Here is a 57,671-nt window from a genome sequence, read left to right on the forward strand (position 1 = left end):
AGATCACTTGGCAATAGGCTTTTTATCAGATTATTTTTTATAGATATAGGTACCATTGCTTTGGCGAATAAATTTCGCACCGCTAGGTAATTGCAGTTCTGAAACGCGACCACCGTTTACTTTAACGGCAACTTTGTCGCCCGGTTTGAAACTGCTTAAGGCGTTGCCGGCACCGTTTGCTTTTGTCATTGCATTGACATCAGCAATATTTAAATTGTTGTCACGGAATACTTGCATCAAAGAAGTGCCTGCCGGAATAGTTAATGTTTTTGCTTGACCGCCACTTGCAGCTGTTGTGACAGATGAAGTAGATTTTGAACTGCTTCTGGCAACAGGTTTGGCATCAACAACCGGCACATTTTTACCGTCAAGAATAGCTTGTGCTTTACGTTGTTCCAATTCTTTCTGTTTCTGCTGTTTTGCTCTGAACTCTTCACGAGCGCGCTGTTCCGCACGGGCTTTAGCTTTTGCAATTAAACGGGCTTGTTCGGCTTCATATGCCTGTTTTTCAATTTTATCAATTTGAGCCTGACTGAGAGCCGGTTTCTGTTCTGCTTTCGGTGCTGGAGCAACCGGAGCCGGTGCAACAGCCGGAGTTTGTGCTTGATTAGTTGCAGCCGCATTGTTTTCATCAGTCGTAATTGGGGTATTATCCACTGCCGGAGTCGGTGCGGTGCTGTTTTGTGCGATAGTTTCCGCAGTAACGGCAGCGTCATTATTGGCTGTAGCTGCATCTGTTACGTTGGCATTGGCATTATCCATTGCTTGCTCTTCGGTTTGCATTGTTGGCACACCTTCATTGTTGGCATTAGCAGCATTCGGATCAATCGGCTGAAATTCAATCGGCAAATTATTATCTTGAGATTGTAGGCTATCTACCGGTTGGCTGCTAGGTTTTAACCAAAGAAATAACACAATGATGATAACCAACACTGCAGCGCTGATAAGTAAACGGCGAGAACGTGTTGATAAATTGGCTAATGCTGATGCTTTGTGTGCAGTAACCGGTTCGGCGGCAAATTCGTTGTTTTCTGTATTTTCAACAGCTTGCTCAACTTCTGCTTGCTGGAAAGTTTCTGCTTTTGCCACTTTTTTGTTAAAGATGCCTTTTAATTTGTCGATAAAAGAGGGGGCAGCTTCAACTGCCGGTCTTTTAGGGGTAATAGGTTCAAATTCATTAAACTCTAAATTTAATTCATTCTGTTTAGCGTCCTGTTGTTCGCTTTGCTGTTCCTTGTCTGTGTTACTCACGGTTATACCTCAAATTTTGGTTAAAAATCATTATTGCAACAATGTTATTGATTCAAAGTGATGAGATAACTTTGAACGATAAAAATTCTTTCTTGGCAGAGAGAAACGACTGCCGTTTTTTCCGTTGGCTATTTTAAATGAAAAAATAGGCAATGACTAAGGCTAATCACGATTTATCTGAATATTTTTAGCTATACCAAGTTTTACTTTTTTCTCCGGCGATTTCACGTGCCAGTTTCGGCACCAGATAGCCGGAAGATAAGGTGATTAATTGCCGATAAATGGCTAAAGCCCGCTCATCGTCAATCCAAAAATGGCTTGCGCCTTCCACTTTATCCAACAGATGAAGATAGTAAGGCAAAATGCCGGTGGCAAACAGTTTGTCATTTAACGCTTTGAGAATGTGAGCATCATCGTTAATCCCTTTTAACAACACGGATTGATTGAGTAGCGTGACCCCAGCTTGTTTTAATGGTTGCAGCTGCTTGCTTAACAGTTCATCGATTTCATTGGCGTGATTAATGTGCAACACCAGTACTTTGTTAAGCGGTGAGTCCGCCAACAATCGACATAATTCGGGGGTAATGCGTTGTGGAATGACAACCGGCAAACGAGAGTGAATACGCACCGTTTTAAGGTGCGGAATTTGATTTAACTGCTCAAGTAACCACGCCAATTCACGATCTTTCGCCATTAACGGATCACCGCCGGAAAAGATCACCTCCTCAATTTCGGAATGTTGAGCAATATAATCCAATGCTTTACGCCAATTCGTTTTATTTCCCGGATTATCCTCATAAGGGAAATGGCGGCGGAAACAGTAACGGCAATTGACAGCACAGCCACCTTTTACCATCAGCAACACACGGTTATGATATTTATGTAATAAATTAGGGATGGCATTATCCTGTTCTTGCAGCGGATCTTTCACAAATCCGGGTGTTTGCAGAAATTCGGCAGCATCAGTCATCACTTGCAAAAAAAGAGGATCGTTGGCATTGCCTTTTTCCATTTTATTTATAAATGGCATTGGCACGCGCATTGCAAATAAACGGCGCGCAGCCAAATGTTGTTGATAAGGTTCGAGCGGTAAATTCAGTAATGTTAAAAGTTGAATCGGATCGGAAACCGCAGTGGTTAAGTATTCAGTCCAATCGGAATCTGCTCCAAATGTGAGGTTTTGCATTATCATATGACGATTTTTTTACCTATGTCTTCCATTAAATGACATTATTTTTATCAAAAACTTCTTAAAAAGTTGAAAATTCAACCGTTAGAGATATATACTTCCAACTTTTCTAAAGTAGCACAATTTTTTGTGAATTGTGCGGTGAATTGAACAGACAATCAAATATTAATGAGGATATTATGGCAAGCTATTCTACCAGCGATTTCAAACCAGGTCTTAAATTTATGCAAGATGGCGAACCTTGCGTAATCGTAGAAAATGAGTTTGTGAAACCGGGGAAAGGACAAGCGTTTACTCGTACTCGTATTCGTAAATTGATTTCAGGCAAAGTGTTGGATGTGAACTTTAAATCAGGTTCAACTGTTGAAGCGGCGGACGTTGTTGATACCAACCTCACTTTCTTATATAAAGATGAAGAGTTCTGGTATTTTATGAACAACGAAACTTTTGAACAACTTGCTGCAGATGCGAAAGCGATTGGTGATAATGATAAATGGTTGTTGGATCAGGCAGAGTGTATCGTAACGTTATGGAACGGTTCTCCAATCAATGTGACTCCACCAAACTTTGTTGAGTTGGAAGTGGTTGATACTGATCCGGGCTTGAAAGGCGATACAGCAGGAACAGGCGGTAAACCGGCAACATTAAGCACCGGTGCGGTAGTGCGTGTACCATTATTTATTCAAATTGGTGAAGTTATCCGTGTAGATACTCGTTCTGGCGAGTATGTGGCTCGTGTGAAGTAATATATTATATTATGTGGTGAAAAGAATCCTCTTACCGTCAAGGAAGAGGATTTTTGTTTATATGGGATTGCATAACTATCTATTATAAAATAGATAGTTATTATAAATTATCGTATTTTATTAACGGGTAGTTTTACATTTAGAATGTAGATTTTTTAAAAAGAGGAAAATATGAGTTCAAATCTTGCTATTAGTATCACTATGTTAGTGAAAAATTCAGAAAAATATTTAGAAAAAGTATTAAAAGCATTAGCAGATTTTGATGAAATTATTGTATTGGATAATGGATCTACAGATCGAACAATCGAAATTGCTAAGCAATTCCCTAATGTTGTTATTAAATATTCACCTTTTATTGGATTTGGACCTTTAAAAAATTTAGCTGCTGAATATGCAAAACATAATTGGATTTTAAATATTGATAGTGATGAGATTTTATCTAAATCACTTATTGAAGAATTAAAGCAGATAGATTTAACAAAAACAAATTTTGTATATTCTTTATCTAGATTAAATCATTATCGAGGTCGAGTTATTAAAACCTGCGGTTGGTATCCAAATTATGTTCCTCGCTTATATCACCGTCAACAAGTGCAATTTAATCAAAAATTAGTACATGAGGCACTTGAAATTCCTAAAAATATCCAAGTCATAAAATTAAAACAACCTTTTTTGCACTACTCATTTGATGGTGCCGCCGATTTAATTCAGAAAATGCAGCAGTACACAACCTTGTTCGCAGAGCAGCAACAAGGGAGAAAAAAAGCCACTGTTTTTTCTGCAATTGGACACGGTTTCTCTTCATTTTTTAAACATTATGTTTTGAAAAAAGGATTTTTAGATGGACAAGATGGTTTTGTTATTTCCTGTGCTAATGCAATGGGGGCTTATTATAAATATGTGAAATTAATAGAATATAATCAAAAACTTAGTAGTTCTTTGATTATTACAACTTATAATCGTCCCGATGCGTTAGAGGCGGTCTTAAATTCGGTATTGCAACAAAAAGTATTACCAATGGAAGTATTAGTGGCAGATGATGGTTCTCGCCAAGAAACCGCACAATTAATTTCACGATATCAACAGATGTTCCCTATTCCTTTAATTCATTGTTGGCAAGCTGATAGAGGATTTAGAGCCGCTGAATCCCGAAATCGTGCAATTTCTCAAGCAAAAGGAGAATATATTATTATTATTGATGGTGATATGGTTTTACACCCATTATTTATTCAGGATCATATTTCTTATGCTAAACGAGGTGTGCTAGTACAAGGAGGGCGAGTAGTTTTACCATTAGAGAAGACGAAACAAATATTACAGAAACCACAAGTTTATCCTCGAATAAGGTGGTATCAGCAAGGGATTGAAAATCGTATTGAAAAACGTTTTTCAGCTTGCCATTTATATTGGATAAATAGATTTATTCATAAAGAAAAGAAAAATTATTTTAAAGGTATTCGTAGTTGTAATATGGCATTTTTCCGTGAAGATGCTTTAAAAATCAATGGTTTTAATAATGACTTTGTTGGTTGGGGACGAGAAGATAGCGAATTTGTTGCTCGTTTTTATAATGCGGGAATGAAACGAAAAGATATTCGTTTTGCAGCTATCGCTTATCATTTGTGGCATAACGAAGAAGCCAGAGATGCATTACCACAGAATGATCAGTTATTGGAAAAAACAATACAGCAAAAAATTGTCTATTGTGAAAATGGAGTAGATCGATTTTTAAAAGAGAAGTAAATAATGTTATTTTTCATCTATAATGCACTTTTTATTATCGCTTTACCCTTTATTCTACTCACTTTTTTGTACAAAAGTCGAAAAGAGATAGGGTATCGTCAACGGTGGCGTGAGCGCTTTGCTTTAACAAAATCTTTGCAAAAACAGAGTGTTGTGATTCACGCGGCTTCAGTTGGTGAGGTGTTGTTGGTTACGCCGTTGGTGAAACAATTATTGGCACAGTTTCCGAATGTACTCATAACCATTACCACTTTTACTCCAGGCGGCTCGGAACGTGTACAGGCTTTGTTTGGTAACCGTGTTCAACATTGTTATTTGCCGTTTGATCTGCCGTTTTTAATGAAACGTTTTTTGCAACAATTTCAGCCTCAATGTTTTATTATTGTTGAAACAGAGTTGTGGTTTAATCTGTTGCAACAAATTAAGAACCACCATATTCCACTGTTTTTAATCAACGCTCGTTTATCAGATAAATCCGCTAAACATTATGCCTATTTACGGCATTCTCTTATGCCGATTTGGCAGGCATTTACGCATATTTCCGCACAGGATGAATTAAGTGTAGAGCGTTACCAACGTTTAGGCGTTGACAAAAGCAAAATCAGTTGCAGTGGTAATTTAAAGTTTGATTTAACTGTTTCTGATGAGGAAATTGCTGATTATCGTCAGCAGAAAATTGCAATGTTGCAACAACGTCCGGTCTGGATTGCTGCAAGCACCCACGAAGGCGAAGAAACAATGGTATTGAAGGCACATCAACAATTACTGCAACAATATCCGAATTTATTATTGATTCTTGTGCCACGCCATTCCGCACGTTTTACCGAAGTGGAAAAATTGTTACGACAACAGCAATTTTGTTATCAAAAACGAAGTTTAGGCGAGTTGATAGTTTCACAGACAACGGTGTTATTGGGCGATACAATGGGAGAGTTGTTAAAATTATATGCGTTGGCGGATATTGCTTTTATTGGAGGCAGTTTTATTGAGCGTGGTGGGCATAATCCACTTGAACCCTTATTATTTAAATTGCCAGTAATCAGCGGTAAACATCTGTTTAATTTTCGGCAAATTTATCAAAAATTGATTGAAGCCGATGGTGTCATTGTGATTGAAAATAGTATACCTGCACTGGTTCAGCAGATTAGTGCTTTGTTGACAAATCCGCAGAAAGCCGAGCAATATGGACAAAACGGCTATCGTATATTGCAACAGAATCGTGGTGCCTTACAACGTACTCTAAACATTTTATTACCTTATTTAAGCGAGAAAAAATAATGATAACAATGATTTATCCTGGAACATTCGACCCTATCACCAATGGACATCTGGATATTATTATGCGTGCAGCGCGATTGTTCCCAAGATTGATTGTGGCAGTAGCCGCAAGCCCGAGCAAAAAGCCAATGTTCAGTTTGCAACAACGGCTAGATTTCGTCAAAATTGCTACAGTAGGATTAAACAATGTTGAAGTGATCTCATTTGATGGTTTATTGGCGCATCTAATTTTAGAACGTAATATTCAGGGTATTATTCGTGGAGCGAGAACATCCAGTGATTTTGATTATGAACTGCAACTTGCTCATTTAAATCGTTTGTTAACGAATGGTGTTGAAAGTTTATTTTTCCCTCCATCAGAAAAATGGTCTTATGTTTCCTCAACAATGGTACGTGAAATTTTATTACACGGTGGTAATATTGCAAAATTAGTGCCGGCAGGTGTTTTTAAAACCATTTTGGAAAAATAAAATATTATCTTTGTTAAGAAATGATGAAAATTCTGTGATGTTAAGTTGAGCTTTATTCCGTATAGCCGCTTAATAATTGTTGCCAGTTGTTTTCGTTAAAATGAATATGGTAACGCTTCACCTCTTTTTGAAATGAGCGGTAAAGTCGTTGTAGATTTTCTTGTTTCCAGTTGTCGCCCGTTTTAAAACCGCATTTATCGAAATCAAGTAACCATAATTTATATTGATGATTTTCAAGGCGTTGTAGCAGAATATTATGTGCGTTTAAATCGCTGTGACAAACTTGTTCATTATGTAATTGACGAATTAATTTTCCGATATGGTACCAAATTTCGTGATGTAATGAGTGTTTTTGTAAAGCAGCGACTAAGTCCTGACTATTTTCAATTAATTCGCTTAAAATATCCGCCTGGTAACAACATCCTGAGCGAATAACTCTTGCAGCGATAGGTTTTGGTACAGGTAAGTTTTTCTGTTTAAGTCTTTGTAGTAATTGAAATTCTTTAATACTGCGACATTGATTTAGGTGAGTAAATAGAAAATGATCTTTCACTAATTTTCCGAATAGTCCACCACGATAATAATGGCGTAAGGCACAATTTATACCCCAACGATCTTTCGTTTTTAAAAAATAGGTAATACCGCGTCCTTTGGCTGAACCTAAAACTAACTGTTGTGTCTGCCAAAAAACAGGATCGAATAAAGATTCTGGCGAGTTGGTCTGAATATTTTCGGCAAAGAGATAGTAAGTTTTCGACATTTTGATACCTGTTTTACTGCGGATTTCTGCTTTTTTGATTAAAATAGAGCGTAATTCTAACATATTAAGAGTTAAATCTATGCTGTTATTTCCTCAACCTCCACAATCTATTTGTATTTTGCGCCTTTCTGCCATTGGTGATGTTTGCAACGCTTTGGCAGCAGTACAGCAGATTCAAGCTTATTATCCGCAGACCAAAATTACTTGGATCATTGGCAAGGTCGAAGCACAATTATTAAAAAATATCCCTAATATTGAATTTATTATTTTTGATAAAAAACAGGGGTGGCGAGGCATTTTTTCGTTATGGAAAAGGTTGCATTCGCGTAAATTCGATGCTTTGTTGGATATGCAGGTAGCGATTCGAGCCTCTATTCTCTCTTTAGAAATTAAGGCGAAATATCGGGTTGGTTTTAATGCACAACGGACAAAAGAGGGGCAAAAATGGTTTATTAATCATCAAGTTGGGGCAGCGAAAGGTTATCACGTTTTGGATGGTTTTTTGAGTTTTGCTGAATATATTGGCGTGCCGATTACAGCACCGCATTGGCAGTTTCCGATTGCGGAAGAAGATCATCAATATGTGAGACAATTTATTGACCCGGCTAGAAAAAACGTGGTTATTTCTCCTTGTTCAAGTAAAAAAGAGAAAGATTGGTTATTAGATCGTTATGCTCAACTGGCGGATATTGCGACAGAAATAGGCGTACAGGTGATTATAACGGGATCGTCAAGTGAATATGAAATGAACTGTGCCACAGAAATTTGTCGATTATGTTGTTTGCCTGTGGTAAATCTGGCAGGAAAAACCTCTCTACAACAACTTATTGCATTATTATCACGAGTGGATTTAGTGATTTCACCAGATTCAGGACCAGCACATATGGCAACAATGGTAGGTACAAAAGTGCTAGGATTATATGCTTACCATAATCCGCAACGTACAGGACCTTATTACAGCAAAGATGATGTAGTGTCGGTATATGAGGAGAATGTATTAAAACAGTATGGTAAGTCGTGGCAAGATTTACCTTGGGGAACAAAGGTTTATGGTAAAGATTTAATGTCGCAAATTACAGTTGATCGGGTGGCAGAGAAAATGTTACATCTTTTAGCGTTAAATTAGTTTTTTAACTTGCTTTTTGAGTCAATTTGAGTAAAATTTGCGACCTTACAGTCGTTCCGTTTTTCGTTCCTTGCTTCCGCAGATTGGCGACTGGTCTATAGTCGGAGGCTGATTAACCCGTAAGGAGCAGCAATGCGTCACTACGAAATAGTGTTTATGGTTCACCCAGATCAAAGTGAACAAGTACCAGGCATGATTGAACGCTATACAGGTTCTGTTAAAGAAGCTGGTGGTCAAATTCATCGCTTAGAAGATTGGGGTCGTCGCCAATTGGCTTACCCAATTAATAAACTACACAAAGCACATTATGTGTTAATGAATGTAGAAGCACCGCAAGAAGTCATCGACGAGCTTGAAACAACTTTCCGTTACAATGATGCAATTCTTCGTAACGTAATTATTCGTACTAAGCACGCCGTAACCGAAGCGTCCCCAATGGTTAAAGCGAAAGATGAACGTAAAGCTTTAGCTGATGTTGATAACAACGATTATGAGGATGCTGAAGAGTAATTTGACAATTGAAAATCGTTTTTCGTTGATAGGCACAGTTGTTTCTCAACCAAAACGACATCAAAGCCCGAGTGGAATTTCGCATTGTCAATTTTGGCTTGAACATCATTCTCGGCAACAAGAAGCCGGATTGGCCAGACAAGCGTGGTGTAAAATACCAGTTCAACTTAGTGGTAATCAATTAACAAATCAAGCTCAAAGCATTACGGTCGGCAGTAAGGTGTGTGTAGCAGGATTTATCCACTCACACAAAACGAATAATGGGCTTAGCCAATTAGTCTTACACGCTGAGCAAATCGAATTTATAGATTAGGAGAATAGCCATATGGCACGTTATTTCCGTCGTCGTAAGTTCTGCCGTTTCACAGCGGAGAATGTAGTAGAAATCGATTATAAAGATATTGCTACATTAAAGAACTACATTACAGAGAGCGGCAAAATTGTCCCTAGCCGTATTACCGGTACTCGTGCGAAGTACCAACGTCAATTAGCTCGTGCAATCAAACGTGCGCGTTATTTAGCGTTGTTACCGTACACTGACAATCATCAGTAATCAATTAGAGAGGATACGGTAATGCAAGTAATTCTTTTAGATAAAATTGTTCACCTAGGCAATGTTGGTGATCAAGTAAATGTAAAATCTGGTTATGCACGTAACTACTTAATCCCACAAGGAAAAGCAGTTATGGCAACTAAAGCAAACATTGAGTATTTTGAAAGCCGTCGCGCTGAATTAGAAGAAAAAGCAGCTAAAGCATTAGCGGCTGCAATGGATCGTGCTGAAAAACTTGAAGCACTAGGTTCAGTAACAATCGCTTCTAAAGCTGGTGATGAAGGGCGTTTATTCGGTTCTATCGGTACTCGTGATATCGCTGATGCAATCACTGCAAAAGGTGTTGAAGTCGCGAAAAGCGAAGTGCGTTTACCAAATGGTGCGCTACGTACTTTAGGTGAACACGAAGTGCGTTTCCAATTCCACGGTGAAGTATTTGCGTCATTAAATGTAATCATCGTTGCAGAATAATTTTCAAAATATTATTCAGATTAAACCCCAACCAAATGGTTGGGGTTTTGTTTTCCTTTTAATTTACAATCTAACTGCAACATATAAAAAAAGAAATGTTCATTAGTTTCATCTATTCTTAAATTTCTATACAATAAAGATTAAATAATGAACATTTCTTATAAGCACTGAAAGTATAGAGTGAGGATATTATCTACTATAGATTAAGCTATAGCGCACTAAAGGCTTGCTCAATATCCATCAAAATATCTTGTATATTTTCAATCCCGACAGAGATTCGGATTAGCCCTGCAGAAATATTAATTTTATCTAGTCCTTCTTCACTTAATTGTCGATGCGTTGAAGTCGCTGGGTGTAATGCACAAGTTCTAATATCGGCAACGTGTACTTCACGAGAAACCAATTTTAGAGCATTTAACCATTTCGCTGCTGCTTCCCTACCATCTTTTAATTCAAAGGAGATGACGCCGCATAGACCGTTCGGTACATATTTTTGTTTGAGTGCATAATCAGGAGAGCTGGCTAAAGCAGGGTAATTGACAGAATTAACCAAAGGTTATTTTTCCAAATATTGGGCTACTTGTAGCGCATTATTGTAGTGCGCCTGCATACGTAGAGGCAAAGTTTCCATTCCTAAATTGAGTAAAAAACTGTTTTGTGGAGCAGGAGTTGCACCTAGATCACGCATTAGCTGTACTCTTGCTTTTATGATATAAGCGGCAGCACCGAAGGTTTCTGTATAAATTAAGCCGTGATAAGAATCATCTGGCTGGGTAAATGCAGGGAACTTGCCGTTGTTCCAATTAAAATTTCCACCATCAATAATGACGCCTCCCATAGCAACGGCGTGTCCATCAAGATATTTAGTAGTGCTGTGGACAACAATGTTGGCACCAAACTCAAAAGGGCGACAGAAAAAAGGTGTAGCGAACGTATTATCAATAATTAGCGGTACTTGCGCTTTTTGTGCTAACAAATTGCATAAAATTCTCCTTATTAAGATTATTTTTATTTCAATAAGGATTATATGCAGATTGTAAAAAATGATAATTGATTTTTAATATAAAAGCATTTAGGAAAATTTATGAAGTAATTATTTGAAATGGTGGGTCGTGAAGGATTCGAACCTTCGACCAACGGATTAAAAGTCCGCTGCTCTACCGACTGAGCTAACGACCCGAATTGAATTGTGCTTTATAGTGGTGGGTCATGAAGGGCTCGAACCTTCGACCGACGGATTAAGAGTCCGCTGCTCTACCAACTGAGCTAATAACCCACTTAATCATCTCTTTGATATTGTAAGTGGTGGGTCGTGAAGGATTCGAACCTTCGACCAACGGATTAAAAGTCCGCTGCTCTACCGACTGAGCTAACGACCCAAATTAGATGGTGCTTTATAGTGGTGGGTCGTGAAGGATTCGAACCTTCGACCAACGGATTAAAAGTCCGCTGCTCTACCGACTGAGCTAACGACCCAACGTGTCACCACATTGCAACGGGTGCTTATAATACTGATTTTATGAAACTAATCAATAAAAATTTTTAGTTTTTGCTTTATTTGCTTTAATCAGAAACAATATGATTGAAAAATAATCTAAAAATAGGGGCTTGAACTAAAAAGTTTTATTCATCATTAATATCTGCAAAATCAGCACGTAGCAAGGCGGCTAAATCGGAAGGATTAATTTCAATATCAATGCCACGTTTGCCACCCGATACAAAAATCGTTTCAAATTGTTGTGCAGTTGTGGAAATGATGGTAGGTAGTACTTTTTTCTGCCCTAATGGGCTAATACCGCCGACAAGATATCCTGTGCTTTTTTCTGCAATATGTTTATCCGCCATCTCGATTTTCTTAACGCCTAAGGCTTTTGCACCTTTTTTGAGATTTAAGTTATAAGCAATCGGCACAACCATTACCGCAAGATGTTTTTCATCATTATTAATCGAAACAAGCAATGTTTTGAAGGTTTGTAGCGGAGAGAGATTCAGTTTTTCTACGGCTTCTTGCCCAAAATGGGTGTTGTTGGCATCGTGTTCATATTGGTGAAGTGTAAATGGAATTTTTTTCTTTTTTAGTAGATTGATTGCCGGAGTCATTGAAAACGTTCCCGTGATAATTTTTAATTGTTAAAATAGGTGCATCAGCGTATCACGGAGAAGAAAATGAATTCAAGTTTAAATATTGCTATTGCGGCTGATTTTTCGTTGGCAGAGAAATTAGTAACGATTTTGGAGCAAAGTGCTTTATCCAATTTGTCAATCACAGTTATTGAAGCGGAAAAATTTTCAGAGGAACAGAATATTCGCTTCAACGGCAAATATGTTGAACAGCTTGGTTTTGGTGATGTCGATTGGGCAAATTATGATTATTTATTATTTGCTGGTTCTTTGCCTCAGGTAACTTATGTGGCAACTGCAGCAGAAGCCGGTTGTATAGTGATTGATGTGTTGGGAATTTGCGCTTATCTAAATGATATTCCGGCGGTTGTTCCAGGAGTGAATAATGAAGCGTTGCAGGCGGTTAGACAGCGCAATATTGTTTCATTGCCTAATCCGCAGATTTCTCAATTAGCATTGGCGTTAAAACCGATTTTGCAGCAATATCAGTTAGTTCAGATAATGGTAACTTCTTTATTGCCGATGACCTATAAAGGCGAGGAAAAAGTAAGAGAGTTGGTTGGACAAACCGCACAATTGTTAAACGGCATTCCGCTAAATGAAGATCAACAACGGTTAGCGTTTAATGTTAGTCCGATTGATAACCAGGAGGAGAGCATTAAAGATCAACTGTTATTACAGAAAATTTTACCAGAATTTAATGGACAATTTATTGAACATAGTATTCAAGTACCCGTTTTTTATGGCTTATCTCAGATGGTAACAGTTGTCGGCTATGAGTTTAATGAGGTTGATATTCCTTTAGTTTGGCAACAGGATGATTTATTACGCTATCACGCCGAACAGTTGATAACACCGGTTTTAAACGGTGAAATTGAGGAAAATGATGAAGTGTTGCCATTATTGCATATTAGTCAAGTCAATACAGAACAAGAGAAATTAAGTTTTTGGTTGGTGAGTGATGAACGCGGTTTTAGTCGGGCAAGATTGGCGATTGAGCTATTACAGCTCTTACTTGAAAATGATGAAAAATAGGTCTATCACTGATAGTTCTCAACATCTTTTTACAGCACCAGTGGCAGAAACTTTACACCACCAGGGGATAGTTGATAATCGTTGTCTTATCCGTATTTATAGGAAATCAGTAGTTTCACGAGTGTTGTTTTGAGTAATTATGAGAATGATGGGGGGCGATAGCGAGGGCAAAAGAGACTGTGCCTAATTGAGCTTTGGTATAACCATACTCTTCTATTAGGTGAGGAATAGCTAAAGAGAAATTTTTTCGAATTAAATAATAGGCAGCATAACCAATGAAAACGCCAAAAAATACTTGCCAACGTAATCGTTTATAATCCTTATCAATTTGTTTTTGATCTGTAATGGGAGCTGCTGGGGGAGATGCCTTTAAAAAAGTGAACATAAATGTACCTCTTATAGTAATAAACATTGTTGACAATTATCTATTAAAGATTGCTTATGCTACAATCAACTGACAGTTGGTATTTACCTACCGTAAGAGTGAGGGAAAATACCTTATTGGTGAGGGATATATGAAAGTAAATGAGAAAATTAGATCGTTGCGTGAATCAAGAAATTGGTCGCAAGAAGAAATGGCAAATAAATTGGGAATGTCTACAAACGGCTATTCTAAAATTTAACGTGGTGAGACAAGATTATATATTCCTAAATTGGAACAGATTGCAGATGTATTTGATATTGATGTGTTGGAATTAATGTCTGTTGGAGAAAAAAATATAGTGATGTATCACCAAGAAAGTGATAATCAAAGCCTTAATATTATTTGTAATTCTGAAGAATTGGCTCAACAGATAGAATATTTAAAATTACAGCTTGATCATAAAAACGAATTAATTAAAGCTAAAGATGAAATTATTGAGATGCAACGTAGGGAAAATGCTTTATTGAGAGAGGCTTTAGAGAAAACTAAGTGATAAAGAAAACCATAATATGCAATGTTCTTGTCAATCTGGATTTGAATATCAAGACTGTTGTCAGCCATTACATCTATACTTACTTGAAAATGATTAAAAAAAGGCTATCAGTGATAGCCCTTTTATCAGATCGTGCCGTAAAACTCCCTCCTTCAGGACATAGATATAAGGCACAAACAACAGCTTGTGCTGTTTTAAACTTAACTAGACCTAACTAATCGGGTGTTTTGCTGTTGCTTGATGTATTGACGAATACATACTACGCAAAGCCTTTAAGTTCAAGATAATGCCAAACGGTGAGTGAAGTCGCAGAATTAAACAGTTCTGTGGATGTTCTCGTTTTTCAATCGAGCATTGGCTTGGCAAAATGAACAATACGAACAAGATAATCGTTTTAAATTAATCTATTCAAAGCTAACCGCTCTGCTCACTCAATGGAGAAAAGAGCTAAGTTGGCTTAAAGAATGCCATTCTCAAGTACTACAACAGTCTTTAAAAAAACTTGAACGTGCATTTAAAAACTTCTTTCAACAACGTGCAGACTTTTCCAAATTTAAGAAAAAAGGTTTGAAAGAACGCTTCCGTTTTCCGCAAGGTTGCAAAATTGAGTCGAAAAACGACCGCTTGTATTTGCCGAAAATCGGTTGGGTTCTCTATCGCAACAGTCGTGAAATGGTGGGCGAAGTGAAAAATGTCACCGCTTCAATGAAATGCGGACGCTTTTTGTTCAGTATTCAAACGGAATTTAAACTCGAAATCCCGACTCATCAGGGTGGAACGATTGGTATTGATATGGACGTTGCACATTTTACCACGCTTTCTAATGGGGAATTTTTTGAACCGTTGAATGAGTTTAAAACCTATAAAAGCAAATTAGCCAAACTGCAAAAATGACTGAAAAATAAAGTGAAATTCAGTCAAAATTGGCAGAAATTAAAGGCGAAAATCACCAAATTGCACTACAAAATACCAGCCGCACCAACCCTTGTTGCGGTCATACGGCGAAATAAAATCGTTAAACGCAAGCCAATTTTGAGTGTGTGGAATGCGGTCACACAGAAAACGCCGATGAGGTTGGGGCGTTAAATGTATTGGAGCGTGGGCGAACAATTGTCCAAGCATAATCAAATATCAGGGCAGGACATGCTCGTAGAGCTTGTGAAGTGAACTTCATTATAGGTCAGCAGCAAGAACCCACCGAGAGTAGTCTATTACTTGCAGTAGGAGCTAATAGGAATCCCCGTCCTTTAGGGAGGGGACAACTTTTTAGAACAACTCTTTCACTTCACCTTTGCTATTGATGATTTTATTGCCTTGTTCCGGCACGTAATATTGTGTTGGTTCAGTACCTTCAATGAAATATTCTATTCTACCACCTGAGTCGGTCAACATCCCGTTTTGCATTGAAATTCGTTTTTGAATCACCCCTTCAGGCATAGGATCTTCACGTACTGGCAACGGTTTTAATGCGTTGGTCATATAATCGACCCAAGCTGGCATTGCTGATTTACCGCCGGATTCGCCACGCCCTAAGTCAAATTTATTGTCATCAAAACCGATATAAACGGAAGTGACTAAATCTGCACCAAAACCGACATACCAAGCCACTTTTGAGTTGTTGGTAGTTCCAGTTTTCCCACCTATATCCGGACGACCAATTGATTTTGCCCGCCAACTGGTACCAACCCAACCGCCGCCGGGCTCGCCGTAAATGCCGGAATTTAACGCACTGCGAATTAAAAAGGTTAATTTTCCGCTTAATACACGAGGTGCATATTCTGTTTGAGCAGGGTTGTCTTTAGACTCATTTTTACCCAATAAACTTGGTGCATTTTCTAATTGCACATTGTTAGTATTTAATTCCGGTACATCTGGAACGGCTTCGCTATTATCCTCATCAACAGAAAGGTTAGATAGTGAAGTATCGAGCGGAGTATTTTCTGTTGCCGAGTTATCCACTTTAACGGAGAGAAAATCTATTGGTTTAACATCACCATAGATGACTGGGATTTGTTTATCGCTACATTGGAAACAGGCAATTTTCGGTTTCGCTGTAAAAATTTCTTGACCGTTATTGTCTTTAATCGATTGGATTAAATAAGGATCGATTAAGAAACCACCATTATCAAAAACAGCGTAACCACGAGCCATTTCTAAAGGAGTGAACGAAGCCGCACCTAGTGCTAAAGCTTCGGTAGCAGCATATTGATTTTTTTGAAAGCCGAAACGCTGTAAATAATCAGCAATGTAATCAATTCCGACCATATTAACGGCACGAACCATCATTACATTTTTAGATAAGCCTAGCCCGACACGCAAACGCAATGGGCCATTAAATACATTCGGTGAGTTTTTTGGTTGCCAAGGTGCTTGTCCTGCTTTTCGTAAGGTAATAGGAGCATCGTTTAAAATGGTTGCCAAAGTCAGTCCTTTGTCTAAAGCGGCAGCATAAATAAATGGTTTAATTGAAGAGCCAACTTGAACCATCGATTGAGTGGCGCGATTAAATTTGCTGATTGCGAAACTAAAACCACCAACCATTGCTTCTATAGCACCATTGGTGCTATTTAAAGAAACCATTCCGGAATTAGCCAAAGGAATTTGGCGTAATAACCATTGCTGTTTGTCGTTTTGCATTAACCAGATCATATCACCACTATGTAGAATTTTATTGAGTGATCCTGCCCACTTAACTGCATTTTGATCTAATGTAATGTTTTCGCCGTTAGCAAGTAAGACCTGTGCTTTATTGTTTTTCACTTCTAAAACTACTGCTGGCTGTAACGGTTTCACATTTGGTTGTTGATTCAAAAAGCCGATAATATGTTCTTTATCCCACGCTGTTTCGTTTGCTTTCCATAAAGTTACATTTTTGCGATAACCGTGTCGCATATCATAGGCAAGAAGATTATTCCGCAATGCATTTTGTGCATTTATTTGATCTTGTGAGTTAATGGTCGTAAATACTTGATATCCTTTAGTATAAGCTTGTTCTTCGCCATATAATTTCACCATTTCTTGACGTACAGCTTCCACCACATAATCAGCGTGTAATTCAAGTTTTGAACCGTGATAGTTAGCGATAATCGGTTCCTTGAGTGCCTGTTGGTACTGTTCTTCAGTAATATATTTTTCATCTAGCATTCGTGCCAGTACAACATTTCTACGATCAGTTGCTCGTTTTAAGGAGTAAAGTGGATTCATTGTTGACGGCGCTTTGGGCAAACCCGCAAGCATTGCCATTTCGCTAAGTGTAAGTTGATCTAAGCTTTTGCCAAAATAGGTCTGTGCTGCCGCCGCAACACCATAAGCACGATAACCTAAATAAATTTTGTTGAGATAGAGTTCTAAAATTTCATCTTTGCTGAGATTATTTTCAATATCTATAGCAAGCACGGCTTCTTTGATTTTACGCATTAATTTTTTTTCCGGAGTAAGGAAAAAGTTCCGTGCTACTTGCTGTGTAATAGTGCTGGCACCTTGAGAAGCTCCGCCGGAAGTGATTGCCACTTTAAGCGCACGTGCAATGCCGATAGGGTCTAATCCGTGATGTTCATAGAAACGACTATCTTCGGTAGCGATAACCGCATTGATCATCTGTTGCGGAATTTTATCTAGTGTTACCGGAATGCGGCGTTGTTCACCAATTTCGCCAATCAGTTTTCCGTCAGCAGTAAAAATTTGCATAGGTTGTTGTAATTCAACATTTTTTAATTCGCTGACATCAGGAAGTTGTGATTTGATATGAAAGTAAAATAAGCCGCAAGCAACGCAGCCCAGTACAAATACAGTTAAAATAGAACTAAATATTAATTTTGCGATCTTCATCGAAAAATGACTCTCTGTATTGATGTGATATAAGTGAAAAAAAAGTAAATTGAGCTTATGTTTGTAAAATTGGATGTTGATTATACGATGAAAGTTCCTTTTGCTCCACGAAAAAAAGTATCCTCAAAATTGGTTAAAGTCGGAATCATTTTTATAGATAATTGTTTTTTCTACTCTTTTTTTAAGCAAGATGGTGAAGTTGTGTGTGGGAAAGTTGAAGATCGTATGCAGCTGGAAAAACTGCTTTCCCAACAGTTCCAAATTGAAGTAAAACATTTACTTTATATTTCCGTGTTACCGATACATTTAGTTTGGCATAAACGTTATCTCTGCCCACAAGCATTAACACAATACGAGGTTGCGCAACAGGTTTATTCAATGTTGGAGAATGACGTACCCAACGATGGAATGCCGATCTGGTTTGATTATGTGTATCAAGGACAACAGATAGATCTTTATGTGGTTAAACAAAAAAATGCAGAAGTGGAACTGGCTAAGTATCGACAATTTGATCTGAATATTTTGGATGTATTGCCTAGAGTGTTGTTGCGAGCATTTTATTATGAAATTCAACCAGATAAGACAGAAACATTGCTATATTGTTATTGCTCTGAACAGACAATATTTATCCTGTATTCGTTGTTAAACACAGAAATAGTGGTCAGCCAATCTTCGTTGGAGCAAAGCTGGAGCCGTTTTCAGGAACGTTTTGCTAATCGCTTTTCCAAAATGGTGATTTATCAAGAACAGTCCAAAGAGAGTAACTTATCTCAAATTGAGTTGCCGAAAAATTACATACTATTAGAGCCAAAAGCGCAGTATGCTTTTTTAAGTTTGGGATGTGCATTATGGGGAGAAGATATCAGTGCGAAATGAGATTAATTTATTAGATTGGCGCTCTCCATTGTATCGGCAAAGATTACGTCGGCTTTTACTATTAGTGTTGTTGTTAATTATCTTGTCAGCAACGATTTGGTATTTTGGTTTGCAATATGAACGGCAACAACGGCTTTCACTGAATCAATTAAAAAGTTCATATCAGGAATTAAGTCGACAATTACAACAAATAGAAAATAAACAGCTACACCAGCGAAAAATACTCAGTAATCAGGTCAAACTAGAGAAGTTGTCATTGGATGATATCAACTTCTTTATGACAAATTTGTCGCATTTACCACTTAACGGTGCGTTGTTAAATTTGGTACGAATTGAGATTAACCCTTTTAGTCAAGAACAGCGGAACAACACTGTTTTTATGTTAAGCGGAGAAAAAATAGAGCAGCAATCATTTTATGCATTGCAACAACATCTGCTTGCAAAGTGGCCCTATCCGATAACTTTTTTAACCAATGAATTGATACCGGACGAACAGAAGTTATATCGCTTCAAATTGGATTTTAGTAAAAGCAAGGAGGAGTGATGGAACTTGGTACGAAATATCCAAAAGGTGTGTATTGGTATTGCTTAAATTTGCCGCATTATTGGTTAGCTTGTGGATGGCTGTTTCTTTTTATTTTTATTTGTGCTTATCCTTTGTGGCAAAGTTGGCAACGTTCGCAGCAGATAGCTGATTTTTCACAACAGATTGCTAATTTACGTTTAAAAACAGATCAGCAGCAACAGATACTTACAGTATTGCAAAAACGTGTGAGTGAGCGTTTAAGTTCTAAACAAAATACGCAAAAATTATCCGATCTTCATCAGCAATTATCACAGTTCGCATCTGATATGGGAAATATTTCTTTTGAAATGCAAGTTAATAATAATGAAACAGTGAAAGTAGAATTACAAATTTATATGGAATTTCAACAATTTATTATGAATCTTGATTTGTTGTTTCAGTCTATTTTAGCGGAATGGGCAGTTTCTTCAGTGAAGCTGGAGCGTGATCCGATGTTACCGCGTGTATTACATATTTCTATTCAGTTATTTGCAGAGGAGTTCCATTAATGAAGAAAGGCATAATACTGATGGTTTGTATGATGATTTCCTTGAGCGGTTGGAGCCAAAAAGTGATACCAGATCCTTTTTTTGCGGAAGAGGCGAACATAATGCCTGAATTGATAGAGGATAAAAATTTGGCTTCAACAGATGAATTTGAAGCAATTGCTGTGAAATATATACAAGTGAATGAATTATATAAAATTTTTAATGAAAACGGAAATGGGCTTTTGTCTGGTTTGAGCGGATTTAGTGTCGAGCCGAGTAACAATTTATTGTTGGTAAAAGGGGATAAACAGCAGATACAAAAATTTAAACAGTTAATTTCTCAACTGGATAAACCGGGTAAGCAGATTGCCATAGAGGCACGTATAGTGACGATTAATAATGAAAGTTTAAATGAGCTTGGCGTTCGTTGGGGAATGTTTAGTGATGCGGATAATTTTCACAAAGTGGCGGCTAAATTTGATAGTTTTGGCTTGGAAAATTTAAGTTCTCATTTAAATGTTAATTTTTCAACGAGTTCGGAGGCTGCATCTATTGCATTACAGGTGGCGAAAATTCACGGACGGCTGTTGGATTTAGAGTTAAAAGCGTTGGAACAGGAAAATAATGTGGAAATTATTGCCAGCCCACATTTGTTGACATCTAACCAAAGAAAGGCATCGATTAAGCAAGGTTCTGAAATTCCTTATGTTATCGAAGATGATACAGAACGTAGCAGCCGTACTCATATTGAATTTAAAGAAGCAGTATTGGGTTTGGAAGTGACTCCACAAGTGCTGCATCAAGGCGTGATTTCGCTGGATCTGGTGGTAACACAGAATTCGGCAGGTGCGAGTATTCCTTATGGTGCCGGGCAAGTGGTAACGATTGATAAACAGGAAGTGCAATCGCAAGTGTTGGTGAGAGATGGAGAAACGGTGGTGTTGGGCGGTATTTTTCACGATCTGATCGGAAAAGGTGAAAATAAAGTACCGTTGTTGGGGGATATTCCCGGATTAGGCAAGTTATTTAGTAGCAAATCGGAGCGTCATCAGAAACGTGAACTGGTGATTTTTATTACGCCAAGAATTATTCATAATTCTCAAGAAACGATAGAAAATTATCAAAAGCGGAAACAGGATTTTATACAAGGAAACAATCTTTGATAAAAATACAATGCAAGGTTGAAATATAATCCCATTTCTTGAGATAATATTGAACTATCTCAATAAACATTCGAGGTCTAGGGGATCTTTTGAGTGTTGTAATTATGAAGAATACTTCGGTATTCTTTTTCTTTTGTAATAAAAACAACATTGTGTGTGAGTGTTACAATATTCAAAGATCAAACTATTCATAATTTTTAAACCTTAAGAACGATAAAAATGGCGGAAAAAAGAAATATTTTTTTAATTGGCCCGATGGGAGCAGGGAAAAGTACGATTGGTCGTCAACTTGCTCAACTGCTAAGTATGGATTTTGTGGATTCTGATACTGAAATTGAACAGCGAGCAGGTGCTGATATCGGTTGGATTTTTGATGTTGAGGGCGAAGAAGGGTTCAGAAAAAGAGAAGAACGCATTATTAATGAATTGACTCAACGTCAAGGCATTGTTTTATCGACCGGTGGCGGTGCAGTGATGTCTAAAGAAAATCGCAATCATCTTTCAGCGCGTGGTATTGTGATTTATTTAGAAACTACAGTGGAAAAACAACATCAACGTACTTTGCGTGATAAAAAACGTCCTCTATTACAGGGTGTGGAAGATCCGCGTAAAGTATTGGAAGATTTGGCTAAAATTCGTACGCCGTTGTATGAAGAAATTGCAGATATTACCCTGCAGACAGATGATCAAAGTGCTAAATTAATGGCAAATAATATTATCGATTTATTAGAAAATTTTGCCGGCTAATCGATAGCTTGTAGCTTGAATTAAGGATAGAAAAATGGTCAATGTATATGTAGAACTTAAAGAGCGTCGTTATCCGATTGCGATTGGTAGTGGATTATTATCCGATCCTAGCCATTATTCTCCTTTGAAAGCAGGCGATAAGGTAATGATTGTCAGCAATCCGACTGTTGCAAAATTTTATTTAACTACGGTGAAAAATACGTTGCAACAGCTAGGGTGCGTAGTTGATGAAGTGCTATTAAATGATGGTGAGCAGTATAAAACATTGGCATCTTTAAATCAGATTTTCACGACTTTGTTGGAAGCAAAACACGGTCGTGATACTACCATATTAGCACTAGGCGGTGGCGTGATTGGTGATATTGCCGGTTATGCAGCAGCTTCGTATCAACGTGGTGTTCGTTTTATTCAGGTTCCAACCACACTATTGGCGCAAGTGGATTCCTCTGTTGGCGGCAAAACAGCGGTCAATCACGAGCTTGGTAAAAATATGATTGGTGCATTTTATCAACCAAGTAAAGTTATTATTGATACAGATACGTTGAGTACTTTGCCGAGCAGAGAAGTGAGTGCCGGATTGGCAGAAGTGATTAAATATGGTGCGATTCTAGATTATGATTTCTTTGTTTGGTTGGAGCAGCATATTGATGAATTAATTCAGTTGCAGCCGAGTGCTTTGCAGTACTGCATTCAACGTTGCTGTGAGTTAAAAGCGTTAACCGTAGCAAAAGATGAAACTGAGCAAGGTGAAAGAGCGTTGCTTAATTTAGGTCATACTTTTGGTCACGCGATTGAAACCCATCTTGGTTACGGTAAATGGCTTCATGGTGAAGCTGTTGCTGCCGGAATGATGATGGCGGCATATCTTTCTCATCATTTAGACGATCTTTCCGTTGGTGATATTTCACGTTTACAACATCTGTTGCAACAGGTTGATTTGCCGGTACACTCTCCGGATGAAATGACGGCAGATGACTATTTGCCGCATATGATGCGCGACAAAAAAGTGTTGGCAGGAAAACTTCGTTTGATTTTATTAAAATCACTGGGAAGTGCTTATGTAACATCGGATGTGGATAAAGCACTAGTGTTGCAATCAATCCAAGACTGCATTAAACCGCATTAATTTATGCCGTCAAAGATCCTGATGCCAAAATACCGCTCTTTTCTGAAGTGGGCAGGTGGTAAATATCGCGTTATTGATGATATTAAGCGTCTTTATCCGAAAGGAAAGACGCAATTAATAGAACCTTTTGTCGGGGCAGGAACCGTCTTTTTAAATAGTGATTTTGATCATTATTTACTGGCGGATATTAATCCCGATTTGATCAATCTCTTTAATATTGTGAAGGCGGACGTTAATACTTATATCAAAGAGAGTCGTTCGCTTTTTATACATCCCGAAGCAAACACGGCAACACGTTATTATCAGTTAAGAACACTTTTTAATCAAAGTGAAGACCGTTGGTTACGAGCAATAATTTTCCTTTATTTAAATCGTTTTGGTTTTAACGGCTTATGTCGTTACAACAGCGAAAATGAGTTCAATGTACCCTTTGGCAGTTACAGACAGCACTATTTTCCGGAGAAGGAATTGCATTATTTTGCAGAAAAAGCACAGAAAGCAGAGTTTATTTGTGCCTCTTTTCAGCAAACATTTGCTGCAGCAAGTGAAAATAGCGTGATTTATTGTGATCCGCCTTATGCACCGATAAAGCAGGAAAGCAATTTTACCCGTTATGCCGGCAATGATTTCGGTTTAACTCAGCAAAAAGAGTTGGCAGAGTTATCGAAACAGACCGCCCAGCAGCATAATGCACTGGTGATGATCTCTAATCACGATACCGTTTTTACACGCCGTATTTATCAAGGGGCAAGGTTTAAGCGTGTTAATGTGCAACGTTCGATTAGTCATTCTGTAGAAAAACGAATTAAAGTGAAAGAGTTGATCGCTGTTTTTGAGCAAAAAGCGTTGCAAAAATGGCAAGCTAAACAGCAGATGAGAGCGGCATCGTTGGAATTACCTTGAATTCGAGTTGATTGATGGTAGGACAAATAGTGTTGATATTGCGGAGTAATTGAGCCTGTTGAAGTAATAATGCTTGTCGTACACTACCATTGGCAACGTGAAATAAAATTTTTTCTTCATTATATTGAGCAATACGGATCTGTCCTCGGAATTGAGTTGGAATGCATTGTTCAATATTGCGATAAAATTGTTGTCGTTTTTGGTGTTGCTCTAACAGCCCAGAAAGCGAGGAGTGTTGTAAAATTTCATTCACATTCAATGTTTTTTGATTTCTAATCTGTTTCTTATCATTTAATGACATTTCCGTCCCTTCCGTCAGTGAATTTTATGCTATTATAACGCAACTATTTTATAATCTTTTCCATTTTAACCAGTTTTATTAGGTATTGTAGTGAATTATCTTTTTTCATTGAAAATCGGAAAAAAAACAGCCTGGCATCGCTTGATTCTAAGTTTGCTAACGTTACTGTTTTTGCCGATTCACAGCGAGCAGCCTAATCAGGTTATTCCATTGCAACCGGAAGCGAATCAATCTGTTATTAGCATTGAATCACAGCAGATAAATTTGCAGTTTGTTGCATTAAAAAAACAGTTGCAGCAAATAGAAGTTATCCGGCAAAAAAGTAGAATGCAACCGGTTCAATATTCGGTGGTGCAGAATCGTCCTCAGCATCTTAATCGTTACCAAATTCTTATTCGTGCCGGGCCTAAACCAATAGTTTAGTTTATGATGTAGGTATCGGTGAAAGGTAACCGGTAAGGTATTTATTCTATTTTGAAAAAGAAATTATTATGTTATCAGCTATTGCAAGAAAACTTTTTGGAAGTCGTAATGACCGTATTTTGCGTCGCTTAAATAAGCGTGTGCATTTAATTAATAAATTAGAACCTGAATTTGAAGCTCTTTCCGATGAGCAGCTAAAAGCAAAAACAGCAGAGTTTCGTGATCGTTTGGAAAAAGGTGAAACATTGGAACAATTGCTGCCGGAAGCTTTTGCTACCGTGCGTGAAGCGAGTAAACGTGTTTTGGGCTTGCGTCCGTTTGATGTACAGCTAATAGGCGGAATGGTGTTGAATAATCGCTGTATTGCGGAAATGCGTACCGGGGAAGGTAAAACGTTAACTGCAACATTGCCTTGTTATCTTAATGCGTTAACTGGTAAAGGCGTACACGTGGTAACCGTTAATGATTACCTTGCACGACGTGATGCGGAAACTAACCGCCCACTTTTTGAGTTTTTAGGAATGACAGTAGCGGTGAATGTGCCCGGTTTATTGCCTGAAGAGAAACGCGCGGCTTATGCTGCGGATATCACTTATGCTACTAATAGTGAATTAGGTTTTGATTATTTAAGAGATAATCTGGCACATACAATGCACGAACGTTTTCAACGTCCACTATATTATGCGTTGGTCGATGAAGTTGACTCAATTTTGATTGATGAAGCACGTACGCCATTAATTATTTCCGGACAGGCAGAAGACAGTTCCGATCTCTATATCGCGATCAATAAATTAATCCCTCAATTAATTAAACAGGATAAAGAGGATAGCGATGAGTACCAAGGCGATGGTGATTTTACCGTTGATTTGAAAAATAAACAGGCCTATTTGACCGAACGAGGTCAAATTAAAATCGAAAAATTACTGGTACAGGCCGGTTTGATGAAAGAGGACGAGTCTCTCTATTCACCTTCAAAAATTACCCTTTTACATCACGTTTATGCTGCGTTGCGTGCTCACGCTTTATTCGAGCGTGATGTGGATTATATTGTGAAAGATGGAGAAGTGATCATTGTTGATGAACACACTGGACGCACAATGGCTGGACGTCGTTGGTCTGATGGTTTGCACCAAGCCATTGAAGCGAAAGAGGGGGTTCAGATTCAAAGTGAAAATCAAACAGTTGCATCCATTACTTACCAAAACTACTTCCGTTTATATGAAAAATTGGCAGGAATGACTGGTACAGCTGACACCGAAGCCTTTGAATTCCAACAAATTTATGGTTTGGAAACCATTGTTATTCCAACAAATAAGCCAATGATTCGTGATGATAGAACAGATTTAATGTTCAAAAATGAAGCGGATAAATTCCAAGCTATTGTGGAAGATATTAAAGATTGTGTTGCTCGCCAGCAGCCAGTTTTGGTTGGGACAGTATCTATCGAAAAATCAGAATTGTTATCTGATATTTTGAAAAAAGAGGGCATTAAACATAATGTGTTGAATGCAAAATTCCACGCCCAAGAAGCGGAAATTGTTGCGGATGCCGGTTATCCGGGAGCGGTGACTATTGCTACCAATATGGCAGGTCGTGGTACCGACATTGTGTTAGGCGGTAACTGGAAAGCGGAAGTGGCAAAATTGGAAAATCCGACTGAAGAACAGATCGAAGAGATTAAAAAAGCGTGGCAGGAACGTCACGATATAGTGATGAAAGCGGGTGGTTTGCATATTATTGGTACAGAACGTCACGAATCTCGTCGAATTGACAACCAGTTGCGCGGTCGTTCTGGACGACAAGGAGATCCAGGTTCTTCTCGTTTCTATCTCTCTTTGGATGATGCGTTAATGCGGATTTACTTGAATGAAGGCAAGTTGAACTTAATGCGAAAAGCATTTTCTGAACCGGGTGAGGCGATGGAGTCTAAAATGTTGACTAAAGTGATTGCTTCTGCTCAAGCAAAAGTGGAGGCACATAACTTTGATGGACGTAAAAATCTGCTTGAGTTTGATGATGTTGCTAATGATCAACGCCACGCCATTTATGCACAACGTAATGAATTATTGGAAAATGATGATATTTCCGAAACTATTGATGTGATTCGTGAAGATGTTTTCAATCACGTTATCGATCAATATATTCCACCTCAATCTTTAGAGGAACTTTGGGATGTAGAAGGACTAGAAAAACGCTTGAAGTCAGATTTCAATATGGATTTGCCAATCGCTAAATGGTTAGATGAAGATCATAATCTACACGAAGAAACTTTGCGTGAACGCATTATTCAAATTGCTATAGATGATTATAAAAATAAAGAATCGTTAGTGGGTGCGGAAACGATGCGTAATTTTGAAAAAGGTGTAATGTTGCAGACATTGGATGAGTTATGGAAGGAGCATCTTGCTGCAATGGATCATTTACGTAAAGGAATTCATTTACGCGGTTATGCACAAAAAGATCCGAAACAGGAATACAAGAAAGAGTCTTTCCAAATGTTTACAGATATGTTGGAAACATTGAAGTTCAATGTCGTTAGCATTTTGACCAAAGTTCAAGTCCGTACTCAAGAGGAAATTGAAGCCGCTGAAAAAGCAAGAATGGATGCTGCACAGCGAGCTGCTGAACAAGCGCATATTCAGTATCACAGTGGAGAGGATGCTGGGGAAAATAGTGCGGCAGAGAGTGATTTTTCTCATCCGAAACGCAAAATCGGTAGAAATGAACCTTGTCCTTGTGGTTCGGGTAAAAAATACAAACATTGTCACGGACGTATCCAGTAAATAATAGTGAGGCTTCATTTTTAGAGTGAAGCCTTATTCTTATAAGAGGTAATTGAAGGTGAAGAAACCATTAGTAAAAGTATCAGCTGGCATCATTCGTAATGAGTTCAAACAGATATATTTAACTAAAAGGTTAGAAGGAAAGGATTTTGCCCAGTCTTGGGAATTCCCCGGTGGTAAAGTGGATAACGGTGAAACTCCGGAACAGGCGTTAAAACGAGAGTTGGAAGAAGAAATCGGTATTTTTGTATTACAAGCAAAATTATATGAACACTTTGAATTTGAATATCCAACTAAAAGAATCTCATTCTATTTTTATTTGGTAGATGAATGGGTTGGCGAGCCTTTTGGTCGGGAAGGGCAAGAGGGTTTTTGGTTGGAACAGAAAGAGTTGGATGTTGGGCAATTCCCACCGGCAAATGTGAAAATTATTCAACGATTGTTGGCTGAAACAGAAGCTGATTAGGTGGCAAGTTTTACGGTAAGTTGTTGTAATGCTTGCCAACTGTTTTCATCACCCTGTTGTTTGATTGCTTTTTCGATGGCAGCTAAATGCTGAATGGCATCGTATAAGCGATGATAATTTAAGCGTTGGATGGCAGCACTATAAAGTGGTCGTCTGTTTTTCCAAATTTTGTATTGATCAAATTTTTGACGTAACAACTGGGAGTTTAACATTTGTTGCGTATTTTTAATTTTTATGTTGTCATCACTGCCAAGCCGTAATAAAAGGAGTAATTCCTTTTGCAAAATACGCAATAACATTACTGGCTGAATATCGCCTTCATTTTGTAGCTGTTCTAAAATGCGGATACAGCGATATTTTTTGCCTTGCAAAATAGCATCAATCCATTGAAATGGCGTAAAAACAGAAGATTGCTCAATACATTGCCCAGCATTTATTAGTGTAATTTTTTGTTGTGGATAAAGTAGTTGCATTAGCTGTAACGTTTGTTTTAATGCTGCTAAATTATTTTCATAATTATAAGCTAAAAGTTCTATTGCCTCATTATCAATGCTTAACTCCATCATCTTGGCACGTTGCTGAATCCATTGCGGTAACTGTTCTAAAGTGGGTGTTTGGCAATTAATCTGCAATGTTTTGATCTGTTCTAATGTTTTGAACCACGCTTGCTTTTCAATGGTCGTGGTCAGTTTTGCGATTTGAAAAATAGCGATGATGTCGGAATGCAACAAAGAAACTAGCTGTTGTAATTGCTGTTGTAACTGGGCGTTAATATTATCTGGCAAAGTGAAAAGGAAAATCTGTTGTTGTGAAAATAAACCGAAAGTTTGTAGATCGGTAAAGAGTGTTGCCCAATCAGTATTACTATCGATAACGATTTCCTGTTTTTGTGTTGCGCCTTGCTGTTTGCCGAATTGAAAAAGGTGATATTTGCTTTCTTCAATCAATAGTGGATCTTGCCCAACCAACAAATATGCAGGATAGGTTTTTTGTTGCAATGTGTGGACAAGTTGGTTGGCAAAGATCCGTATTATCATAATTGAGATTAGTATTGTTGTTGGATACTGATCATTTTGATTAAAATTTGTTGTGCCGCCTGCTTGTACATATCATTACGGATTAGTTGCTGTTCCGCATTTTTTGCTAATGCGGCACGAGAGTTGTCAAAAAATGTACGCGAAACTTGCACTTCTATTGGATATTGCTTTTTATCCGGCATTTGCAAAGATGCACTTACGGATAAAGAAAGTAAGGATTCCGCTTCACGGCCTTGTTTAAAGACGGACACCACTTCATCACTGCTAGTAGAACCGTTTAATTTTAATGTCGGAACATTTCCTTCTTCGACCAAAGTAACACCGTGGGTGCGTAATTCCTTACGCATTGCAATGGCAATATCGCTGTATTTATCACCGCTGCTGAGTTTTATTTCTTTAAAAAGCTTTTGAGAAAGTTGGTCATTAGCAAAATGGAAACCGCAAGAAGAGAGTAATAATGTCGCAGACAAGGTGAAAATATATTTTAGTTTATTCATCAAAATTTCCTTATTCATTGACATCTTAATAACTGTTGGGAGTTTTTAAAAGACTTCCCAACTACAGTATTAAGATTGCTGTAATATGCCGCCGTTTAATGCGGCGGCACGATAATAATAGCATTTTATTTAGCCACGAAACTGAGCAATTTGCCAGGAACATAAATGACTTTAATGATATTTAAACCATCTAAGTGTTTTTGTACATTTTCATCTGCCATTGCCGCAGTTTTGATCTCTTCTTCGGAAGCACTTGCCGCAACAGTGATTTTTCCGCGAACTTTACCATTAACCTGAACTACAACCAATTTTTCTTCATCGACCATCGCCTTCTGATCGGCTACAACCCACGATGCAAAATCAATGACATCTTGATTACCAAGATCTTGCCATAATTGTAAGCAGATATGCGGTGTGATTGGATAAAGCATTTTAATCACGGCATTTAATGCCTCTTTCATTACCGCACGATCTTGTTCTTGCGCTAATGGTGCTTTAGTGAGTTTATTCATTAACTCCATAATGGCAGCAATAGCGGTGTTGAAAGTTTGACGACGACCAATATCATCACTGACTTTGGCAATGGTTTTATGTAGATCACGGCGTAGAGCTTTTTGATCAGTGTTTAACGCTTTCGGATCAAGCTCAACGGTGGCAGGTTGCTGTAAATAATCATAAGTTAACTTCCACAAACGGCGTAAGAAACGATTAGCACCTTCGACACCGGATTCTTGCCACTCTAAAGTCATTTCTGCCGGAGAAGCAAACATCATAAATAGACGAACTGTATCCGCACCATATTTTTCTACCATTTCTTGCGGATCGATACCGTTATTTTTTGATTTAGACATTTTTGTCATACCGGCGTGAACAAGCTCGTGACCTTCAGGATCAACTGCTTTAATAATACGACCTTTTTCATCGCGAGTAATAGTCACTTTGGTTGGTGATACCCAAATGCGTTCATTTGTTTCTGAGGTGTAATAGAATGCATCAGCTAACACCATTCCTTGACATAGAAGCTTAGTTGCTGGCTCATCACAAGCAACCAAACCGGCATCACGTAATAATTTATGATAAAAACGGAAGTAAAGCAGGTGCATTGTTGCGTGTTCAATACCTCCGATATACTGATCCACCGGCAACCAATAATTCGCTTCTTCGCTGTTTAACATACCTTGTTGATATTGTGGACAAGTATAACGAGCATAATACCAAGACGATTCCATAAAGGTGTCGAAGGTATCGGTTTCACGCAAGGCAGGTTGACCGTTGTAAGTGGTTTTTGACCAATTCGGATCGGCTTTAATCGGACTTTGCACTCCGTCCATTACCACATCTTCCGGCAATTCGACCGGCAAATCTGCTAGTGGCACCGGCACAACATCACCGTTTTCTAAGGTGAGCATCGGGATTGGTGTTCCCCAATAGCGTTGGCGAGAAACCCCCCAATCGCGTAAACGATAGTTCACTTGGCGTTTACCCACGCCCATCGCTTCCAATTTATCGGCAATGCCATTAAAAGCGTGTTCAAAATCTAAGCCATTGAATTCAGCGGAATTAATGGCAATACCGTGTTCGGTGTAAGCGGCTTTGGATAGATCCAATTCTGAACCGTCAAGCGGTGCAATCACCGGTTTTAACGGTAAATGATATTTTTGCGCAAATTCATAGTCGCGTTGATCGTGTGCCGGCACAGCCATCACCGCACCGGTACCGTAATGCATTAAAACGAAATTAGCGATCCAAACCGGCACAGCCTCACCGGTAATCGGGTGAAGCGCATAACGACCGGTAAACATCCCTTTTTTCTCCATTGTCGCCAATTCCGCTTCTGCCACTTTGGTATTTCGGCATTCTTGGATAAATTGCGCTAATTCAGGATTGTTTTTCGCGGCTTGTTCCGCCAGTGGATGTCCGGCAGCCACGGCAAGATAAGACACGCCGTAGAATGTATCCGGACGGGTAGTATAAACGGTTACGGTTTCATCGCTATCTTGCATTTTAAAGGTAATTTCAACCCCTTCGGAACGACCAATCCAGTTGCGCTGCATCGCTTTTACTTGATCCGGCCATTCAGGCAACTGATCCAATCCTTGTAAAAGTTGTTCAGCATAATCGGTAATTTTGACAAACCATTGTGGGATCTCTTTTTGTTCCACCGGCGTATCACAGCGCCAGCAGCAACCGTCGTTTACCTGCTCATTTGCCAATACGGTTTGGTCATTCGGACACCAGTTAACGGTAGAGGTTTTCTTATAAATTAACCCTTTTTTATATAATTCAGTGAAAAACCACTGTTCCCATTTGTAATATTGAGGTTTACAGGTCGCAATTTCGCGATCCCAATCATAACTGAAGCCCAACATCTTCAGTTGGTTTTTCATATATTCGATATTATCGTAAGTCCAAGTTGCCGGCGCTGCTTTATTTTTAATTGCTGCATTTTCTGCAGGTAAACCGAAAGCATCCCAACCGATAGGCTGTAATACATTTTTGCCATTCATTCGTTGATAACGGGAGATAACATCGCCGATAGTATAATTACGAACGTGTCCCATATGTAAACGACCGGAAGGATAAGGGAACATTGATAAGCAGTAATATTTTTCTTTGCTTGGATCGGGTTGAACTTTAAAGGTTTTATTATCTTGCCAGTATTTTTGAATACGACTCTCGACTAAGTCGGGACGATATTGTTCTTGCATAATAAAGTTGTCCTATGAGTACTGAAATTTGAAATGAAAAATGATATTAAAAAATGTGGTATAGAATAGCTTAAAATCTAGGTAATTAATAGAAATATTATTGGTATTGGCGCCGAATTTGAGTACACTTGCACTATGTTTTATGCACATCTCTTTCATTATGCCGCAGGTTTTTGTTGTTTGGGGAAATATTCATCAATCTTATCCATTTCACCTTTTGCCACCGATCTCGTATCTAAGCACGATTTTTAAGCACACTTCAATGGCACCTAATAAACAAAGGCAGCGCAAAATCGGTTATTTTTTATTATGGAAATTATTGCAGCAGCTTGGGCAAGAACAGGTTTTTGCTCAAGGAATTGAAAAGGATCAACAGGGCAGACCGCATTTTAATGCACCGCAATTTGATTTTAATTTAAGCCATTCCGGGGATTGGGTGGCAGTGATTTTAGTACAACGAGTGCATAATGAGTCGGTGGCAATTGATATTGAGCATCCGTTGAGGATAAGAAATTTTGAACGTTTATTGCATTATTATGCCTCAAAAACAGAAATAGCGTGGTGGCAATCGCAGCAAAAGCAGGATGAGGCTTTTTATTTGACTTGGTGTGCGCGTGAGGCGATTTTAAAAGCGAAAGGGCGGGGAATCGGTGCTATTTCAAAAGTGCGGTTTGAGCCGGAAAATAGTTGTTTTTTTACCCAAGAGGCACCAAACGGGCAACTTTTTTTTGCACAGGAATTGCCTTTTTATTTAGCTTGCTTTGTACAAGGAAGTGGCACAATATCACACTGTTTTTGTTGGCAAGAAAAAAACGCATCCTTGCTGCAACAGAAGGTAAAATTAAAACGTTATCGAGTGATTAATAGGAAATTGTAATGACAGAAGAACAAATAAATAAATTGGATCCACACGCTTTCGGGCGAAAATTTGCCGGCGTATTGCAGTGGATTTTAAATATTGCTTTGGTGGTATTGTCGGTAATTTTGGTGATTTTACTGGGCAAACAGACATTTGAATTGGGGCAGATTATTGTGTTGAAGGCAAGTGACACCACTATTGCCTATGTGTTGGCGGAACGAATCGTGGTCTATTTTCTCTATTTTGAGTTTTTAGCTCTGATTGTGAAATATTTTACCGCCGGCTTCCATTTCCCATTACGTTATTTTTTATATATCGGAATCACGGCAATGATCAGGCTGATCATTGTCGATCATTCGAGTTCGCTGGGAACATTGGCGGTGGCAGCGGCGATTTTATTAATGGTGATTGCACTGTTTTTAGCCAATGTCGCAGAGAAGAAAAATTAGGAGATTAAAAATGTCAGACGATAAATTTATTCAACAATATGGGCAAAAAGATATTGAAATTGTCAGTGATGAGGTCGTATTTAAAGGCTTTTATACGATGAAACGGGTTAAATTTCGTCACAAACTTTTTTCCGGAGAAATGAGCGGCATTGTCACGCGAGAACTGCTTGCTAAAAATGAAGCAACAGCCGTCGTACTTTATGATCCGCAACTGGATAATGTTGTTTTGGTCGAGCAAGTTCGGATTGGTGCGATTGATCCGAAATCGCCATCATCACCTTGGTTATTGGAATTAGTCGCGGGAATGATCGAAACCGGAGAACAGCCGGCAGGCGTTGCTGTTCGTGAAAGTGAAGAAGAGGCAGGCGTGCATTTAACTGAAGTAATGCCGATTATGCAATTTTGGGATAGCCCGGGTGGAATGGCGGAGCGCATTCATCTTTTTGCCGGCAAAGTAGATTCAACCAAAGTGGGCGGTATTCACGGTTTAGCGGAAGAAAATGAGGATATTCGCGTACACGTTGTCAGCCGAGCCACCGCTTACCAATGGTTGGAACAAGGCAGAATTGATAACGGTGTTGCTGTGATTGGGTTACAGTGGTTGCAGTTGAACTATAAAAAATTGCAACAGAAATGGTGTTAATTTGTGAACAAGTGAGCATTTTCTGAATAAAAAACAATAAAAAATGTGCGTAAACTAACACTTTTATAATTTAGCTGCTGACTTTTTTATGGAATTGTCTAAAGTAGAGATAGTAATTTGAATTAATGAAAGGAGACATTATGTCAGATCTATTTCGTGACGAATCGGCTGGTGTAATAAAATTGCTCCAGGTAACGGACCCTCACCTGTTTGCAGATGAAGACGGTGAATTATTAGGTATTAATACCTTTGACAGTTTTCGACAGGTGTTGAGTGAGATAAAAAAATCCGGATTTGAGAGCAATTATATTCTTGCAACAGGGGATTTTGTGCAGGATAACAGTGAAGCGGGTTATCACCGTTTCGTGAAAGAAATTGTGCAGCTGGGCAAAAAAATCTTTTGGATTCCCGGTAACCACGATTTCCAACCGAAAATGGAAGCGGTATTTGATCTTTATAAAGCCGTTATTCAGCCGGAAAAACATCTGTTGTTGGGCGAGAGTTGGCAAGTGATTCTGTTGGATAGTCAGTTATATGGCGTACCGCACGGAATGTTGAGCGAAGAAGAGTTAAAATGGTTGGAACAAAGATTATCTCTTTATCCGGATCGGAATACACTTATTGTATTGCATCACCATCTTTTGCCGACAAATTCTGCTTGGTTAGATCAGCATAATTTACGTAATCCATATGATTTTTCTGAAGTGTTGGCAAAACATCAGAAAATTAAAGCGATTGTTTATGGGCATATTCATCAAGAAGTAAATGCGGTTTGGCAAGGAATTCCTGTGTTTGCAACGCCGTCCACCTGTATCCAGTTTAAACCGGATTGTGCTTATTTTACGTTGGATAATTTACAACCGGGCTGGCGTGAAATCAGTTTATATCCTGATGGACGTTTGGAAACACAAGTTCATCGGATAAAAGATAAAGTCTTTTTGCCGAAAGATAATATGAATGGCTATTAACATTGATGGGCGATCAGGTGGTATTACTCTGTTTTTCGTAATACCACTTGTTGCATTAATCCCCAATGACAAAAATTACGCTGTTCGATTTTAAGCGGTAAAGTAGCAATTAGATCATTCAGGCGTAAATTAATGGTAGTCCCTAACGCAGTTGTAATTCGATCAAAGCCGTTACGAACACAGGTCGGTTGTTGATCATCGGCTAGAAACTTATCCCAAAGTGATATTACTCCATTCGGTTTTAATACTCGAACTGCTTCTGCTAGCAATTGTTCTGGCGTTGAAGTTACCGCTAAAATCAGGTGCATTATCACTAAATCGCAACTTTGATCCGGCAATCCACTTTGTTCCGCACGACCAACTTTGGTTTCAATCTGCCAAGGATAATTTTGCTTTTGGATTAACATTTCCGCTTTTTGCAGCATTGATGGCGAGAAATCCACTAAGGTTAAGCAGCTTTTTTCAGATAATCTTGTGGCTAAATACGGTAAATCTAATCCAGTTCCAGCACCGGCAATATAAATGGATTGTGGTGTAGGCGACCAAACTTTGTGTTGATCCAAAAGGGCAAACTGGCTTCTACGCATTCCATCGGCAGCTTGTAAAAAGAAATTATAAATCTTGCTGTAAATATCCCAACGTTGCGAAGAAGCCATCTGTGTTACCTCTGCATAAGTTGCTGTTCCTGTTCGGCTTTATTCAGTAGCCAATCACAAGGCAGGAAGCGTTCACCGTAAAGTTTTACGTGATCATTCAATGCTTTAACAATTGAAATGGCACCGATATGTTCGATATAGGCATAAATGCCACCACGAAATTCAGGGAAAAATACGCCCAATACTGAAGCCATATTACCTTCATTCGGATCATTGATCACGCCCTCTTCCAAACAGCGAGCCGCCTCGTTGATCATCATCAGAATACAACGGCGAACCACCTGTTCGGATTCCAAATTATTTTCGGAAATGGTTTCCATCACATAATAGATACTTTTATCCACCATAGAGCGTTGACCGTTCTGTGAATGATAAAGATAAAAACCGCGCCGATTCTTGCTGCCTTTGCGTTGATCGCGGATTAAGTTGCCTAATTTTGCCGGCACGGCAAAACGCATTCCGTAGTGTCTTTCCAAACTTGGCAACATTTTAGCAAAAAGATCCAGACCAAAATCATCCAACATAGCCAATGGACCGATTTCAAAACCGAATTCCTGCAAAGCACGATCGATAAAATCAACCGCTTCGCCATCGCATAAGCAGTAAAAAGCTTCCAACAAATAAGGAATAAGAATACGGTTGACAAAGAATCCCGGTTTATCGGAAACCAGAAGCGGAATTTTGCCTTGCTGAATGGCGAAGTGGATGGCTGTCGCAATTGTCTTTTCAGATGTTTTTGGATGAGGAATAATTTCCAACATTTTACGGTTGGAAATTGGGGAAAAGTAGTGAAAGCCGATAACGTTTTCCGGACGATTGGCAACACTGGCGATGTCTGCAATCGACAAGGTTGAGGTGTTAGTGGCAAAAATAGTATGTTCGCTATAGAAGACTTCGCTCTCTTCTAAAACTTGCTGTTTAGTGGCTAAATCCTCATAAACCGCCTCAATGACAAAGTCGGCATCAGGTGCGGCTAAAAAGCGTTCACCACCGGAAATCAGATACATTAATTGTTGCATTTCACCGGAAGATAACAATTTTTTGCCGACTTCCTGTTGCAATAATGAATGTGTTAAATGCAATGCTTTGCTAATGCCGGAAGGGTGTATATCTTTGATTCTAACCGGAATTTTTGCATTTCGTACAGTAATGTAAGCAATGCCGGCACCCATAAAACCGCCACCGATAATGGCAAGTTTATTTACATCACGTACATTGTTTCCGCGCGCTTCATATTGCAAACGCATTGCTCGTTTAGTCTGTTCAAGGCTGCGCAACACTTTGGAGTTATCGCTATTAAACAAACTGATAAAGGCTTGTCGTTCCACTTCTAAACGCAATGGATGAGTTGGCTGTTTCAAAATTTCGATAATTTTTGCCATCGCCGGATAATTATCAATCGGTCCTAACCACTCTTTATTTTCGGCAGCATCAAACAAAATATGGCGGAAGATCGGATTGTTATGCCAATATCCTTGAATTTGTTGCCAAAGTTTTGCAGTTTTTGAAAGTGTTTTTGCAACTAATGTCTTTTTACTGAAAAATTCAAAGGCGGTCGGTAACAATAAACTTTGTGGCACAACGTCATTGATACAATTTAATGATTGCATTGTATGTACATCAAATTTGTCACCGGACAACAAAATAGAGAGGGCTTTCTTTAAGCCAACGTGAGAAACCAATGCAGAAATCGCATCGGCGAAAGGTACAATACCGGAACGAACCTGCGGCATTGCAAATTGTGTATTAATATCATCGGAAGCAATACGATATTGGAACGCCAAAGCTAACTCTAAACCAAGTCCGAAACAGGAGCCGTGAATTGCTGCCACTGTTGGAAATGGTAATTGGCGAATGGTTTCCATTAAACGATGAATTTTATCCAAAAAGGCTTCCAATTCATTATCAGATTTCCCCATTAAACTATTAAGATCAAAGCCCTGAATAAAATTATTTTTCTTGCTGGAATAAAAAATGAGACCTTTTGTTTCTTTCGGCAGATTGTTTAATAGTTGCAACATCTGATCGACAAATTCTGCTGACAAGGTGTTACGTTTTTTATCGGTTACATTCACGATCAATGATGCAATCTGTTGATCATCAATTGATAGCGTAAATGGAGAATGTTGAGTATTTTGCTGTAAAGTGTTCATTATTCGCTCTCCAAAACCATAGCACCGCCAATGCCGCCCAAACCGCTTGAAGCAATAAGAGAACGTCCGCCTCCACGCTGTTTCAAAGCATATAACGATTGAATAATCAAACGTAAACTGCTGACCGCACGCGGATTACCATAGGCAAGAGAACCTCCCAAAATATTTAATTTACTCATATCGACCTGACCAATTGCGGCTGAACGATTAAGATGCTGCCGAGCAAAAGTTTCGGATTCAATCAGTTTTAGATTGGATAAAATTTGAGCTGAAGAGGTTTCGTGAATATCAATTAAATCAAGATCGGAAAGGCGCATATTGGCGTTTTGCAACACTTTTGCAATGGAATAGGTTACGCCAACAAACATATTTTTCCAAACATCATTTGCAGTCATTGTATAGTGGCGAATATAACCAAGAATATTCAATCCTTCCGCTTTTGCAGTATGTTCGTTCATCAGCAATACCGCTGCCGCACCGTCGCACGAGTGAGAGGTGTTCCAATCGGTGGCTGTGCCATAATTTTTACCATTAAAAGGTTTAAATTTTTGGTAAAACTCCGGTTTAACGTGTTTCTCAATTTGATTATCGGAAACCACGAAATCTTTATAAGGAGGTGGAAAAGAAACCATTACCTGTTGGCGTAATTCACCGCTTTGCCACGCTTGATAGGCTAAGCGATGGGAACGTGCTGCATATTCGTCTAACTCCTGACGGCTAAGATGAAAATCTTGCGCCATCTGTTCCGACACCGCAGAAAGAGAAAGTTGTGTTAAGGGATCTTTTAAATTCAGTGCCTGCAATTTGAAATCTTGCCAAGTGATTTGACGTAACAGCCGATATTTTTCTTCATAGCTTTTTGCTGCCATCACATCTCTAAATAATTGAATTAAATGAGAGTTAAGACGAATTGGTGCATTGGATAAAGAGTCAGCGCCACCTGCTAATGCATAATGCGCATTTCCCATCAAAATACTGTTACTTAAATTGATTAGCACCTGTAATCCGGTCGGACAAGAGCTGCTGACAGTGTAAGATTGCGCTTTTGGCATATTTAACAAGAGCGATATTTCTCGAGATAGATTAGGAATATCAGGATCTTGGATTACTTGTCCAAATACGACTTGCTCAATTTTATCTTTTGGAACAGCTAAACGACTTAATAATTCATTAGCGACCATTGCTCCGAGATCTTTTGCTCTTGCCTCTTTGAAAAGTGTATTTTTCTTAATAAAGGGAGTACGAATACCATCAACAACGGCGACTCTAGCGCCTTTGGATGTGGTTAAAACAGGTTGTTCAGACATAGGAATACCAGCTGATGAATAAAAATAACGTAAAATTGTAACGCATTCTATACCAGAGCGCGATAACTGGGAATAGGGACACTTTGTCTTTGTTTTTCAAATAGTGATTAGGTAGAATAATTGCAAATTTTGAAGGATTTTAATGATGACAAAAAAAAAATTAACTAAAAAAGACAATACGATTGCCTTAAATAAAAGAGCAAGACACGATTATTTTATTGAAGATGAAATAGAAGCAGGTTTGGCATTGCAAGGCTGGGAAGTTAAATCACTACGAGCAGGCAAAGCCAATATTGGTGATAGTTATGTTATTTTCCAGAACGGAGAAGCCTTTTTATTCGGGGCAAATATTACGCCGTTAAATGTAGCCTCTTCCCATATAGTTTGCGATCCTACTCGCACACGTAAATTACTTTTAAGCAAGCGAGAAATTGACTTCTTATTTGGTAAATCAAATCGTGATGGATATACGATTGTAGCGTTGTCACTTTATTGGAAAAGTGCGTGGGCAAAAGTCAAAATTGGTATTGCTAAAGGTAAAAAACAACACGATAAACGCCAAGACATTAAAGAGAGAGAATGGAAGCTCACCAAAGATCGTATTATGAAAAATGCGGGAAGGTAGAGTTATTTATAAATAATTTGAGAATATATTTATGGATAGAAAAAAAATAAATGAGAAAGACTATAAATCAATTTTGCTTCAGGTATTAGTTAATTTTGATAGTTTCTGTAGAAAGCATAACATATCTTATTCTTTAGCATATGGTTCAATGTTAGGTGCTATTAGGCATAAAGGGTTTATTCCTTGGGATGATGATATTGATATTTTTATGTTAAGAGAAGAATATGATAAATTTGTTAAATTATGGAATGAAAGCAGTAATCTTCTTAAAGATAATTACGAATTATGGGGGATTGATGATGAGAAAAATTTTTTCTATGGTCATTTAGTGAAGTTTTTTGATAAAAATACGTTGTTAATAGAAAAAACAAAAAATCATATTATTGAGTATGGGATTTATATTGATATTTTTATCTTAGAAGATATCTCATCTGACCCCAAAAAGGCAGAGAAACAACAAAAAAAATATAAGTTCTACCGGAAATTATTATCTCATTTATTTAAACATGGGAGGATTTTAAACATTTTAGCTAACAGGGTTTATAAAAAAATTCCTTCTATATATTTTGTATTAGATAAGATGAAAAAAATCACAGAGCAAGAAAGATCAAATTGTGTAAGCGTATATGCCCCAGTTGATGGGAATATTTATAACAGAGATTCTTTTGAAAAATTTATATTAACTACGTTTGAAAATTATGAGTTTCCAGTTTCATTAGACTATGATCTTATGTTAAAAAAACAATATGGCAATTATTTAGAATTGCCACCTGAGAATGATAGAAAAGGACATAATATTGAGGCATATATGAATGAGTTATAAGAATATAATATCTGCTTTTTGTCATTTGATAAATATAGATGAGAAATCAATTCTCTCTTGTGATAGAATTGGAGGAATGACAAATACAAACTATTTAATAACCACTAAAAATGAAAGATTTGTTTTTAGAGTTTCTGGTAAAACTTCTAATCAAATTATTAATAGAAAAAATGAACATAATAATAGTGTATTAATGAGTGAATTGGGAATCAATTCGGATATCATATATTTTAATGAAAATAATGGTGATAAAATTACTAAATATATTAATAATGCTATGACGTTATCTCCTTATAATATTTTTGGATATTTGAATAAAGTTGTAGATTTATTAGTTGATACTCATTCTTCAGGTGCTAAATTTACAAATACATGGGATTATTTAGAAGAATATAAACTTTATAAAAAAATAGTTTTAGATAGTGATGTTGTAATTGATGATAAATACTATCATTTTGAATCTAAGATATTAGGATTGTATAGAAGATTATTTGCTGATTTAGGTATAAATTCATTTCCTTGTCATAATGATCTTGTGGCAGAGAATTTTGTTTTAGGAGATGATATATTAATTTATCAAAAGTTATATTTAATAGACTGGGAGTATTCTGGCTTGAATGATCCTATGTGGGATATTGCATCATTATTTGAAGAATCTAATTTTCCAAAACATATTGAAAGAAAATTTTTAGAAAATTATTGCAATTTATGGAATATTAAAAAAAATAATTTTTCTTATGACCTTTCTACCCCCCCCCCCTTCACTTTCTAAAATAGATATTTTAGAAGAAAAAATTCTTATATATAAAATTCTACAAAATGCACTTTGGTACTTATGGACATTAGCTAAAGAGTCTAGAGGTGATTTCTTTGGTAATTATAAATATAAACGCCTAGAAAGAATCTTTTCTTTATATTCAGAGTATAAGGAAAATTATATATGATGTGGAAAGACTTAATCTATAAGTTTAGAGGTGAACTTTTAGGAATTCTATCTGGATTACTTTGGGCAATAAATTTAATATTGATAGATCGAGTCGCATCTTTATATAAAGAGTTGAGTGATGATTATCTTTTTTTGTCTGTAATAATACTGCTTTTTACAGAGTTTTTTTCACTTGTCTTTTTGTCATTTTTAAGAATAAGAAAAATAACTTTAGATATTTCTAAAAATGCTTTTGTTATTAGGAAAAATATTATTTTCTTAGTATTCCCTTCTATAGGTATGGGATTGTATATATTATCTATTGTATTTTCTGGGGTTGCTATTACGACTTATTTTACATCGATATACCCAATATTTTCGTTATTAATATTGTTCTTTTTGTATAGAAAGATAAACTTTAAAGTGGTTATCTCTATAATATTATCAGTTATTGGTTTATATCTTACTATAGAACCATTAGAAATTAATAATCTTCAAGTTTTTGGAATATTTTTTGCACTGTTATGTGCATTTTCTTGGGGAAGTGAGTCTGTATGTTGTGAGTATTTTTCTATTAAATCAATATTTCCTGAAACAATATTATTTTTTCGATATATAATTTCTATATGCATTTCTATAATCTTGTGTTTAATATTTTTTTATCTAGATGGTAATTTTAGTATAAATATAGAATTCTTATTTAATTTATTTATTGTTAGTATTTTTTCAGTATTATCTTACTTTTTTTATTATACATCAATAAGTATTATCGGATCATCTTGTGCAATAAACTTCAACATAAGTTATATTTTGTGGATTATGTTGTTTTTATTTACAACATATAATTTTACTATCATTAGTATAATTGGTGGCTTTTGTATTTTTTGTTCGATAGTAATTAGCTTTTCAAAAGGTGAAAAATGAATGCAATTATTTTAGCAGCTGGTTTAGGAAGTAGATTTAAAGATTTTGTAAGTAATAGTCATAAAGCATTACTTCCAATTTTATCTATGCCTAATATAGAAAGAACTATTAAATTTCTTCAAGAAGCTAATATTTTTGATATTTTTATTGTGACAGGATATAATGCTCATTTATTCGAATATTTGAATGATAAATATAAATGTAAAATTATTTATAATGAAAAATATAAGGAATACAATAACATTTATTCTTTTTTTAAGGTATCTAATTACTTTGAAAATAGTTATGTTATTGATGCGGATGTTGTGTTATATAAAAATATTTTTTTAGAAAAATTAGAAAGTAGTACTTATTTCTTAATACATAGATTAAAAAGAGAAAAAGAATGGGTGCCAATTATAGATAAAATGGGAATTATTCGTCAGATAGATGTTAGCAATGATGATAAACCATCTCTTTTAGGAGTATCTTTTTGGATAGGTGAAGATTGTTATTCAATAAAGAAAGCTTTATCTAATTATTTAGAATCTGATATTTTAAATAATCCAAAATATTATTGGGATGATATTCCTAGAAAATTAATTCTAACCAAAAAATTAGCAGTTAGAACATTGTTGTTGAATGACAGTGATGCTGGAGAAATGGATACTGTTGAAGATTATTTAAGTTTATTAAATTATAAAAAAACTTGATAAAAATAAGGTCACAAATAGTATTATTTGTGACCTTAATATTCAGCATTTAACTTATAAATGTATTAAAGAGCATTATTAATAAACGCAGCTAATTGTGCTTTTGGAACGGCACCAACTTGAGTAGCAACAGGTTGACCATTTTTAAAGATAATCAATGTTGGGATGCTGCGCACACCTAATTGTGCAGGGGTTTGTTGATTTTCATCAATGTTAATTTTGACGATTTTTACTTTGCCGTCAAATTCTTCTGCAAGATCATCCAAAACCGGTGCAATCATTTTGCAAGGTCCGCACCAAGGTGCCCAAAGGTCAAGTAAAACAGGGACATCCGATTTTAAAACGTCCGCTTCGAAAGATGCATCGCTTGAATAAACAATTTTATCGCTCATAAAGTTTAATCCTTAATTGAAGTTTATTTTTTCATCAATGTTAAAAATGTTACGGTAGTATAACACTAATTTGTTGCACAAAATACAATTCCAGCAATAGCCAAAACTTAAAGTAGATTTGCGCAAGGTTGATTTGTAACCAGTGCGTGGATATTGCTAAGTGTCACATCCGAGATACTGGTTAATGCCTCTTCTGTTAAAAATGCCTGATGCCCTGTCAGTAACACGTTATGGCAAGAAGATAAACGACGGAATACGTCATCTAAAATTACTTCATTCGATTTATCTTCGAAGAAGAGATCTCGTTCATTTTCATAAACATCCATACCTAATGCGCCAATTTTACGGGATTTTAAAGCTTCAATCGCCGCTTGGGTATCAATCAATGTGCCACGACTGGTATTAATGATCATTACACCATCTTTCATTTTTTTGAATGCTTCAGCATTTAACAGATGATAGTTTTCCGGGGTTGCCGGACAATGAAGCGTAATGACGTGCGAATGGGCATAGAGTTCATCTAAAGAAACATAAGTGGCGCCAAGTTCTTCTGCTGCCGGATTTTTAAATGGATCATAACAGAGAATATGCATACCAAAGCCTTTTAGAATTCGCATTACGGCTAAACCGATTTTCCCGGTTCCGATAACGCCAACAGTGCGTCCGTGCATATTGAAACCGATTAAGCCTTCAAGCGAAAAATTGGCTTCACGGGTGCGTTGATAAGCGCGGTGAATGCGACGATTTAATGTCAACATTAAGCCGACAGTATGTTCGGCGACCGCTTCCGGAGAATATGCCGGCACTCTAACCACACTTAATCCTAATTCTTTTGCCGCTTCTAAATCGACATTGTTGAAACCGGCACAACGTAAAGCAATAATTTTGACACCGATTTGCGCAAGTTCGGTGAGCACTTCCCGATCGGCATTATCGTTTACAAAAATACAGACCGCTTGGCAACCTTCCGCCATTTTTGCAGTACGCTTACTGAGCATAAAGTCAAAAAATTCGAGATCAAAATTGTATTTGACATTGACCAGTTCCAAATATTTTCGGTCATAACTTTTTGTACTATAAACAGCGATTTTCATCGTAATACTCCTATTAAATTTAAATTTTGCTTTCCTGTTGATAGTGTAACATATCAAGACCAAGTTAGGCGCTTTTGGTTGTGCCGAAGTCAGCAGTTCTGAAAGAGTAATTTAGGTTAATTTTAAAGAAAATGAGTGGTAAGAGCAGATAAATGCTGTGATTTTCGATAAAATCGTTATAATGTTGAATTTTTATAGACGAGAAGTGAGAGGAAACTATGTCATTTCATATTTTGTTATTAAATGGCCCTAATTTGAATATGTTGGGGAAACGGGAGCCGAAGCATTACGGTAGACAGACCTTACAAGATATTGAAACGGCGTTGCAAGAAAGTGCCGGAAAGTATGGCATTGAATTGAGTTGTTTCCAATCCAATAGCGAAGAAAAACTGATTAATAAAATTCACGAAAGTTTGGGAAAAGTGGATTTTATTTTGATTAATCCTGCGGCGTTTACTCACACCAGTGTGGCATTGCGGGATGCGTTATTATCAGTAGAAATTCCTTTCGTTGAAATTCATCTTTCAAATATTCATCGTCGTGAACCTTTCCGTCATCACTCCTATCTAAGCGATATTGCTGTGGGCGTAATTTGCGGATTAGGCGCGGCTGGGTATCAATATGCGTTACAGTTTGCCGTTGCCTATTTGCAACAGCAGCAAGCAAATTAATCATCGCTACCGGTTTTTTGTAGCGATTTGTCGATTAAACATTAACTAAATAGCGGATCAAACTATGGATATTCGTAAAATTAAAAAACTCATCGAATTAGTTGAAGAATCAGGTATTATGGAAATTGAGATTTCCGAAGGTGAAGAATCTGTGCGTATTAGTCGTGGTAGTGCAGTAGTGGCGTCGGCACCGGTTGCGCCACAACCGATCATCGTACCACCAGCTGCTCCGGCAGCGGTTGCAGCACCCACAGCAGCACCGGTGGCAGCTCCGGCAGCAGAAGCGGATGCAATTTCCGGTCATACCGTTCGCTCACCAATGGTGGGGACATTCTATCGTAGTCCAAGTCCCGAAGCTGCACCATTTGTTGAAGTTGGTAAGAGCGTGAAAGTCGGTGATACGCTTTGTATTGTCGAAGCAATGAAAATGATGAATCGTATTGAATCTGATAAAGCTGGTGTAGTCAAAGCTATTCTGGTTAATGATGGTGATGCGGTTGAATTTGATGAACCATTAATCGTAATCGAATAAATTCACTATGACACAATATGACAACAGAACATATTGTGTCGATTTTTATGGATAGAACTATGTTAGAAAAAGTAGTTATCGCTAATCGTGGTGAAATAGCATTGCGTATCTTACGAGCGTGCAAAGAGTTAGGTATTGCCACTGTGGCGGTACATTCAACAGCGGATCGTATGTTAAAACACGTTTTGCTTGCGGATGAAACTGTTTGTATTGGGCCGGCACCATCTGCCAAAAGTTATTTAAATATTCCGGCAATTATTGCAGCCGCAGAAGTGACAGGTGCAGATGCAATTCATCCAGGATACGGATTTTTATCAGAAAATGCTGATTTTGCAGAACAAGTAGAACGTTCGGGTTTTGTATTTATTGGGCCTACAGCAGATGTTATCCGTTTAATGGGAGATAAAGTTTCGGCGATTAATGCAATGAAAAAGGCTGGTGTACCTTGTGTACCGGGTTCTGATGGTCCATTGGGTAGAGATATCAATAAGAATAAAGAGATTGCTAAGCGTATCGGCTACCCAATTATTATTAAAGCATCCGGTGGTGGCGGTGGTCGTGGAATGCGTGTTGTTCGTCACGAAAGTGCTTTGGAAGAAGCGATTGCAATGACGAAAGCTGAGGCGAAAGCGGCATTTAATAATGATATGGTTTATATGGAAAAATATTTGGAAAATCCACGTCATATCGAAATTCAAGTGTTGGCAGATACACACGGTAATGCAATTTATCTAGCTGAACGCGACTGTTCAATGCAGCGTCGTCATCAAAAAGTGGTGGAAGAAGCACCGGCACCGGGAATTACTGAAGAGATGCGCCGTCATATCGGCGAGCGTTGTGCTAATGCGTGTAAAGAGATCGGTTATCGTGGTGCAGGCACGTTTGAGTTTTTATATGAAAACGGCGAGTTCTATTTCATTGAAATGAACACTCGAATCCAAGTGGAACATCCGGTTACTGAAATGATCACCGGCGTTGATTTAGTCAAAGAGCAGTTACGCATTGCATCAGGCTTGCCATTATCTTTCAAACAGGAAGATATTCAAGTGCGCGGGCACGCAATTGAATGTCGTATTAATGCAGAAGATCCAACTACATTCTTACCATCTCCGGGTAAAATCGAACATCTTCACTCACCGGGTGGGTTCGGTATTCGTTGGGATTCTCACATTTATGGTGGTTATACTGTGCCGCCAAATTACGATTCAATGATTGGTAAATTGATTGCGTATGGTGAAGATCGTCAAGTGGCTATTCGCAGAATGCAAAATGCTTTAGCGGAAACAATTATTGACGGCATTAAAACCAATATCCCATTACACGAATCGATTTTGGAAGATAAAAATTTCCAAAAAGGTGGTACCAACATTCATTACCTTGAGAAAAAATTAGGGTTGAATGATTAGTTATTAAACGCCGGTAATTCACCGGCGTTTTTCGCTTAAGATAATTTGAAAATATGGCAAAAATAGCAGAAACATTAAAGCCCGAACAACAAAACTTCCGTAATGCGATGTCTAAATTAGCGGCGGCAGTGAATATTGTTACAACACAAGGTGAGGCGGGAACTTGTGGTATTACGGCGACGGCAGTTTGTTCGATTACAGATACACCACCAACCGTTTTAGTTTGTGTGAATCGTAATAGCCAAATGAATACCGTATTTAAGCAGAATAAGCAAGTTTGTATTAATGTTTTGTCCGCAGAGCAGCAGGAACTTGCTTGCCATTTTGCAGGTATGCGAGAAAGCTCAATGGAAGAACGCTTTAATATGGAAATTTGGCAAGACAAGCACGAACCTCATCACGCCCCGGCATTAATCGGTTCATTAGCTAATCTGCACGGAACAATCACTACGATCCACGAAGTTGGCACGCACTCGTTGTTTTTCGTAACGCTGGATAAAATCGATGTGTATGACGGCAATGGTTTAATTTATTTCAATCGAGGGTTTCAGGTTGTATAAGAGAGCAACTAAACATAACGATTTTTATAGGATTAATTGACCATAATATTATTTTTGTTATTTGATATCATTTTAAACTAGATTGTTGAAACGCTTTCTATTTGTAAATTTTCGTTACAATAGTTGGCATGTCGGTCTAGTTCTAACGTTTTATAGTCTTTATAAGACACCCATCTTGAGCTCATTTCTTCATTCTTATTTTGTTTATGATATGTACTGTTCTTTGATATTTAGTTCTCATAAAGGATGATGAGGCTACAAATATCATATTGATTTTTCATTATTTCTCTAAAATTTCTTTTTTTTCTTGACATAACCGTTTTTTTTTTTTGAATAAGCAGGTTTATGTATTGCTAGAACAACTATTTGATAATTATTGAGAGGTAATAATGAAACCAGTCACTAAAAAGCTACCTGGATGGGTACATATTCCATTAATTGTTTTTATGTCTATCAGTTTGGTGCAAACAGCATTAGGGTTTACTGATCTTTTTGGAGCAACCTTTTCTTGGGCATTTTCAGTTGCAATTACGATGTTAATGTATGGATTTACAATTTTGATTGGGTATCGTCGAATTAATAATCTTCCTATATGGGGGTTCTTGATTGGTTACTTTTTTATTTCTTTGTTTTCATTTACAGGAAACTTTAATGCGGTATATACCTCGTATCAACGGGAGCAACTTTTTAGAGATGAATTATTAAAACATAAACAACAGTTGCACGATGTTGTAAATTCTGCCAATAAAGTACTAAATAATTTTAGTCCAAATATTACTGAAAATCGTAAAAGATTGGAGAGTTTAACTGAACAATTAGTCAGACAGATAACAGATCCATCAAGACCAGGATTAGGAAAGAGGGCACAAGAAATTATTGCAGAAATTCAAGCTGTATTAGGGGAAAAATTAACAGAATTTGGTACAAAAGGGGCTAACTGGGATGAAATAGCACAGAGATATAGAGAGAATATTGATCAAATCGCAAGACGAAAATTGACATCTGAAGATTATGAAAAAATAGAAGATGTTAGAGAAAATATCGAACATAAAGAAAAAGAATTAAATAATTTAATAGATAATGTATTACAAACTACAGTATCTGTTAAAGAATATGGTTTTGAAACAAATCTTAAGGCTGTAAACACAATTAATGAGATAGGTTCTACAGTGCAAGAATTCATTAATGATACTTCTAAATTTAAATTTGAACCTGTTCAATTTGAAAGTCAAGAAATAGGTAAGTTAGCATTTTCATTTAAATCTGCGTATCTTCATCATTTATTGGTGGGTATTTTATTTACTATTTTATGCCTATTTATAGATTGGGCTGTAGTGTTAAGTTTATTAATCTTTTTTGGAAATAAAGAGAAAAGTATTCCAAAAGTTATTCAATCTGGACATACAATGTAAGGAAATACTATGTTAAATAATCCATTTGAGAAAAAATCAGATTTACCTGATTTGGAATTTGATAATGTATTGGATAGCAAAGATAAATCAGAGATTAGTTCATCATCTGATTTAGATGATGGCTTTTCTTCATTTTCTAATCAATCTGCAAGTGAAACATTAAATAATTCTTTTAATGAAAAATACCAATTTAAAAAGAATGAAGTAAGATTAGCAAAGCGAGATGTCGAAAGAGAGTTAACCGATGAGGAATATCATCAGCGTTTAGTAGAATTAAACACAGATGCTGAAAATAAACATTATGTTCTTTTTTTTGGACAACCTGCTTCGGGGAAAACTTGGATTATTGGTAGTATTCTCCATTATATGAAAAATTTTTTGGATGGTACTGTATATTTAGACACGAAAAAAACGACAGATAGTGAAGAAGAGTTATTTTATCAGTTACAAGATCGTTTTAATGGCATCATACATGCTAAAAAAATTAGTAGTACCGATTCTAAACAATATTTTGAGTTCCATATTTCATTTACTCCGAAAGATTCATCTAAGCCGCCGATGAGTATTGTGTTTATTGATGCTTCAGGAGAGCATTCCGAACTGGGTTTCAGAATAAAAGAGAAAATGAATTCAGGTAAGTTACCAAATTATCTTACAGCTATTTTGGAATCAAATGTTAAAACTAAATTAGCTTTTGTTTACGATCAATCTCTAGAGGATGAAAAAGGCGCTATTCCGCAAGTTAATGTGTTAGATGCTGTGTTTATTCATATTCAGCATATTCAGCGGCAACATAATAAATTTTTTCCGAAAGCATTATTACTTTCTAAATCAGACAGAATTTATGCAACGGATTATTCTACAGTAGAACAATGTGGATATGATCCAATGCTTTATGCACAAAGGAAAATACCAAGTTTTGCAAATAGCTTTTTTAATGAATCGCCAGATAATAAGACTATTTTTTATCAAATGGGAAAATTCTCAACAAATTCTGATATTTTATTGGAATTTGATAAAGAATGTCCGGAAAAATTATTTCGGTGGCTATATATGAGTGGTACCGGAGGCGTATCTCCGATTGTTGAGCCAAATTTATGGAATAAATTTTTATCTTGGTTAAAGGGAGAATAATTAAGATATGACTAAGTATGATGATATTTTGGGTTGGGGACTTGTAGGAACACCAAAAGGTAGACAACAAGCCAGTGAAGGCATTGATAAAACGGTTCAATTGGCTCGAATATTTGACTTGCCTCAGGATATTGGACTGTGTTTACCTAGCGCGGAAGAGGGAAGTTCACATCCTCTTTATTATTTATGTTTTCGTAAAAATGAAAATATGCTAGGTATAGCATCATATATTTCTATGAAGGAAATGGGACAGTCTAGATCTGGAGGGTATTTTGGTGCATTTCTTGAAATTATTCATCATGAATTTAGTGCAAGAGATGCGAAAAATATTTTGTTATTATTGCATGCTTTAATGAAAAATAATTATGAACAATATATTGATAATAATTCTTATAAGAGAATGCTTGATAATGTTAGTATTCCTGAAAAGTGGATAGATTTATTAGTAGAAGTTCATAAAAATAGTGTTAAATACGATGCTATAGATGAAATTCAGATGGAGAATAAACCAAAACAAGATACACTGTATATTTTTATTGAGGAAAAAAATAACGATCTATTGATAAAAATTCTATCTTTTTTGTTAAAAAATAAGATATATATTTTATATAATAATATTTATTTTACTAACAGTAAAAAGATTACTGCTGAAATTGAAGGGCGTTCTAATATTAAGGTTGTTAATTATAATTTTATTATTAATTATGATGCATTTATTATGCCTTATAAACAAGAGGTTAGACGATTAAAGCAGATTAATTTTGATAATGATAGGATAAATGTAGCTTTGCAGAGTAAGCTATCAGAATTACAAAGAGAACAACATAAAATAATATCTGAGAATGTAGAAAAAAAAGTGTATCTAGAGCGAGAAAAATTAAGAGAAAAAGAGCTATTTTTACAAAAGCAACAAAAAGAAATTGATGCAAATATTTTTATGCTGCAATTAGGAGAAAATATAGTAAAACAAGTAAAAGAAAATAATGATAAATTAGAAAATGTTAATTTTGTTTCTTCCATGTCTGAAGGAGATAGGTGGGTGGAACTTTCATCTAAATTATCATTTATACAGCAAAAATTATTACAACAGCCTACTTTAAGAAATACAATAATTGAAAAGAAATCTCATTCGAAATTGACTTTAATATTTTTAATTTTGACATTAATTTTGGTGATTATATCTATAGGTTTGTCCATATCTTCACGTTCCTCTGATAATAATAAGCCTTTTAAAGAGATTGAAAGTAAGATGAGTGGTATAGCAACAAGTATAGAGGATATGAAGAGTGATATGAAAAATATGAAAGAGATGAATAATTTTAAGGGAAATATAATAGATAAGAAATAAGAGAATAGAAAAAGGTAAGAGAAAATGTTTTTAAAATTATTAACAGTGTTTTCTATATGTTTTTTTGTGTCTGCTTGTATAGATGATAATGCAAGGAATTGCAGAACATTATATCAAGATAAAGAGAAAAAAAGTTTAGCTGATAGTTATTGTGAAAAGTCTGCTAATAGTGGGAATGCGGAATCACAAAATATTATGGCATTAATATTAATTGAAAAAAATAATGTTGAGCAGGCAATAAAACTTTTTGAGAGCGCTGCTAATCAAGGATATTCAGAAGCAATATTTAATCTTGCTCAATTATACGATAAAGGAGAGCTGGTTCAGAAAGATGAAAAAAAAGCTTATTTTTACTATAAGCAGAGCTGTGAGAAAAAAGAAATTAGAGCTTGTGAGCGAATTAATACCTATGAGATAAATAAAATTGAGAGAAAAGAAAAAGATGAAATAGAAAAGCTAAGAAAGCAATTAGAACAACAAAAGCAAAATTTAGATATAGAGCGAAGAGAGTTGGAACAGCAAAAAGAGAAAGTAAAAGAAGAACAGTATCTTATTGATAAAGCTAATAAAGAATTAGAAAATCAAAATGATCAGATGCAGAAAAAATATGAATCACTTAAGAAAGAATTATCATCATATTTAGTGGATACATCAAAATTAAAATTTTATGAAGATTTAGCTGTTTTTATTGATAAGAATGGTTTATATGGGTTTGTCAATAGAGATGGCGAAGTGATTATTGAACCTAAATTTCTTTATGCAGGACGTTTTTCCCAAGGGCGTTCTGCTGTTAAAGATCGTAATCAATTATGGGGATTTATAGATAAAACAGGAAAATATGTGATTGCACCACAATATGTTTGTGTAGGCGCTTTCAGTAATGAAGGATTAGCCGGTGTTTATAATGGAGGATATTTATTAAATGGAGGTTGTGCAGGAGGAAAATGGGGTTATATGGATATCTATGGCAATTGGGTTATTAATCCAGTTTTAGATTACGCAGAACGTTTTAGTAAAGGTAAGGCGAAAGTGAGTTTCCAGGGATATACTGGCTTTATTGATAGGTATGGAAATTGGGTTAGATAGCTTGCAAGTATTTTGTAAATCCGCTCCTATGAGCGGATTTTTTATGTCTAATGTGTGGCGTCACAATACCACTCCCCATTCCCCGTCAACATTAATGCAATATTGTGATGTTGTTTTAAGGTTGAACGGTGTCCGACGCTGATTAAAATGGTGTCAGGAAGCTGGTCTAGAATTAATTGGTACATCGCAAATTCTAAACCTTCATCCATACTGGATGTGGCTTCGTCTAAGAAAGCCACTTTAGGTTTAGCTAAAAGTAAGCGAGCAATTGCAAGTCGCTGTTGTTCGCCCAGTGAGAGAATGCGTGTCCAGTCACATTCTTCGTCTAATTTATCAACCAAATGCGCTAATTGAACGGATTTCAACACATCAACTGCATTTTGTTGATTCTGTTGTGGAATAGGGTTCGGATAATACAATGTTGCGCGTAAACTGCCTTGTGGCAGGTAGCTTTTTTGCGATAGAAACAGCGTTTGTTGCGGACAATGAATTTTTCCTTCTGAGTAAAGCCATAAGCCGGCAATTGTGCGTAATAAGGTGGTTTTACCAATACCGGATGGGCCTTGGATTAATAAACGTTGTCCGCCAGTTAAGGTTAGATTGAGTTGTTTGAGCAATGCTTTCCCGTCTGCGTTATAAATTGAGAGGTTTTCAAAAACAACATTGCTTTGCGACGGTAGAATATTGGCAGTGGAATGTGATTGGCAACTTTGCATTGCGGCAGTAAATCCGCTTAAACGGTCTAATGTGGCGCGATATTCGGTGAAAGTGTCATAACTGTTACGGAAAAATGAGAGTGAATTGTGAACCTGACCGAATGCCTGTGCAGTCTGCACCATATCCCCCAAGGTAATTTGTTTGGAGAAAAAGCGTTGTGCTTGAATAATAAAAGGAAATACCACAGAAATTTGGCTAACGACGATATTAAATCCCGAAAGTTTCAATGTACGGAAAACAAGTTTCCAGACATTATCAATAATGCGTTTAAATTGTTGATTTAACAGAATTCGCTCTATTTTTTCACCTGCATAAAAAGCGATACTTTCCGCATATTCTTTTAAGCGGATCAGTGAATAACGATAGTCAGCGTTTAATTTTTCATTAGCAAAGTTTAGCTTGATTAATGGTCGACCAAGTTTGAAAGCAAAAACGCTGGTAATTAAAACATAAATAAAGACAAGATAAACCATCATATGTGGGATTTCTACTCCGGCGATAGTCATTGGGCCGGACAAATTCCAAAGAATAATGGTGAAGGCAACAATCGAAACACAGGCACTGATGACGCCGGTGGCAAAATTGAGAGAGTTCTCAATATAAGAAGTAATATCCTGTTGAATACGTTGATCCGGGTTATCCAATTGGTTGTAGCTGAATTGTGTTTTGTAAAAGGTTTGATTCGATAACCAACGATCCAAAAAATGTTGATTAAGCCATTCTCGCCAATGAATATTAAAGCGATTTTTGATGTAATAGATAATAAGAGCATTCAGTAAGTTAATGCTGACAATGACACCAAAGAAGATCATTTGCTGCCAAAATGCAGTTTCATCCAGTTCCTGCAAGGCTTTGTACATATTGTTGTACCATTGCGAGAAAATGACATCAATTCTAACAGAAAGCAACGTTAACAGAACGATCGCACAGAAGGTGACGATTGGTGCAATGCCCTGTTTGCCGACAAAATAATGTTTAGCGAGTTGCCAAAATTGATGCCCCCATCGCGTTGATTTGATTAGCAAAAACAGTGCGATCGCAAAACAAATTGAGCTGATAATAAAACTTTTGGCTATCCACCAAAAAGAATTAATTGCTTCAGAGACTAAATCCATTGAAAAATCCGAGATATTTTATTTTTTGAATAAACTGTGGGCTATTTTGCCTAGATAAAATCGTTTAGGCAAAAATTTTTGTAAAAAATTCAACAAAATTTGCCCTTCCTCAGTTTTTTTCGTTTTAGAAAGCAATATAATCTTGCGCAGTTTTGTTTTTAACTATTAAGGAGTAGTTGTATGAGTGATATTGCTATCACGATCAGTCTCCTATCATTAGTTGCTGTACTTGGATTATGGATAGGACACTGGAAAATTAGAGGCGTCGGTTTGGGGATCGGCGGTGTGCTGTTTGGTGGAATATTAGTTTCACATTTCACCACACAATATGGCATTGCACTGGATGCTCGCACAATGCACTTTGTGCAGGAATTCGGTTTAATTCTGTTTGTCTATACCATCGGAATTCAAGTCGGTCCGGGGTTCTTCTCTTCTTTAAGATCATCAGGCTTAAAACTGAATCTATTTGCAATGATGATCGTTTTTTTAGGCGCATTAATTGTTATTGCAATGTATAAATTGTTCGGATTGGAACTCCCGGTTATTTTAGGGATTTTCTCCGGTGCAATTACCAATACGCCGTCTTTAGGGGCAGGGCAACAAATCTTAGCGGAGCTTGGTTTTACCAATATCACAGAAACAATGGGTACAGCTTATGCAATGGCTTATCCGTTCGGTATTTGCGGTATTTTATTAACAATGTGGCTAATTCGTTTATTCTTCAAAATTAAAGTGGATCAGGAAGCGGCGGCCTTTGAACGTGAGATGAATCACGATAAAGAGACACTAAGTGCGATTAATGTGCGCGTTACCAATCCTAATTTAGCCGGATTGAGAATGTCTGAAATTCCGGGCTTGGAGTTGAAAGATGTCATTTGTTCACGTTTAAAACGTGGTGATTTGTTATTAGTGCCGAAAGATGACACTATCGTAAATTTGAACGATTATCTGCATTTAGTCGGAGAACCGGCGGTGCTTCATCGTGTGCAGTTAGTGGTTGGTGAATTGGCAGCGAATGAGCTTTTAACAACGCGTGGTACGGATTTGCGTACTGTTCGTGTTGTTGTGACTAATGAACAGGTTCTCGGTAAAAAAATTCGTGATTTAAATATCCACCAAAAATATGAAGTGGTGATTTCACGTTTGAACCGTGCCGGGGTTGAATTGGTTCCTAGTCAGAATACGAGTTTACAGTTCGGGGACGTATTGAACCTTGTTGGTCGTTTGGATGCCATTGAAGCAGTTACTGCCATTATCGGAAATGCGCAGCAAAAATTGCAACAGGTACAAATGTTACCGGTCTTTATCGGTATCGGTCTTGGGGTGTTATTGGGTTCTATTCCGGTACAAATTCCAGGTTTCCCGGTGGCATTGAAACTTGGGCTTGCAGGCGGTCCGTTAGTGGTTGCGTTAATTTTAGCGAGAATCGGTAGTATCGGAAAACTCTACTGGTTTATGCCACCGAGTGCCAACTTAGCGTTGCGTGAAATTGGTATTGTGTTGTTCCTCTCTGTTGTCGGCTTGAAATCAGGCGGTAATTTCCTTGAATCATTAATTGACGGCGATGGCGGTGAATGGGTGCTTTATGGTGCGGTTATCACCTTTATTCCGTTATTTATTACCGGAATTGTGGCGAGAATTTATGGCAAGTTGAATTACCTCACCATCTGCGGTTTGCTTGCCGGTTCAATGACCGATCCTCCGGCATTAGCATTTGCCAATGCATTAAAAGAAGAAAGCGGTGCGGCTTCACTCTCTTATGCGACAGTATATCCGTTGGTAATGTTCCTCAGGATCATCACCCCTCAACTGTTGGCAATTCTATTATTGTGGTTTTCAGCTTAGCAATTCTTCATCAAAAAATCGTTATCTAATTGTTCTCCAACTCGACTTAGGTCGGGTTGGTTATATTTGGTCATAAAAAAATCTGCACCGCTGTCATTATGGATAATATGTCCAATTTCAGGGGTGCAGATTATTACACAGGCGTTCGTAATTTTAGAAGTTTTTCAAATTATAATGTAGGCATACTAAATGCAGCACCTTGTTCTCTTACTTTATGATTCGGCCAACGGCTAGTAACAGTCTTCATTCGAGTATAAAAACGAACTCCATCAGGGCCGTAAGCATTAAGAGGACCAAAGATAGAGGCTTTCCAACCGCCAAAACAGTGGAATGCCATAGGAACAGGAATTGGAATATTGATACCAACCATACCGGCTTTGACATCGTGGCTATATTGACGTGCAGCATCGCCATCACTGGTGAAGATTGCACTGCCGTTACCGTATTGATGTTCATTAATAAGTTGAATAGCCTCTTGATAGTTTTTAGCTCGGACGATCGCAAGCACAGGTCCAAAAATTTCTTCTTTATAAATAGTCATTTCCGGAGTAACGTTATCGAATAAACTACCACCAATGAAATAACCGTTTTCATAACCTTTAACTTTATAATTTCGTCCATCAACCACTAATTTTGCACCTTCACTCACACCTTGGTCTATATAACTAGATACTTTTTCTAAGTGTGCTTTAGAAATTAATGGCCCCATATCATTTTCTTGTTCACCTTCAGGCAAAACTCCAGGACCAATGTGTAATCCTTTTATTTTTGGCACTAAATTTTGGATGAGGGCATCTGCATAATCATTGTCAATTGTAACAGCGACAGAAAGTGCCATACAGCGCTCACCGGCAGCGCCGAAAGCTGCGCCTAATAGTGCGTTGGCGGTGGTTTCAATATCAGCATCAGGCATAATCAAGGCATGATTTTTTGCGCCACCCAATGCTTGCACACGTTTACCATATTTAGAGCCGGTTTCATAAATATATTGTGCAATTGGAGTTGATCCAACGAAACTTACTGCTTGAATACGAGGATCTTTTAATAAAACATCAACAACTTCTTTATCACCTTGAACCACATTAAATACACCATCCGGTAATCCGGCTTCTTTTAATAATTCAGCTAAACGAATAGATAATGAAGGATCTTTTTCAGAAGGTTTCAATACAAAAGTATTACCGCAAGCTAATGCAATTGGAAACATCCACATTGGTACCATTGCCGGGAAATTAAAAGGGGTGATTCCTGCGA

Annotated in this window: 58 protein-coding genes, 4 tRNA genes and 2 pseudogenes (1 of these 64 running past the window's edge); 42 read left to right on the top strand and 22 right to left on the bottom strand. The window is 37.2% G+C overall.

Annotated elements, in window-relative coordinates; genetic code table 11:
- Positions 1 to 30: 30 nt before the first annotated feature.
- A complete protein-coding gene (locus P375_RS02430; protein WP_039133979.1) occupies positions 31 to 1,251 on the bottom strand; it encodes a LysM-like peptidoglycan-binding domain-containing protein in 1,221 nt (406 codons plus the stop codon).
- A 187-nt stretch (positions 1,252 to 1,438) separates the two neighbouring features.
- On the bottom strand, positions 1,439 to 2,437 hold the full coding sequence (epmB, locus tag P375_RS02435; protein WP_039133982.1) for an EF-P beta-lysylation protein EpmB: 999 nt from the start codon (positions 2,435 to 2,437) through the stop codon (positions 1,439 to 1,441).
- Between the two features lie 182 nt (positions 2,438 to 2,619).
- On the opposite strand from epmB, the gene efp reads away from it, so the two are divergent.
- From efp to coaD, 4 genes are all read left to right on the top strand, one after another.
- Positions 2,620 to 3,186 carry an elongation factor P gene (gene efp, locus P375_RS02440; protein WP_039133985.1) on the top strand — a complete coding sequence of 189 codons (567 nt, stop codon included), beginning with the start codon at positions 2,620 to 2,622 and terminating at the stop codon, positions 3,184 to 3,186.
- A 171-nt stretch (positions 3,187 to 3,357) separates the two neighbouring features.
- Positions 3,358 to 4,929 (top strand): glycosyltransferase family 2 protein, encoded by a 1,572-nt coding sequence (locus P375_RS02445; protein ID WP_039133988.1) that lies wholly within the window; start codon positions 3,358 to 3,360, stop codon positions 4,927 to 4,929.
- A gap of 3 nt (positions 4,930 to 4,932) precedes the next feature.
- Positions 4,933 to 6,207, top strand: a complete 1,275-nt coding sequence (gene waaA, locus P375_RS02450) for a lipid IV(A) 3-deoxy-D-manno-octulosonic acid transferase (RefSeq protein WP_039133991.1) — start codon at positions 4,933 to 4,935, stop codon at positions 6,205 to 6,207.
- Positions 6,207 to 6,677 carry a pantetheine-phosphate adenylyltransferase gene (gene coaD / locus P375_RS02455; RefSeq protein ID WP_039133994.1) on the top strand — a complete coding sequence of 157 codons (471 nt, stop codon included), beginning with the start codon at positions 6,207 to 6,209 and terminating at the stop codon, positions 6,675 to 6,677. The genes waaA and coaD overlap by 1 nt, the downstream gene beginning before the upstream one ends.
- A gap of 52 nt (positions 6,678 to 6,729) precedes the next feature.
- Here coaD and P375_RS02460 read toward each other — a convergent pair whose 3' ends face one another.
- The gene (locus P375_RS02460; protein WP_039133997.1) at positions 6,730 to 7,500 is read right to left on the bottom strand and encodes a 3-deoxy-D-manno-octulosonic acid kinase; all 771 of its coding nucleotides are present in this window, start codon (positions 7,498 to 7,500) and stop codon (positions 6,730 to 6,732) included.
- 16 nt (positions 7,501 to 7,516) lie between these two features.
- On the opposite strand from P375_RS02460, the gene P375_RS02465 reads away from it, so the two are divergent.
- The 5 genes from P375_RS02465 to rplI all read left to right on the top strand — a co-directional run bounded on the left by P375_RS02465 (position 7,517) and on the right by rplI (position 10,097).
- Positions 7,517 to 8,563: a glycosyltransferase family 9 protein gene (locus P375_RS02465; protein WP_039134000.1), complete on the top strand. Its 1,047-nt coding sequence runs from the start codon at positions 7,517 to 7,519 to the stop codon at positions 8,561 to 8,563.
- Positions 8,564 to 8,695: 132 nt separating this feature from the next.
- Entirely contained in the window at positions 8,696 to 9,073 is a 378-nt protein-coding gene (gene rpsF, locus P375_RS02470) for a 30S ribosomal protein S6 (protein ID WP_013746288.1), read from the top strand.
- On the top strand, positions 9,060 to 9,386 hold the full coding sequence (gene priB, locus P375_RS02475) for a primosomal replication protein N (RefSeq protein ID WP_021460938.1): 327 nt from the start codon (positions 9,060 to 9,062) through the stop codon (positions 9,384 to 9,386). Before rpsF ends, priB begins: the two co-directional genes overlap by 14 nt.
- Positions 9,387 to 9,398: 12 nt before the next feature.
- Positions 9,399 to 9,626 carry a 30S ribosomal protein S18 gene (gene rpsR, locus P375_RS02480; RefSeq protein ID WP_005759927.1) on the top strand — a complete coding sequence of 76 codons (228 nt, stop codon included), beginning with the start codon at positions 9,399 to 9,401 and terminating at the stop codon, positions 9,624 to 9,626.
- 21 nt (positions 9,627 to 9,647) lie between these two features.
- A complete protein-coding gene (gene rplI, locus P375_RS02485; RefSeq protein ID WP_039083114.1) occupies positions 9,648 to 10,097 on the top strand; it encodes a 50S ribosomal protein L9 in 450 nt (149 codons plus the stop codon).
- Positions 10,098 to 10,305: 208 nt separating this feature from the next.
- Here the strand turns inward: rplI and P375_RS02490 are convergent.
- From P375_RS02490 to ybaK, 6 genes and pseudogenes are all read right to left on the bottom strand, one after another.
- Positions 10,306 to 11,070: pseudogene (locus P375_RS02490) on the bottom strand (PLP-dependent transferase); the annotation flags it as partial.
- 130 nt (positions 11,071 to 11,200) lie between these two features.
- Positions 11,201 to 11,276, bottom strand: a tRNA-Lys gene (locus P375_RS02495).
- A gap of 21 nt (positions 11,277 to 11,297) precedes the next feature.
- Positions 11,298 to 11,373 (bottom strand) — tRNA-Lys (locus P375_RS02500).
- Positions 11,374 to 11,400: 27 nt separating this feature from the next.
- Positions 11,401 to 11,476 (bottom strand) — tRNA-Lys (locus P375_RS02505).
- Positions 11,477 to 11,497: 21 nt separating this feature from the next.
- Positions 11,498 to 11,573 (bottom strand) — tRNA-Lys (locus P375_RS02510).
- 147 nt (positions 11,574 to 11,720) lie between these two features.
- A complete protein-coding gene (gene ybaK, locus P375_RS02515) occupies positions 11,721 to 12,197 on the bottom strand; it encodes a Cys-tRNA(Pro)/Cys-tRNA(Cys) deacylase YbaK (protein ID WP_039134005.1) in 477 nt (158 codons plus the stop codon).
- Between the two features lie 66 nt (positions 12,198 to 12,263).
- On the opposite strand from ybaK, the gene P375_RS02520 reads away from it, so the two are divergent.
- Entirely contained in the window at positions 12,264 to 13,253 is a 990-nt protein-coding gene (locus P375_RS02520) for an Asd/ArgC dimerization domain-containing protein (protein WP_039134007.1), read from the top strand.
- A 154-nt stretch (positions 13,254 to 13,407) separates the two neighbouring features.
- Here P375_RS02520 and P375_RS02525 read toward each other — a convergent pair.
- A pseudogene (locus P375_RS02525) lies at positions 13,408 to 13,638 on the bottom strand (glycerol-3-phosphate transporter); the annotation flags it as partial.
- Positions 13,639 to 13,768: 130 nt separating this feature from the next.
- Between P375_RS02525 and P375_RS12700 the strand changes: the two are divergent.
- The 4 genes from P375_RS12700 (at position 13,769) to P375_RS12705 (ending at position 15,256) form a co-directional block, all read left to right on the top strand.
- Positions 13,769 to 13,876: a helix-turn-helix domain-containing protein gene (locus tag P375_RS12700; protein WP_231924856.1), complete on the top strand. Its 108-nt coding sequence runs from the start codon at positions 13,769 to 13,771 to the stop codon at positions 13,874 to 13,876.
- 30 nt (positions 13,877 to 13,906) lie between these two features.
- The gene (locus P375_RS02530; RefSeq protein ID WP_052121777.1) at positions 13,907 to 14,170 is read left to right on the top strand and encodes a hypothetical protein; all 264 of its coding nucleotides are present in this window, start codon (positions 13,907 to 13,909) and stop codon (positions 14,168 to 14,170) included.
- Positions 14,171 to 14,500: 330 nt separating this feature from the next.
- Positions 14,501 to 15,064 (top strand): RNA-guided endonuclease InsQ/TnpB family protein, encoded by a 564-nt coding sequence (locus P375_RS02535; RefSeq protein ID WP_245176411.1) that lies wholly within the window; start codon positions 14,501 to 14,503, stop codon positions 15,062 to 15,064.
- Between the two features lie 12 nt (positions 15,065 to 15,076).
- Complete coding sequence (locus tag P375_RS12705; RefSeq protein WP_231924858.1) at positions 15,077 to 15,256, top strand: hypothetical protein; 180 nt, start codon at positions 15,077 to 15,079, stop codon at positions 15,254 to 15,256.
- A gap of 180 nt (positions 15,257 to 15,436) precedes the next feature.
- Here P375_RS12705 and P375_RS02540 read toward each other — a convergent pair whose 3' ends face one another.
- On the bottom strand, positions 15,437 to 17,998 hold the full coding sequence (locus P375_RS02540) for a penicillin-binding protein 1A (protein WP_039134014.1): 2,562 nt from the start codon (positions 17,996 to 17,998) through the stop codon (positions 15,437 to 15,439).
- 57 nt (positions 17,999 to 18,055) lie between these two features.
- Here P375_RS02540 and P375_RS02545 point away from each other — a divergent pair, with 57 nt between their 5' ends.
- The 7 genes from P375_RS02545 (at position 18,056) to P375_RS02575 (ending at position 23,866) form a co-directional block, all read left to right on the top strand.
- Positions 18,056 to 18,874: a hypothetical protein gene (locus P375_RS02545; protein WP_039134016.1), complete on the top strand. Its 819-nt coding sequence runs from the start codon at positions 18,056 to 18,058 to the stop codon at positions 18,872 to 18,874.
- On the top strand, positions 18,864 to 19,418 hold the full coding sequence (locus P375_RS02550) for a hypothetical protein (protein WP_039134019.1): 555 nt from the start codon (positions 18,864 to 18,866) through the stop codon (positions 19,416 to 19,418). The genes P375_RS02545 and P375_RS02550 overlap by 11 nt, the downstream gene beginning before the upstream one ends.
- Entirely contained in the window at positions 19,418 to 19,948 is a 531-nt protein-coding gene (locus P375_RS02555) for a hypothetical protein (RefSeq protein ID WP_039134022.1), read from the top strand. The genes P375_RS02550 and P375_RS02555 overlap by 1 nt, the downstream gene beginning before the upstream one ends.
- Positions 19,948 to 21,090: a type IV pilus secretin PilQ gene (pilQ, locus tag P375_RS02560; protein ID WP_052121778.1), complete on the top strand. Its 1,143-nt coding sequence runs from the start codon at positions 19,948 to 19,950 to the stop codon at positions 21,088 to 21,090. Before P375_RS02555 ends, pilQ begins: the two co-directional genes overlap by 1 nt.
- A 219-nt stretch (positions 21,091 to 21,309) precedes the next feature.
- Complete coding sequence (aroK, locus tag P375_RS02565) at positions 21,310 to 21,837, top strand: shikimate kinase AroK (RefSeq protein ID WP_013746277.1); 528 nt, start codon at positions 21,310 to 21,312, stop codon at positions 21,835 to 21,837.
- Between the two features lie 34 nt (positions 21,838 to 21,871).
- A complete protein-coding gene (aroB, locus tag P375_RS02570) occupies positions 21,872 to 22,963 on the top strand; it encodes a 3-dehydroquinate synthase (protein WP_039134025.1) in 1,092 nt (363 codons plus the stop codon).
- 3 nt (positions 22,964 to 22,966) lie between these two features.
- On the top strand, positions 22,967 to 23,866 hold the full coding sequence (locus tag P375_RS02575; RefSeq protein WP_052121779.1) for a Dam family site-specific DNA-(adenine-N6)-methyltransferase: 900 nt from the start codon (positions 22,967 to 22,969) through the stop codon (positions 23,864 to 23,866).
- Here the strand turns inward: P375_RS02575 and P375_RS02580 are convergent.
- Positions 23,826 to 24,167, bottom strand: a complete 342-nt coding sequence (locus tag P375_RS02580; RefSeq protein ID WP_039134028.1) for a DciA family protein — start codon at positions 24,165 to 24,167, stop codon at positions 23,826 to 23,828. The two genes, P375_RS02575 and P375_RS02580, sit on opposite strands and share 41 nt — an antisense overlap.
- 90 nt (positions 24,168 to 24,257) lie before the next feature.
- Between P375_RS02580 and secM the strand changes: the two genes are divergently transcribed.
- From secM to mutT, 3 genes are all read left to right on the top strand, one after another.
- Positions 24,258 to 24,590, top strand: a complete 333-nt coding sequence (gene secM / locus P375_RS02585; protein WP_039134031.1) for a secA translation cis-regulator SecM — start codon at positions 24,258 to 24,260, stop codon at positions 24,588 to 24,590.
- Between the two features lie 68 nt (positions 24,591 to 24,658).
- Entirely contained in the window at positions 24,659 to 27,373 is a 2,715-nt protein-coding gene (secA, locus tag P375_RS02590) for a preprotein translocase subunit SecA (protein WP_039134034.1), read from the top strand.
- 58 nt (positions 27,374 to 27,431) lie between these two features.
- Entirely contained in the window at positions 27,432 to 27,839 is a 408-nt protein-coding gene (gene mutT, locus P375_RS02595; protein ID WP_039134037.1) for an 8-oxo-dGTP diphosphatase MutT, read from the top strand.
- Here the strand turns inward: mutT and holA are convergent.
- From holA to leuS, 3 genes are all read right to left on the bottom strand, one after another.
- On the bottom strand, positions 27,836 to 28,873 hold the full coding sequence (holA, locus tag P375_RS02600) for a DNA polymerase III subunit delta (protein ID WP_039134315.1): 1,038 nt from the start codon (positions 28,871 to 28,873) through the stop codon (positions 27,836 to 27,838). The genes mutT and holA overlap by 4 nt on opposite strands.
- Before the next feature lie 11 nt (positions 28,874 to 28,884).
- Positions 28,885 to 29,376, bottom strand: coding sequence for an LPS assembly lipoprotein LptE (gene lptE / locus P375_RS02605; protein WP_039134319.1), 492 nt, complete (start codon positions 29,374 to 29,376; stop codon positions 28,885 to 28,887).
- Between the two features lie 122 nt (positions 29,377 to 29,498).
- Positions 29,499 to 32,081 carry a leucine--tRNA ligase gene (leuS, locus tag P375_RS02610; protein ID WP_039134040.1) on the bottom strand — a complete coding sequence of 861 codons (2,583 nt, stop codon included), beginning with the start codon at positions 32,079 to 32,081 and terminating at the stop codon, positions 29,499 to 29,501.
- A 262-nt stretch (positions 32,082 to 32,343) separates the two neighbouring features.
- On the opposite strand from leuS, the gene P375_RS02615 reads away from it, so the two are divergent.
- The 4 genes from P375_RS02615 (at position 32,344) to cpdA (ending at position 35,000) form a co-directional block, all read left to right on the top strand.
- Positions 32,344 to 32,958 (top strand): 4'-phosphopantetheinyl transferase family protein, encoded by a 615-nt coding sequence (locus tag P375_RS02615; RefSeq protein WP_039134042.1) that lies wholly within the window; start codon positions 32,344 to 32,346, stop codon positions 32,956 to 32,958.
- Positions 32,958 to 33,389: a phosphate-starvation-inducible protein PsiE gene (psiE, locus tag P375_RS02620; RefSeq protein WP_013746266.1), complete on the top strand. Its 432-nt coding sequence runs from the start codon at positions 32,958 to 32,960 to the stop codon at positions 33,387 to 33,389. The genes P375_RS02615 and psiE overlap by 1 nt, the downstream gene beginning before the upstream one ends.
- 10 nt (positions 33,390 to 33,399) lie before the next feature.
- Positions 33,400 to 34,032, top strand: a complete 633-nt coding sequence (gene nudF, locus P375_RS02625; RefSeq protein WP_013746265.1) for an ADP-ribose diphosphatase — start codon at positions 33,400 to 33,402, stop codon at positions 34,030 to 34,032.
- Positions 34,033 to 34,172: 140 nt separating this feature from the next.
- The gene (gene cpdA / locus P375_RS02630; RefSeq protein ID WP_039134045.1) at positions 34,173 to 35,000 is read left to right on the top strand and encodes a 3',5'-cyclic-AMP phosphodiesterase; all 828 of its coding nucleotides are present in this window, start codon (positions 34,173 to 34,175) and stop codon (positions 34,998 to 35,000) included.
- A gap of 23 nt (positions 35,001 to 35,023) precedes the next feature.
- On the opposite strand, the gene P375_RS02635 is transcribed toward cpdA, so the two are convergent.
- Genes P375_RS02635 through P375_RS02645 form a run of 3 tightly spaced genes read right to left on the bottom strand, consistent with a single transcriptional unit; the run spans position 35,024 to position 39,116 of the window.
- Complete coding sequence (locus P375_RS02635; RefSeq protein ID WP_039134048.1) at positions 35,024 to 35,656, bottom strand: class I SAM-dependent methyltransferase; 633 nt, start codon at positions 35,654 to 35,656, stop codon at positions 35,024 to 35,026.
- A 5-nt stretch (positions 35,657 to 35,661) separates the two neighbouring features.
- On the bottom strand, positions 35,662 to 37,809 hold the full coding sequence (locus P375_RS02640) for a 3-hydroxyacyl-CoA dehydrogenase NAD-binding domain-containing protein (protein ID WP_039134051.1): 2,148 nt from the start codon (positions 37,807 to 37,809) through the stop codon (positions 35,662 to 35,664).
- Positions 37,809 to 39,116: an acetyl-CoA C-acyltransferase gene (locus P375_RS02645; protein WP_039134054.1), complete on the bottom strand. Its 1,308-nt coding sequence runs from the start codon at positions 39,114 to 39,116 to the stop codon at positions 37,809 to 37,811. Before P375_RS02645 ends, P375_RS02640 begins: the two co-directional genes overlap by 1 nt.
- A gap of 145 nt (positions 39,117 to 39,261) precedes the next feature.
- Here P375_RS02645 and smpB point away from each other — a divergent pair, with 145 nt between their 5' ends.
- The 5 genes from smpB (at position 39,262) to P375_RS02670 (ending at position 43,105) form a co-directional block, all read left to right on the top strand.
- Entirely contained in the window at positions 39,262 to 39,741 is a 480-nt protein-coding gene (gene smpB, locus P375_RS02650; protein ID WP_039134056.1) for an SsrA-binding protein SmpB, read from the top strand.
- A gap of 31 nt (positions 39,742 to 39,772) precedes the next feature.
- Entirely contained in the window at positions 39,773 to 40,564 is a 792-nt protein-coding gene (locus P375_RS02655; RefSeq protein ID WP_018347009.1) for a LicD family protein, read from the top strand.
- Complete coding sequence (locus P375_RS02660; protein ID WP_052121780.1) at positions 40,554 to 41,336, top strand: choline/ethanolamine kinase family protein; 783 nt, start codon at positions 40,554 to 40,556, stop codon at positions 41,334 to 41,336. Before P375_RS02655 ends, P375_RS02660 begins: the two co-directional genes overlap by 11 nt.
- A 168-nt stretch (positions 41,337 to 41,504) precedes the next feature.
- Positions 41,505 to 42,413, top strand: a complete 909-nt coding sequence (locus P375_RS02665) for a DMT family transporter (RefSeq protein WP_039134059.1) — start codon at positions 41,505 to 41,507, stop codon at positions 42,411 to 42,413.
- The gene (locus tag P375_RS02670; RefSeq protein ID WP_039134063.1) at positions 42,410 to 43,105 is read left to right on the top strand and encodes an NTP transferase domain-containing protein; all 696 of its coding nucleotides are present in this window, start codon (positions 42,410 to 42,412) and stop codon (positions 43,103 to 43,105) included. Before P375_RS02665 ends, P375_RS02670 begins: the two co-directional genes overlap by 4 nt.
- Positions 43,106 to 43,170: 65 nt before the next feature.
- On the opposite strand, the gene trxA is transcribed toward P375_RS02670, so the two are convergent.
- Both trxA and P375_RS02680 read right to left on the bottom strand, forming a co-directional pair.
- Positions 43,171 to 43,497 (bottom strand): thioredoxin TrxA, encoded by a 327-nt coding sequence (trxA, locus tag P375_RS02675; RefSeq protein WP_018347013.1) that lies wholly within the window; start codon positions 43,495 to 43,497, stop codon positions 43,171 to 43,173.
- Positions 43,498 to 43,604: 107 nt separating this feature from the next.
- Positions 43,605 to 44,591, bottom strand: coding sequence for a 2-hydroxyacid dehydrogenase (locus P375_RS02680; RefSeq protein ID WP_013746258.1), 987 nt, complete (start codon positions 44,589 to 44,591; stop codon positions 43,605 to 43,607).
- Between the two features lie 218 nt (positions 44,592 to 44,809).
- On the opposite strand from P375_RS02680, the gene aroQ reads away from it, so the two are divergent.
- The 8 genes from aroQ to P375_RS11955 all read left to right on the top strand — a co-directional run bounded on the left by aroQ (position 44,810) and on the right by P375_RS11955 (position 52,740).
- Positions 44,810 to 45,262 carry a type II 3-dehydroquinate dehydratase gene (gene aroQ / locus P375_RS02685; protein WP_039134067.1) on the top strand — a complete coding sequence of 151 codons (453 nt, stop codon included), beginning with the start codon at positions 44,810 to 44,812 and terminating at the stop codon, positions 45,260 to 45,262.
- Positions 45,263 to 45,326: 64 nt separating this feature from the next.
- Positions 45,327 to 45,794, top strand: coding sequence for an acetyl-CoA carboxylase biotin carboxyl carrier protein (gene accB / locus P375_RS02690; RefSeq protein WP_039134069.1), 468 nt, complete (start codon positions 45,327 to 45,329; stop codon positions 45,792 to 45,794).
- Positions 45,795 to 45,853: 59 nt separating this feature from the next.
- Positions 45,854 to 47,200: an acetyl-CoA carboxylase biotin carboxylase subunit gene (accC, locus tag P375_RS02695; RefSeq protein ID WP_039134072.1), complete on the top strand. Its 1,347-nt coding sequence runs from the start codon at positions 45,854 to 45,856 to the stop codon at positions 47,198 to 47,200.
- A 53-nt stretch (positions 47,201 to 47,253) separates the two neighbouring features.
- A complete protein-coding gene (hpaC, locus tag P375_RS02700) occupies positions 47,254 to 47,760 on the top strand; it encodes a 4-hydroxyphenylacetate 3-monooxygenase, reductase component (RefSeq protein WP_039134075.1) in 507 nt (168 codons plus the stop codon).
- A gap of 389 nt (positions 47,761 to 48,149) precedes the next feature.
- Complete coding sequence (locus P375_RS12710) at positions 48,150 to 49,172, top strand: hypothetical protein (RefSeq protein WP_013746253.1); 1,023 nt, start codon at positions 48,150 to 48,152, stop codon at positions 49,170 to 49,172.
- Positions 49,173 to 49,181: 9 nt separating this feature from the next.
- Positions 49,182 to 50,306: a hypothetical protein gene (locus P375_RS02710; RefSeq protein ID WP_039091315.1), complete on the top strand. Its 1,125-nt coding sequence runs from the start codon at positions 49,182 to 49,184 to the stop codon at positions 50,304 to 50,306.
- Positions 50,307 to 50,313: 7 nt separating this feature from the next.
- On the top strand, positions 50,314 to 51,654 hold the full coding sequence (locus P375_RS02715; RefSeq protein ID WP_039091313.1) for a hypothetical protein: 1,341 nt from the start codon (positions 50,314 to 50,316) through the stop codon (positions 51,652 to 51,654).
- Between the two features lie 24 nt (positions 51,655 to 51,678).
- Complete coding sequence (locus P375_RS11955; protein ID WP_021460962.1) at positions 51,679 to 52,740, top strand: WG repeat-containing protein; 1,062 nt, start codon at positions 51,679 to 51,681, stop codon at positions 52,738 to 52,740.
- 47 nt (positions 52,741 to 52,787) lie between these two features.
- On the opposite strand, the gene P375_RS02725 is transcribed toward P375_RS11955, so the two are convergent.
- A complete protein-coding gene (locus tag P375_RS02725) occupies positions 52,788 to 54,572 on the bottom strand; it encodes an ABC transporter ATP-binding protein/permease (protein WP_039134078.1) in 1,785 nt (594 codons plus the stop codon).
- A gap of 180 nt (positions 54,573 to 54,752) precedes the next feature.
- Between P375_RS02725 and P375_RS02730 the strand changes: the two genes are divergently transcribed.
- Entirely contained in the window at positions 54,753 to 56,417 is a 1,665-nt protein-coding gene (locus tag P375_RS02730; protein ID WP_018347018.1) for a putative transporter, read from the top strand.
- Positions 56,418 to 56,586: 169 nt separating this feature from the next.
- On the opposite strand, the gene P375_RS02735 is transcribed toward P375_RS02730, so the two are convergent.
- Positions 56,587 to 57,671 carry the 3' portion of a CoA-acylating methylmalonate-semialdehyde dehydrogenase gene (locus P375_RS02735; protein WP_039134081.1) on the bottom strand. It continues 430 nt past the right edge of the window, so 1,085 of the gene's 1,515 nt are visible here — the last part of the coding sequence; its start codon lies beyond the right edge, outside the window; it ends in the stop codon at positions 56,587 to 56,589.

Source organism: Gallibacterium genomosp. 2, from assembly GCF_000771895.1.
GTDB lineage: Bacteria > Pseudomonadota > Gammaproteobacteria > Enterobacterales > Pasteurellaceae > Gallibacterium.

Excerpts from the sequence above, each read along its gene's own strand:
- P375_RS02540 (WP_039134014.1), bottom strand. The coding sequence starts at position 17,998 with ATGAAGATCGCAAAATTAATATTTAGTTCTATTTTAACTGTATTTGTA.
- P375_RS02640 (WP_039134051.1), bottom strand. The coding sequence starts at position 37,809 with ATGAACACTTTACAGCAAAATACTCAACATTCTCCATTTACGCTATCA.
- rpsF (WP_013746288.1), top strand. The coding sequence starts at position 8,696 with ATGCGTCACTACGAAATAGTGTTTATGGTTCACCCAGATCAAAGTGAA.
- P375_RS02670 (WP_039134063.1), top strand. The coding sequence starts at position 42,410 with ATGAATGCAATTATTTTAGCAGCTGGTTTAGGAAGTAGATTTAAAGAT.
- P375_RS02655 (WP_018347009.1), top strand. The coding sequence starts at position 39,773 with ATGGATAGAAAAAAAATAAATGAGAAAGACTATAAATCAATTTTGCTT.
- rpsR (WP_005759927.1), top strand. The coding sequence starts at position 9,399 with ATGGCACGTTATTTCCGTCGTCGTAAGTTCTGCCGTTTCACAGCGGAG.
- accB (WP_039134069.1), top strand. The coding sequence starts at position 45,327 with ATGGATATTCGTAAAATTAAAAAACTCATCGAATTAGTTGAAGAATCA.
- cpdA (WP_039134045.1), top strand. The coding sequence starts at position 34,173 with ATGTCAGATCTATTTCGTGACGAATCGGCTGGTGTAATAAAATTGCTC.
- P375_RS02580 (WP_039134028.1), bottom strand. The coding sequence starts at position 24,167 with ATGTCATTAAATGATAAGAAACAGATTAGAAATCAAAAAACATTGAAT.
- P375_RS02715 (WP_039091313.1), top strand. The coding sequence starts at position 50,314 with ATGACTAAGTATGATGATATTTTGGGTTGGGGACTTGTAGGAACACCA.
- P375_RS02645 (WP_039134054.1), bottom strand. The coding sequence starts at position 39,116 with ATGTCTGAACAACCTGTTTTAACCACATCCAAAGGCGCTAGAGTCGCC.
- P375_RS11955 (WP_021460962.1), top strand. The coding sequence starts at position 51,679 with ATGTTTTTAAAATTATTAACAGTGTTTTCTATATGTTTTTTTGTGTCT.
- aroB (WP_039134025.1), top strand. The coding sequence starts at position 21,872 with ATGGTCAATGTATATGTAGAACTTAAAGAGCGTCGTTATCCGATTGCG.
- P375_RS02575 (WP_052121779.1), top strand. The coding sequence starts at position 22,967 with ATGCCGTCAAAGATCCTGATGCCAAAATACCGCTCTTTTCTGAAGTGG.
- P375_RS02555 (WP_039134022.1), top strand. The coding sequence starts at position 19,418 with ATGGAACTTGGTACGAAATATCCAAAAGGTGTGTATTGGTATTGCTTA.
- P375_RS02460 (WP_039133997.1), bottom strand. The coding sequence starts at position 7,500 with ATGTTAGAATTACGCTCTATTTTAATCAAAAAAGCAGAAATCCGCAGT.
- P375_RS02730 (WP_018347018.1), top strand. The coding sequence starts at position 54,753 with ATGAGTGATATTGCTATCACGATCAGTCTCCTATCATTAGTTGCTGTA.
- leuS (WP_039134040.1), bottom strand. The coding sequence starts at position 32,081 with ATGCAAGAACAATATCGTCCCGACTTAGTCGAGAGTCGTATTCAAAAA.
- coaD (WP_039133994.1), top strand. The coding sequence starts at position 6,207 with ATGATAACAATGATTTATCCTGGAACATTCGACCCTATCACCAATGGA.
- ybaK (WP_039134005.1), bottom strand. The coding sequence starts at position 12,197 with ATGACTCCGGCAATCAATCTACTAAAAAAGAAAAAAATTCCATTTACA.
- trxA (WP_018347013.1), bottom strand. The coding sequence starts at position 43,497 with ATGAGCGATAAAATTGTTTATTCAAGCGATGCATCTTTCGAAGCGGAC.
- P375_RS12710 (WP_013746253.1), top strand. The coding sequence starts at position 48,150 with ATGAAACCAGTCACTAAAAAGCTACCTGGATGGGTACATATTCCATTA.
- P375_RS02445 (WP_039133988.1), top strand. The coding sequence starts at position 3,358 with ATGAGTTCAAATCTTGCTATTAGTATCACTATGTTAGTGAAAAATTCA.
- priB (WP_021460938.1), top strand. The coding sequence starts at position 9,060 with ATGCTGAAGAGTAATTTGACAATTGAAAATCGTTTTTCGTTGATAGGC.
- epmB (WP_039133982.1), bottom strand. The coding sequence starts at position 2,437 with ATGCAAAACCTCACATTTGGAGCAGATTCCGATTGGACTGAATACTTA.
- P375_RS02660 (WP_052121780.1), top strand. The coding sequence starts at position 40,554 with ATGAGTTATAAGAATATAATATCTGCTTTTTGTCATTTGATAAATATA.
- P375_RS02615 (WP_039134042.1), top strand. The coding sequence starts at position 32,344 with ATGGCACCTAATAAACAAAGGCAGCGCAAAATCGGTTATTTTTTATTA.
- P375_RS02665 (WP_039134059.1), top strand. The coding sequence starts at position 41,505 with ATGATGTGGAAAGACTTAATCTATAAGTTTAGAGGTGAACTTTTAGGA.
- P375_RS02710 (WP_039091315.1), top strand. The coding sequence starts at position 49,182 with ATGTTAAATAATCCATTTGAGAAAAAATCAGATTTACCTGATTTGGAA.
- P375_RS02535 (WP_245176411.1), top strand. The coding sequence starts at position 14,501 with ATGTTCTCGTTTTTCAATCGAGCATTGGCTTGGCAAAATGAACAATAC.
- P375_RS02465 (WP_039134000.1), top strand. The coding sequence starts at position 7,517 with ATGCTGTTATTTCCTCAACCTCCACAATCTATTTGTATTTTGCGCCTT.
- P375_RS02725 (WP_039134078.1), bottom strand. The coding sequence starts at position 54,572 with ATGGATTTAGTCTCTGAAGCAATTAATTCTTTTTGGTGGATAGCCAAA.
- P375_RS02520 (WP_039134007.1), top strand. The coding sequence starts at position 12,264 with ATGAATTCAAGTTTAAATATTGCTATTGCGGCTGATTTTTCGTTGGCA.
- P375_RS12700 (WP_231924856.1), top strand. The coding sequence starts at position 13,769 with ATGAAAGTAAATGAGAAAATTAGATCGTTGCGTGAATCAAGAAATTGG.
- pilQ (WP_052121778.1), top strand. The coding sequence starts at position 19,948 with ATGAAGAAAGGCATAATACTGATGGTTTGTATGATGATTTCCTTGAGC.
- aroQ (WP_039134067.1), top strand. The coding sequence starts at position 44,810 with ATGTCATTTCATATTTTGTTATTAAATGGCCCTAATTTGAATATGTTG.
- accC (WP_039134072.1), top strand. The coding sequence starts at position 45,854 with ATGTTAGAAAAAGTAGTTATCGCTAATCGTGGTGAAATAGCATTGCGT.
- P375_RS02545 (WP_039134016.1), top strand. The coding sequence starts at position 18,056 with ATGTTTGTAAAATTGGATGTTGATTATACGATGAAAGTTCCTTTTGCT.
- nudF (WP_013746265.1), top strand. The coding sequence starts at position 33,400 with ATGTCAGACGATAAATTTATTCAACAATATGGGCAAAAAGATATTGAA.
- waaA (WP_039133991.1), top strand. The coding sequence starts at position 4,933 with ATGTTATTTTTCATCTATAATGCACTTTTTATTATCGCTTTACCCTTT.
- secA (WP_039134034.1), top strand. The coding sequence starts at position 24,659 with ATGTTATCAGCTATTGCAAGAAAACTTTTTGGAAGTCGTAATGACCGT.
- hpaC (WP_039134075.1), top strand. The coding sequence starts at position 47,254 with ATGGCAAAAATAGCAGAAACATTAAAGCCCGAACAACAAAACTTCCGT.
- efp (WP_039133985.1), top strand. The coding sequence starts at position 2,620 with ATGGCAAGCTATTCTACCAGCGATTTCAAACCAGGTCTTAAATTTATG.
- P375_RS02635 (WP_039134048.1), bottom strand. The coding sequence starts at position 35,656 with ATGGCTTCTTCGCAACGTTGGGATATTTACAGCAAGATTTATAATTTC.
- psiE (WP_013746266.1), top strand. The coding sequence starts at position 32,958 with ATGACAGAAGAACAAATAAATAAATTGGATCCACACGCTTTCGGGCGA.
- rplI (WP_039083114.1), top strand. The coding sequence starts at position 9,648 with ATGCAAGTAATTCTTTTAGATAAAATTGTTCACCTAGGCAATGTTGGT.
- smpB (WP_039134056.1), top strand. The coding sequence starts at position 39,262 with ATGACAAAAAAAAAATTAACTAAAAAAGACAATACGATTGCCTTAAAT.
- aroK (WP_013746277.1), top strand. The coding sequence starts at position 21,310 with ATGGCGGAAAAAAGAAATATTTTTTTAATTGGCCCGATGGGAGCAGGG.
- P375_RS02680 (WP_013746258.1), bottom strand. The coding sequence starts at position 44,591 with ATGAAAATCGCTGTTTATAGTACAAAAAGTTATGACCGAAAATATTTG.